The organism is Rhizobium sp. 01N447_2, assembly GCF_056399245.1.
Genome location: NZ_JBFTQY010000043.1, coordinates 1 through 52,037 on the forward strand (window position 1 = coordinate 1; position 52,037 = coordinate 52,037).

The window sequence follows — 52,037 nt, forward strand, 5'->3', positions numbered from 1 at the left end:
GCCCAGGCGGCCGGAGCACTGGCGAGCACGGTCACGATATAGACGAAGGCGGCGGCGACATTCTCGTTGTCGTTGTTGGAGATGCGCTTGATATCGATGATCAGCAGGGCAAGCGGCAAGATCGAGATCAGGTTCGAGAAGGTGGAACCGCGCACCTGGACCAGTGCGATTGCCCAGCTCGTCATCAGCAGGAAGAGCAGGATCAGGTGGATCTGCACGCGGTCACGCTGAACGACGCGGAAGATGCAGACGGCGATGCCGAACAAGCCGGCCGCATAGAAGCCACCGATCGAGAAGGGATCGGTGCGCCCGAGAACAAAAACCGACTGCGCTTCCGAAACATTCCTCAGCCAGAGCTCGACCAGCATCGGATCGAGACCGGCCAGCGGATCGCTCAGGCATTGCGGTGCGATCACGACCGCCGAACCGAGAACACCGGCGCCGACGACGGCGAGCGCGGCAAAGCGCAAGGGCCGGCGCAGGCGGCTCGCGAAAACCGCCGAAAACAACAGCAGTCCGCCGCCGATCGCCGCCAGGCTGTAATAGCCGAGCGAGAGATTGTCGCAGGTGACCATCGAATAAAGCCGGGGCGGCACCGTTGCGAAGAAGAGGATGCTGATCGCCATCGCCAGCGCCAGCCCGAAGGCCTTGGCGGCGGCAGCGAAATTTTCGCCCTCCCATGCCCAGAGCAGGGCGATGGTCAGGCAGACGGCGGCGACGAAAGGTGTCGTCTCGGCGCCGATGGCAATGGCGACCGCTGCCGCGATGCCGGCAACCGCATAACTCCAGGCGCGACGCTCAGGATCCAGCAGCATCGCGATCATCGTCGCGACCAAGGCCAACTGCGCATTGTGATGATCGATGGCGCCCGGCGCGAAACGGTTTCCGGTGTAGATCGCAAGACCGGTCAAGCCGAGACTGATGTGCATGGCGGCAACGCCGCCGATGCGCCGACCGGCAACCGCCATGGCGAGCATGGCAGGCAGGATGAGCGATACCGGCCAGGCGGCGAGCGCCAGCGCCTCGGCCGTCGCATGCTGTACAAACAGGCCGAAGAACCAGATCAGCGAGGCGATCGGCAGGTCGATCAGCCGCGACCAATGCATCAGCGTGCCGCCGTCGAGGCCGAGACGGTATTGCATCAGATCGAACCAGCCCTGCCCGGCCAGAAAATCGCGAACTTCGACGAGACGCATTCCGTCGTCATTGTCGGGGCCGACGTAATCGGTGGCACCGGAAAGCTTGGTGATGAGGATGGCGGCGGCAAGGATGACGCTATAGGCGATGACGGTTGGCCAGAGACGCGTCAGCAGGTCGCGTAGCCCGACCCGAGGGGCGTCTATCGCGGATGATGCATGGGTGATCGGCTGCACAGCGTTCATCGTGGTTAGCGGTTCGTTTCCGGATAGCGAAGCTTAACCGCCGCCGATCAAGAAAGTGTAAAGCCGTTTGTGGCAGCCGCTGATTTTGCCTGCGTCATAGGGTCTTATTAACGGCGCGTGATTTAGGTTGAGCGCGGCTTTCAGTGTAACGAGTAGAGTCATGGCCCGATCGCGTACCGACAATCTGAATATTGCCGTCCTGCTTCCCTGCTATAATGAAGCGGCGACGATCGGCCCTGTCGTCCAGGGCTTCCGGGCGACGCTGCCCGATGCTGCGATCCATGTCTACGACAACAATTCCACCGACGGCACCGCGCTGCAGGCGATGCTTGCCGGCGCGCATGTCGTGCGCGAGCGGCGCCAGGGCAAGGGCCATGTCGTGCGCCGCATGTTCGCCGACATCGACGCCGACATCTACATCATCGCCGACGGCGACGGCACCTATGCGCCCGAGGATGCCGAGGAACTGGTGCGTACGTTGCTGACCGAGCGCGCCGACATGGTGGTCGGCACAAGGCGCGGCGTGCACGCCGATGCCGGCCGTCAGGGCCATGCGCTCGGCAACCGGCTTTTCAACCTGCTTTACCGGATGATCTTCGGCCCCGATTTCACCGATATCTTTTCCGGCTACCGCGCGTTTTCGCGCCGCTTCGTCAAGAGCTTCCCGGCGGTATCAGGCGGCTTCGAGATCGAAACCGAAATGTCCGTGCATGCCTCCCGGCTGAAGCTGCCGGTCAGCGAACTGGAGCTCGACTACGGCCGCCGGCCGGAAGGCTCGCACTCCAAGCTTTCGACATTCCGCGACGGCGCCAAGATCCTCTGGATGTTCGCGATGCTGATGAAGGAAACCCGGCCCTTCGCCTTTTTCAGCGCGATCAGCGCCACCTTCATGCTGGCGAGCCTCGGCTTCATGGCGCCGGTGCTGGCGGAATATTTCGAGACAGGTCTCGTCAGCCGCATGCCGACCTGGGTGCTGTCGACGGCGCTGATGATGATCTCCTTCATGCTGTTCACCGCCGGCGTCATCCTGGATTCCGTTGCGCGCGCCCGCGCCGAACAGCTCCGAATCCATTATATGGGCCTGGAGAGGCCGAGCGCGTTGAAGGCGCCGCTCAGCGACGCAGGGCCGGCATCGCGCGCGCGTCCCGGCAAGGCGGATGCGGCATGAGAAAGCTCATCCGCTTCACGATTGCCGGCGGCATCGGCTTCCTCGTCGATGCCGGCATCCTGTCGGCGCTGCTCCATCTGACGCCGCTCGGGCCGTTTCTGGCGCGACTCATCGCGATCGCCTTCGCCATGGCGGCGACCTGGGCTTTCAATCGGAGCTTCACCTTCGATCGCACCGGCCGTTCGCTTGCCGCCGAAGGCTTCCGCTATGGCTCGGTCGGGGTGACGGCAGCGCTGGTCAATTACGGGCTCTATTCCGCGCTGCTGCTGTCGCTGCCGGTGCTTCAGCCGCTGGCGGCCATGGTGATCGCCAGCGTCGCCTCGATGATCTTCAGCTTCTTCGGCTATTCGCGCTTCGTCTTCCGCGCCGAGTGATTAGAGCGCCGCGCGTCCAATAGGACGCGCTAAGGACGCTCAAACCCTCTGAAGTGGCGCATAATCCTTTCCGAAAATCGATTCCGATTTTCGGGGTTATGCGCTAGACTGCTTCCCAGCCGTCCTTCTCGCTGGCCCGGTAGATCGCGTCGATCACCTTCTGGTTCAGCTTCGAATTTTCGAGGGTAACGATCTCTTCCTTGCCGTTCGTCACCGCCCGGGCGAAGGCCTCGACCTGCCGCTTGTACTGGCGGCTGTCCTGGAAGCGGAAGATGCGCGATTCAGTGTGGCTGCGGTCGGCAAGCTCGATCTCTTCCGGTCCCCAGCGATTGGCATTGAACGGCGACTTGACCTCGATGTAGCCTTCGGTGCCGTGGAAGACCATGACCTGGCGGTTGGCCATCTGCGTCGAGATATAGAAGCTCAGCTCGAAATCACCGAAATCGGCCTTGACGCTCGAATAGATATCCGTGCCGAAATCCGCATCGCGCTCGGTGATCGCCTGGATCCAGAGCGGCTCCTTGCCTGTGGAAAAACGCGTGCCCATGACCGGATAGACGCCGATATCGGGAAGGCCGCCGCCGCCGAGCTCGGGGACGTTGCGCATGTTGGCGGGGTCGCGGTTGAAATAGGTGAAGGCGCCCTGCACATGCCGGAGCGACCCGATCGCGCCCTCGCCGATCAGCGAGCGCACCTTCTGCCAGACCGGGGAATAGGTGATCATATAGGCTTCGGTGACCACCACCCGGTTGCGGTCGCGGGCGGCGATCAGATCGTCGATATCACCGGCCTTGAGCGCCAAGGGCTTTTCGCAGAGCACGTGCTTGCCGGCATCTGCCGCCTTGATCGACCATTCGATATGCTGCGAGGTCGGCAGCGGAATGTAGACGGCGTCGATGAGGTCGGATGCCAGCATCTCCTCGTAGGAGCCGAAGGCATGCGGCACCGAAAACCRGTCGGCCATCTCCCTCGCACGCTTGAGATCACGGCTGGCAATCGCCGTGACGACGCAATTCTCCGCATCCTGGATCGCCGGAACGACATTGTCGCGGCCGATCTTCGCCGTTGAAATGATACCGAAACGCAACATGATCCAAGCCTCCCAAACTGATTTCCGCGAACCATATTCAGGCCCTAGCTGCGGCGCAATGGCGCGACATGAAATCACGGAAGTTTGCCTTCCCGGATGCGCGGATCGCACTAAGTTGGTCAGGGCGGCGTTCTGCCGTATCCGCGATTTCAATTCCTTCACACTTCTGGAGAGCGTCATGGAAATGCGCCGGCTTGGAAAAACAGGTCTATCGGTCGCGCCGATCGTCATCGGCGGCAATGTCTTCGGCTGGACGGCCGACGAAAAAACATCCTTCGCCATTCTCGATGCCTTCTTCGACGCGGGCCTGAACACGATCGATACGGCCGATGTCTATTCCTCGTGGGTTCCGGGCAACAAGGGCGGCGATTCCGAAGAGATCATCGGGCGTTGGCTAAGCCAGGCAAAGATCTCCCGCGACAAGGCCGTTATCGTCACCAAGGTCGGCTCCGACATGGGACAGGGAAAGACGCTGAAGGAAACCTATATCCTGAAGGAGGTCGAGGATTCGCTGCGCCGGCTGCAGACCGATTATATCGACCTCTATCTCTCGCACTGGCCGGATGAAGATACGCCGCATGAGGAAACGCTCGGCGCCTTTGCCAAGCTGAAGCAGCAGGGCAAGATCCGCGCCATCGGCTGCTCGAACTATGATGCGACACTGCTTCAGGCTTCCTTCGACGCTGCCGAAGAGGCCGGCCTGCCGCGTTACGATGTGTTGCAGCCGGAATATAATCTCTATGAACGTTCGAGCTTCGAGGGGCCGCTTGCCGATCTCTGCGTCGAAGAAGACATCGGCGTGATTACCTATTTCAGCCTTGCCGCCGGCTTCCTCACCGGCAAATACCGCAGCAACGCCGATACGGAAGGCCGCGCACGCGAGGGCCGGGTTTCGAAATATCTCGACGATAAGGGCCTGCGTATTTTGGCCGCGCTCGACAAGGTTTCGGCCGAGGCCGGTGCAGCGCCGGCAGAAATTTCGCTCGCCTGGCTGCTGCGCAAGAAGGGCGTGACGGCGCCGATCGCCAGCGCGACCAACCTTTCACAGCTTGAAAGCCTGGCGAAATCGGCGACACTTGCGCTTTCCAATGACGCGATGGCGCTCCTCGACCAAGCCGGCGCCTGAAAGAAAGAGACGCCATGACCGTCACGATACGTGAGGCCCGCCCCGAAGACGAAGCCCGCTGGCGCGAACTTTGGGCCGCCTACCTCGCCTTTTACGAAGTCACGGTCGATGCCGATATCACCGATTCCACATGGCGCCGGGTCTTCGATCCGGCGTCGGCGATTGCGATGCGTGTCGCCGAGGTCGATGGTGGGATGATGGGCTTTGCGCTTTATCTCACGCATGAGGGCACGTGGATCCGCGGCAGGGACTGCTATCTCGAAGACCTGTTCGTCGATGCCGATGCGCGCGGTAAGGGCGTCGGGCGGGCACTGATGGACGATCTCGTTTCGACCTGCAAAGCCAAGGGCTGGTCGCGGCTCTACTGGCATACGAGCGAGCAGAACAGAACCGCGCGGGCGCTCTATGACAGCTATGTCGAGAGCGACGGCCACATCCGCTATAGGATCACCTTCACTGCATAATTCCTTAAACCGGAACCGATTTAAGGATAAAATTATGCAGCAACTCAAAGTGTTACAGCGTCCTTTGCGGCTCTCGAAAAGACGCGCGGCGCTGTAGGCGCAGGAAATCCTTTGTAAAAGGCGGCATGATCGCCTTCCCAATTGGCCATGCCGGGTTTGGTCAGGATGCCGCGCGGGCTGACATAACTCTGGATCACCCGTTTCGGCCGTTCGTGCCATTGGATATTGAAGGCCCAGAGCTTGGGAAAGAAGCAGAGCGAGGCATAAGGCAGGTGGTCGTGAATCCACCAGGCGAGCCGCTGCCAGTCGCTTTCATCGTGGTAGTGGTCGATCATCCATGGCACGGCAATGCAGACGGCTGCGCCCATGCAGCCGTCGAAGTCCCTCATATCCCAGATGTGATGCGCGGCGGTGGACGCATTGGTCGAACAGTTCAGATTGTTCTCGTTGCCGAACCTGTTGACCGCGGGCGAGCGATAGCCGGATCGGATATGCAGGCGCCCGAACGTTGCCTCCAGCGGCTCCAGCAATTCCTCGCAGAGCCTCTTACCCGCCTCGATCGCCAGGTCGGGATCCTCGGGGATGTTGGGGATGCGATAGAAATCGGCGATTTCGGAATGCAGGAAATCGCGAAGAAAGAAGTTTTGCGACAGCCGTACGCGGCCAAGATCCTCCAGACCCTTCATTGAATTCGGTTTTCGCATGACGTCATTCTCCTGCGCATCGACGGCAGGAATCATCGCCCGGCACCGATTTCCAGTCCACCCGAAATCGGTCGGGAACAATTAGCGCGATCTTCTCTTCTTAATGTGTCGCCGCATTCGCGGTTTTCCCCAAAAACAAGGATCGAGAAAATGGCCAAGGAAAAGACGTTGGAAGATCTCTTCTACGACACGCTGAAGGACATCTACTTTGCCGAACGGCAGATATTGCGCGCGCTGCCGAAGATGGCACGCGCCGCCCAATCCCCCGAATTGAAGAAGGGCTTCGAAAAGCACCGCGAGGAAACCGAAGGCCAGGTCGAGCGCCTGCAGCAGGTTTTCGAACTGATCGGCAAACGCGCCCAGGGCAAGACCTGCGAGGCGATCCAGGGCATCATCGCCGAGGGCGAGGAAATCATGGAGGAATTCAAGGGCACGGCGGCCCTCGATGCCGGCCTGATTTCGGCTGCCCAGGCCGTCGAGCATTATGAAATCGCCCGCTACGGCACGCTGAAGACCTGGGCAGCGACCCTCGGTCTCAAGGAGGTGGTCGGCCTGCTCGACCAGACGCTGCAACAGGAAACGGCCACCGACAAGACCCTCTCCCAGCTCGCCACCACGGCGGCAAACCAGAAGGCAAAGGCTGCCTGATGCGCACGGCACCCTAGCAAGAACGGGCGGCCCGGTTCCCATTCCTTACCGGCCGCCCGTATCCTGCTCGCTGTATCTGAAGAAATCGATGAAGGCGCGCAGCGCCGGGCGCATCTGTCGCCGGGTGGGATAATAGAGAAACGGCCCGGCATAGGGCGCGCACCAATCTTCCAGCACCCGCACAAGCTTGCCGCTCGCCAGTTCGTCATCGACCCGCATGTCGAAGAGATAGGCAAGGCCGGCGCCGTTTAGCGCCGCAAGCAAGGCCAGCCGATCCTCGCTGACGATCAGCGGCCCGTCGACCGAAACGACGAGTTCCTGCCCGTCCTTTTCGAATTCCCAGCGATAGATCGAGCCGTTGGTGAAGCGCCGCTTGATGCAGCGATGATGGACGAGATCGCGCGGATGCTCCGGCTTCGGATGGTGCTCGAAATATTCGGGCGAAGCGGCGATCACCGTCGTCAGATCGGGCGAGACCCTGACCGCGATCATATCAGCCTCCAGGCTCTCCTCCAGCCGGATACCGGCGTCGAAACCCTCCTTGACGATATCGGTGAAGCCATCCTCATTGGCGATCTCCAGGGTGATATCGGGATAGAGGTTGAGAAAGTCGCCGAGCCGCGGAGCGAGCAGCAGATCGGAGGCGAAGCGCGGCGCGGTGATGCGCAGGTTTCCGGCCGGCTTGGCGCGCGTATCGCGGACGGCCTCCAGAGCAATGTCGATCTCCTCGAGCGCGGGACGAAGTCTTTCAAGCAGCAGGCGGCCCTCCTCCGTCGGCGCGACGCTGCGGGTGGTGCGCGCCAGAAGCCGCACCCCCAGACTTTCCTCGAGGCTCGATATCGCATGGCTGATTGCCGAGGGCGCGACGAGGAGTTCCTTCGCCGCCGCCCGGAAGCTGCGATGCTCCGAGACGGCGGCGAGAACGGCGAGTTGCGAGAGCTGTGTCCTGTTCATTGATCGAAATAATAGAACAACCTGTTAGAAACTGCATGTATTTTCTGATTGATGGCGCAGCGATATGGTCTGCGGGTACCGCAACCATCCAGAACAGAATGATTTCAGGCCGGGCGGCCTAAAATCTGAATCCTGTTCTGAATTAATAGTTAGAGCATGATGTCGTCCGAAAACCGCTCACACTTTTCGGCATCATGCTCTGGCGGCTCAAAATCAGCTCAGAGGAGCACATCATGAAAAGCCGGAAACTCGGAAACGATCTGACCGTCTCTGCCGTCGGCCTTGGCTGCATGGGCATGAGCTTTGCCTATGGCGCCAGCGACGATGCGGAATCGATCAAGACACTGCATCGCGCCATCGATCTCGGCGTGACCTTCTTCGACACCGCCGAAGTCTATGGTCCCTTTACCAACGAGGTTCTTCTCGGCAAAGCGCTGAAGCCGTTCCGCGACCGCGTGGTGATCGCCACCAAGTTCGGCTTCAAGATCGATGCCAGCAAGCCGGGTACTGCCGCCATCACCGGCGTCGACAGCCGCCCTGAGCATGTGCGGGCGGTGGCCGAGGCCTCGCTGAAACGCCTCGGCATCGAGACCATCGACCTCTTCTACCAACACCGGGTCGATCCTGACGTGCCGATCGAGGACACGGTCGGCGTCATGGCGGAACTGGTGAAGGAAGGCAAAGTCCGCGCCCTCGGGCTTTCGGAAGCCGGCAGCGCCACCATTCGCCGCGCCCATGCGGTCCATCCGATCGCAGCCCTGCAGAGTGAATATTCGCTCTGGACGCGCGACCCGGAAGAGGAGGTGCTTGCCACCTGCCGCGAACTCGGCATCGGCTTCGTGCCCTACAGCCCGCTCGGCCGCGGCTTCCTGACGGGAGCGATCCGCAAAGTGGAGGATCTCGCTGCCGACGATTTCCGCCGACAGGTGCCGCGTTTCCAGGCGGAAAATTTCGACGCCAACGCCGCCCTCGTCGCGACGCTCGAGCGGCTGGCCGCTGAGAAAGGCGTGACGGCAGCACAGCTGGCGCTGGCCTGGGTGTTGAACCAGGGCGACGACATCGTGCCGATCCCGGGCGCCCGCAAGCTTCATCATCTCGAACAGAACGCCGCGGCCGCCGATATCGTGCTGAGCCCGGCGGAACTCGCGAGGCTTGAAGAGGTCATCCCGGCCGGACAGGTGGCCGGCAAACGTTACTCGGATGCCTCGCTTGCGATGACGAACATCTGAACCTGAAAAAGCCCGGTCGGCGCAACCGGCCGGGCTTGCCTTCGGGGCTGGCGAAACTATCTAACGCCATCTCGGAGAACGGGATGAAAATATGTCGGACAGGCAGGCAGTCGAACAGACGGTTCATCTCTATGTCGAAGGCATGGCCTTCGCCAATGAGGCAGCCTTGAAAAAGGCCTTTCATCCGAAAAGCTCGATCATCGGCCATTACGAAAATGCCGTCGAATGGCTGACGCGGGACGAATTCATCGCCGCGATCCTGCAGGAGGAGCCGGCGCCGCCCGGCACGCAGCCCTACATGGACATCCAGAGCGTCGATGTCGAAGGCGATGCGGCAAGCGTCAAGGTCACCGACGATTTCGCCGGCATGCGCTTTACCGATTATCTCTCGCTGCTGAAGATCGACGGCCGCTGGACGATCGTCAGCAAACTCTACCATCTGCATCTGTGAAAAGACCGGCCGCTATTCGCGACCGGTCCATTATTTGACGACGTTGGGTGAAGCTCAGCTTCTGAGGACACCGCCGGTGAATTTCGCAACGCTGGCGACGATCTTCTGCGTCAGCGCCTCGAAATCCTCGTCCGTCAGCGTGCGCTCGACCGGCTGGATCTGCACCTCGATCGCCACCGACTTCTTGCCGTCGCCAACCGATGCGCCCTCGAAGATATCGAAGACGTTGACGCCGGTCACCAGCTTGCGGTCGGCGCCTGTGGCGGCCTTGACGATGGCGCCGGCTTCCACCGTCTTGTCGACGACGAAGGCAAAGTCACGCCGCACGACCTGGAAGGGCGACAGTTCGAGCGCCGGCTTGGTGCGCGTCGCCTTGCGCTTGGCGTCCGGCATGGCGTCGACATAGACTTCGAAGCCGCACAGCGCGCCGGAGACATCGAGCGCTTCCAGTGTCAGCGGATGGAATTCGCCGAAATAGCCGAGCACGACTTTCGGCCCCATCTTGATCGTGCCGGAGCGGCCGGGATGATACCATTCCGGCCCGCCCTGCTCGATCTGGATATTGCCCATCGGGAGGCCGCAGGCTTCGATGACCGCGAGCGCGTCGGCCTTGGCGTCGAAGACGTCGACCGGCTTGCCGCCGCCCTTTGCGGCGTTCGACCAGGCGCGACCGGCGCCGGCAAGCGAGGCCGTGCCGCGACGGATGCCGCCGGCCACGCGGCGCTGACCGTCCGGCCGATCGTTCTCATAGGTGCCGGAGACCTCGAAGAGGGCGACGTCGGAATACCCCTTGTCGGCATTACGCTGGGCTGCGGTCAGCAGGCCCGGCAGCAGCGAGGGGCGCATATCCGACATTTCGGCGGCGATCGGGTTGGCAAGCTTGAGGGCGGGCGAACCGCCGCCAAAGAGCTTCGCCTGGTCTTCCGGAATGAAGGACCAGGTGACGGCTTCGAGCATGCCGCGCGCGGCCAGCGCCCGCTTGGCGAGGCGGGTGCGGATCTGCAGCGTCGTCAGGATCTTGCCATTGACGGCCGCGTGGCTTTCGAGCGGCGCCGGCTTGATATTGTCGACGCCGTGGATGCGCATGACCTCCTCGACGAGATCGGCCTTGCCGTCGACATCGGGGCGCCAAGAGGGAACGGCGACGGAGACGCGCTCGCCGGAACCGGAGACCGTGAAGCCGAGGCGCATCAGAATCGTGTTGCTTTCCTCATTCGAGACGTCGAGGCCCGTCAGGCGCTTGACCTCCGAATAGGGGAAATCGACGATCTTCGGTTCGTAACCTTTGTAGCCGACGATCTCGGCCTTGGCGGCCTTGCCGCCGCAAAGTTCCAGCACCAGTTCCGTCGTGCGTTCGAGACCGGGGACCATATAGTCCGGATCGACGCCGCGTTCGAAGCGGTAGCGGGCGTCGGTGATGATGCCGAGGCTGCGGCCTGACTTGGCGATGTTCATCGGGTCCCAGAGGGCGGATTCGATCAGCACGTCGACGGTGTTCTCGTCGCAGCCGGAATGTTCGCCGCCCATGATGCCGCCGATCGACTCGATGCCATTGTCATCGGAGATGACGACGTTGTTCGGCGAGAGCTTGTATTCGCGCTGGTCGAGCGCCAGCACCGTCTCGCCTTCGGCGGCGCGGCGGACGGTCAGGTTGCCGTTGATCTTGGTAGCGTCGAAGACGTGGATCGGCCGCCCCTGATCGAAGGTCATGTAATTGGTGACATCAACCAGCGCGTTGATGGGGCGCAGGCCGATGGCGATCAGCCGCTGCTGCATCCAGCGCGGGCTCGGACCGTTCCTGACGCCGCGCACGAGGCGCAGCGCAAAGCCCGGGCAAAGCTTCGGGTCGTCGAGATCGAGCGTCAGCGTGACCGGCGTCTCGCCTTCCACGGCGAAGGACGGCGCGGGCCGGGTCTTCAGCGTGCCGAGACCGGAGGCGGCGAGATCGCGGGCGATGCCGTGGATGCTGGTGCAGTCCGGCCGGTTGGGCGTCAGGTTGATCTCGATGACCGGATCATCGAGATGAGCGTAGGTGGCATAGCTCGTGCCGACAGGCGCATCGTCCGGCAGGTCGATAATGCCGTCGTGACTGTCGGAGATCTGCAGCTCCTTTTCGGAGCACATCATGCCATGGCTTTCGACGCCGCGGATATTGCCGACGGCGAGCGTCACGTCGATACCGGGCACATAGGTTCCGGGCGCTGCGAAGGCGCCGACGAGACCGGCGCGTGCATTCGGGGCGCCGCAGACGACCTGGACCGGCGCGCCGGAACCGGTATCGACCATCAGCACCTTCAGGCGATCGGCCTGCGGATGTTTTTCGGCCGAGACGACCCTGGCGATAACGAAGGGCTTGAAGGCCGCCTTGTCGTCGACATCCTCGACCTCCAGCCCGATCTCGGTGAGGCGCGTGCAGATTTCATCGAGGCCGGCATCCGTTTCCAGATGCTCTTTCAGCCAGGAGAGCGTGAATTTCATCGTCCCAATTCTCCGTTCAAGCGCTGAGGCCGCCGAACAGCGTCGGCATGTCGAGCGGGCGGAAGCCGTAATGCGTCATCCAGCGGACGTCGGCGTTGAAGAAGTCGCGCAGGTCGGGCATGCCGTATTTCAGCATGGCGATGCGGTCGAGGCCCATGCCCCAGGCAAAACCCTGATATTCGTCCGGATCGAGCCCGCCGTAACGCAGCACGTTCGGGTGGACCATGCCGCAGCCGAGGATTTCCATCCAGTCGGTACCCTCGCCGAACTTGACGATCGGGCCGGAGCGGTCGCACTGGATATCGACCTCGAAAGAGGGCTCGGTGAAGGGGAAGAAGGACGGGCGGAAACGCATCGTCACGCTGTCGACCTCGAAGAAGGTCTTGCAGAATTCTTCCAGCACCCAGCGGAGGTTGGCGACATTGGCCTTCTTGTCGACGACCAGGCCTTCGACCTGATGGAACATCGGCGAATGCGTGGCGTCCGAGTCCTGGCGGTAGGTCTTGCCGGGAATGATGATGCGGATCGGCGGTGTCTGCGCCTCCATGGTGCGCACCTGCACCGGCGAGGTATGGGTGCGCAGGACCTTACGCTCGCCCTTCTCATCCGGGTTGAAGAAGAAGGTGTCGTGCATCTCGCGAGCCGGATGGCCTTCGGGGAAATTCAGCGCGGTGAAATTGTAATAATCGGTCTCGATGTCGGGACCTTCGGCGATCGAGAAGCCCATGTCGGCAAAGATCGCGGTGATCTCGTCGACGATCTGGCTGATCGGATGGATGCGGCCGCGCTCGGCGGGCGAAGAGCGCACCGGCAGGCTGACGTCGACCGTCTCGGCCTTCAGCCGCGCATCGATCGCCGCTTGCCGCAGCGTCGTCTTGCGGGCGGTGAGCGCCTCGGTCACCGCGTTCTTCAGAACGTTGATCGCCGCGCCCTTGCTCTGGCGCTCCTCCGGCGTCATGGCGCCGAGCGTCTTCAACAGTTCGGAGACGGATCCCTTCTTGCCGAGGGCGGAAACGCGCACGGCTTCAAGCGCCGTCTCGTCATCGGCAGCGGCGATTTCGGCGAGCAGCGATGTGTTGAGCTGGTCGATATCTGACATTGTCACTTCTTTCCGTCCAGTATCAGGCGGGCGATCGGGAGGCAGGCGGCGCCGGCCGGCGCCAGGAATATAAAGAAAGAAAAACCCGCGCTAGCCCAAACCAGCGCGGGTTTCCCAAAATCATAAATTCAAAAGCTTGGGAAGCGCTGGTTACTTGACCGCGCCTTCAAACTCGTTCGCCGTGCCGGCTTCCTTGAGGTATTCAAGAGCCTTCTTGGCAGCGCTGACCAGCGCGCCGAATGCTTCCGGCTCGTGGATCGCCATGTCGGAGAGAACCTTGCGGTCGACTTCGATGCCAGCCTTGTTCAGGCCGTCGATGAAGCGGCCGTAGGTCAGGCCGAATTCACGCACAGCGGCGTTGATGCGCTGGATCCAAAGCGCACGGAAGTTGCGCTTGTTGACCTTGCGGTCGCGGTAGGCGTACTGCTTCGAACGATCGACAGCAGCCTTGGCGGTACGGATGGTGTTCTTGCGGCGGCCGTAAAAGCCCTTTGCTGCCTTCAGAACCTTCTTGTGCTTGGCATGAGAGGTGACGCCTCTTTTTACACGTGCCATATCATGATCTCCTTAAATCTAGCGTTCGCGGACGAGTCTCAGAGACCGTTCGGCAGGTAATTCTTGATAACCTTGCGGCCATCCGGTTCTGCGAGAACCATGGTGCCACGTGCATCGCGAATGAACTTGTTGGAACGCTTGATCATGCCATGGCGCTTGCCAGCAGCGGCAGCCTTGACCTTGCCGGTTGCGGTGATCTTGAACCGCTTCTTGGCAGAGGACTTCGTCTTCATCTTGGGCATTTTGCTACTCCTTCTGTCCTCCCTGCGCGCTTTATCAAAAAAGCCCTTCTCGCGAAGTCCGGTTCTCCGGCCGTCGCAACAAGGTGCGGGAGCGTTTGTTGTTGATCTGCGGCATCGGCGACGAACCGTTCCGCAAGCATTCGAAACTGCCACGGCATGCCCTGCCGGTCAGTTCGGACGCGCGCTTATAACCGCAGCGTCATGAAAGTGCAACGGGGCCGCGGAGGAATCTTCGCGCATCCAAAAATATGGTGGCAGAAAGCACAAAAGCCGCCCTTGCGGACGGCCTTGGGCGAAAAACTGCCTGGCGCTTACTTCGGCGCCAGCACCATCATCATCTGGCGGCCTTCGAGCTTGGGCTCAGCTTCGACCTTGGCGAACTCGATCGTATCGGCCTTGACTTGCTGCAGAAGCTTCATGCCGAGTTCCTGGTGGGCCATTTCACGGCCGCGGAACTTCAGCGTCACCTTGACCTTGTCGCCTTCGTCGAAGAAGCGACCCATCGCCTTCATCTTCACCTCATAATCATGGGTGTCGATGTTCGGGCGCATCTTGATTTCTTTGACTTCGACGATCTTCTGCTTTTTGCGCGCCTCGGCGGCCTTCTTCTGGTTGGCATATTTCAGCTTGCCCAGATCGAGGATCTTGCACACTGGCGGTTCGACATTTGGGGAAATTTCGACGAGATCGAGGCCGGCTTCTTCCGCCATTCTCAAGGCCTGGTCGGTAGGCACGACGCCCATATTCTCTCCGTCAGCCCCGATCAGCTGGACTTTGGGAATGCGGATTTCACGGTTCGAGCGCGGTCCGTCCTTCACGGGCGCGTCGGTTTTAAAAGGTCTGCGAATGGTCGTATTCTCCTCGCGTTGTTTCGGAACGTTGCAGCATCGCGCTCCCAATCAGGGGTGCACAAACGTGTCGCGTCATCGCTGCAACGGAGTCAATATCATCCTTTAGCGGAAAAATCACCCGCTGTCAGCCTGCCAAGAATCTGTTTTATAGGCCAAAACAACAGGAGTTTCGCCGATGTCCGATCAGTTGTCCAATGTCCAGCCGCAGTTCCTGACGGTCGGCGAGGGTGAGGCGGCGCGTGAGATCGCCATGCTCGTCCGCCCGGCACAGGGCGGCAATGGCGCACCGGCACTCGTCTGGCTGTCCGGCTACCGCTCCGACATGAGCGGCACCAAGGCGGTGGAACTCGACGGGCTGGCGGCGGAACTTGGGCTTGCCTGCATCCGCCTCGATTATTCCGGCCACGGGCTTTCCGGCGGCAGCTTCGGCGACGGCACGATCTCGCGCTGGCTGGAGGAGGCGCTTGCCGTCATCCGCCATGTCGCCCCCGAACGCGTGATCCTCGTCGGCTCCTCGATGGGCGGCTGGATCGCGCTCAGGCTGGCGCAGGAGCTTGTACGGCAGGGTGGCCCAAAGCTCGCAGGGCCAAAGCTCGCAGGGATGGTGCTGATCGCGCCGGCGCCCGATTTCACCTCCGAGTTGGTCGAGCCGAACCTCAAGGCCAAGGAGCTGAAGTCGCTGGCCGAGCGCGGCTATTTCGAAGAGCGTTCGCAATACAGCCCGGAACCGAACATCTATACACGGGCGCTGATCGAGGACGGCCGCGAGAACCGGGTGCTCGACGGCATTATCGAAACGGGCTGCCCGGTGCACATCCTCCAAGGCATGAAAGACCCTGACGTGCCGCATGCGCATGCGATGAAACTGGTCGAGCATCTTCCCGCCGACGACGTGGTGCTGACCTTCATCCGCGACGGCGACCATCGCCTTTCCCGCCCTGGCGATATCGCGCTTCTCTTGAGTGCCGTCAAAGGCATCATCCGTTCATCAACAAATAGGCAGATGCCCGCCTGAATAGCATCGGCCGAAAGTAAGCTCCCGGGCTTGTTGCATTTTAACCATGTCGACGAGTTGCAAGGCGCTCCCAAGAAGTAACGATTGACTCTTTCCGGCCCTCTCCATTAACACTTTGTTAATAAATAAGGGGCGATGCGAGGAAAGAGCGGGCGTGCGGATCAAGGGTATCTTTGTGGCCATGATGGCCATGTTTGCGATGGCGACGGCCGCCATACCGGCCCCCAGCAGAAATGCTTCCATGGTGACAGGCAATGCCACCTCACAGCCGATCGGTCACTACGATTTCTGTCAGATCCACCGCAGTGAATGCGGTGCAAACCGCAATTCCGGCCCGGTCGCCATGACCGCTGCAAGCTGGTCGGTCGTGCGTTCGGTCAACGCCACGGTCAACCGCACGATCACGCCGATGACCGACAAGGAGATCTACGGCAAGGATGAGGTCTGGGCCTATCCGACCACTGCCGGCGACTGCGAGGATTTCGCGCTGCTGAAGCGCCGCATGCTGATCCAGCGTGGCTTTTCGGCTGCCGATCTGCTGATGACCGTCGTGCGCAAGCCGGATGGCGAAGGCCATGCGGTGCTGACGCTGCGCACCGCCGAGGGCGATTTCGTGCTCGACAACCTCGCCTCCGACGTCAAGCCGTGGTTTGGAACGCCCTATTCCTTCGTCAAGCGCCAGTCGAGCTACAATGCCGGCCGCTGGGTCACCATCGAGAACGGCCGCGACGTCCTGGTCGGCGCGCTGCGGTAAAGGTTGCAATAGAGAATGTGAAAAAGGCCGGCGATTTGCCGGCCTTTTTGTATTGTTGGTTTGGGATGCCGCACCGTCTCCCGGCCCTTCGCTTTGGGCTCAGGGCGTTCGTCGCTGCAATCGATTCGCTGGATCGATTGCTCGGGCTGCGCCCGACCGCTCCTCACCCATTCCCGATCAGGATACCGGCGCCGAGCACTAGGCCGCCGCCGAGCACCACCTGGAAGGCGGCGCGCAGGAAGGGGGTTTCCATGTAACGGTTCTGGATGAAGGCGATCGCCCAGAGCTCGAAGAAAACGACGACGGCGGCGGTGATCGTTGCCGTCCAGAAATGCGGGATCAGATAGGGCAGCGCGTGGCCGAGACCGCCGAGCGCCGTCATGATGCCGCAGGCAAGTCCGCGCTTGATCGGCGAGCCTCTGCCGGAGATCTTGCCGTCGTCATGGGCGGCCTCGGTGAAGCCCATCGAAATGCCGGCGCCGACGGAGGCTGAAAGGCCGACGAGGAAGGTCTGCCAGGTATCTTGCGTTGCGAAGGCGGCGGCGAAGATCGGCGCCAGCGTCGAGACCGAGCCGTCCATCAGCCCGGCAAGACCCGGCTGCACATAGGTCAGCACGAATTGCCGATGCACCGTCGCGTCCTCGTCGTGCTTGACGTCTTCGGGCGTATGTTTGTCGCCCAGCATGCGGGCGATATCCTCATGCCCCTGTTCGGCGAGGGCGAGATCACCGAGAAGCTGGCGCGTCGATGCGTCAGAGGTCCGTTTTGCCGCCTCGACATAGAAACGATAGGCCTGCTCCTCCATCGCCTCGGTTTCCCTGCGCATCGCATCCAGCGTAAGGTTTGCCCTGAGCCAGTCCGGCTTGCGCTCGTAGAAGCCCTCTACATGCTCGCGCCGGATCAACGGAATGCGCTCGCCGAAACGCTGGCGATGGATCTCGATCAACGACTTGCGATGCGTATCCTCGACCTCGGCCATGTCCTCGAAGACCTTGGCCGAGGCCGGAAATTCGCGGCGCAGCCTGTCGGCATAGGCAAGATAAATGCGGGCATCGTCTTCCTCGGAGGCGATCCCAAGGGCAAGGATTTCCTGCTCGGACAGCGAGTCGAAAGATCGTTTCGAGGATCTGAAAAACCGCGCCAGCATGACTCTCTCCAATTTTTTAGAATAATTCTAAATCTAAAGAACCGTGCGATGCCGGTCAAGTGCGTACGGCAAGCTGGCTGACAGATTGCCGCAAGCGGCACGGACGACTTTGGCGCAGTGGCATAAACACCTATATGAGAGGGCGCCGCATCACGCGGCGCCGGGGTTTTGGAATGGACAATGACATTCAGGGCCGCCCTGCTCATGTCGCGGCGATCCGCGAAAGGGCGGAGGCGGAGATGCGGGACATGGGCGTCGACGCGGCCTTCATCGACAGGCTGGTCGAGACCTTTTACGCACGCGTGCTAACGCATCCCGATCTCGGCCCGGTGTTCGACGCCAAGCTGTCCGGGCGCTGGCCGCAGCATATGACGAAGATGAAGAGCTTCTGGTCGGCCGTTGCCTTTCGCAGCGGCGCCTATGGCGGCAAGCCGGTGCAGGCGCATACTCATGTGGCCAATCTGACGCCTGATCTCTTCCCGAAGTGGCTGTCGCTGTTTGCTGCAACGCTCGACGACATCGCCCCGTCGCCGGAGGCCAAGGCCTGGTTCATGGCGACGGCGGAACGGATCGCCAAGAGCCTGGTGCTGTCGCTGTTCTACAATCCGGCACTCGACGATCCCACGCGCAAACCCGCCTGATCTAAATTAACGAAATAGTGCAGGCATCCTGCTCCATCTTTTTGTTTTCACGCAATCCGGACGCAAAACCGCTGGGCACTTTCGCTGGAATTGCTCTAGGTCTTCGCCGCCGAGGCGGTGGCGCCGGCGCTGGCCGCCACGACGAGCGCCGTTCCCAGCATCTGCAGCACGGTCATCGGCTGGGCGAGGATCAGAAAGCCGGCAAGGGCGCCGATCGCCGGTTCGAGGCTCATCAGGATGCCGAAGGAAGCCGCCGGCATGCGCCGCAGCGCCACCATCTCCAGCGCATAGGGCAGCAGCGGCACGAGGATGGCAAGGCCAAGGACCTCGACCAGTCCCTTCAGCGTGAAGGCGCCCGCCGTCTCCGCCAGACCGAAGGGTGTTGCGACGAGGCCGGCAACGAGCAGCGACATCGAGAGACCTTCCAGCCCCTTGAAGGCAGCGCCGACCTTCTTCGTCAGCAGGATATAGACCGCCCATCCCACAGCCGAGCCGAGGGCAAAGAGGACGCCCGGGAGATTGCCGACCCAGCCTTCGCCGTCATGGGCGAGGAAGAGAATGCCGGCAGCAGCAATCAACGGCCAGGTGAGCCGCCAGGTCAGGCCATAACCGAAGACAGCGACCGAGAGCGGCCCGAGGAAATCGATGGCGATCGCCAGACCGAGCGGCAGCCGCTGGATCGCCGCGAAGAAGCAGAGCGTCATGGCAGCGGTCGTCGTGCCGAGCAGCAACGTCGCCCGCCATTGGGCGCTGGTATAACGCAGCACCGAAGGCCTGACGACGACGGCAAGGATGATCGCCGCAAAAGCAAGCCGCAGCCAGGTAGCGCCGGCAACGCCATAGGTCGCAATGGCTGACGACGACAGTGCCGCACCGAACTGGATCGACGACATCGACATCAGGCACATCACGACCCCGGCCGCCAAGCCGCCCGAAGCCGGCGATATGCCCGGCTGCGCAATCAAGGCTGCGCCATCCATCCCGGTCTCGATATTCTTGATGTCCATGTGGCCCCCGATCCTGGCGCGGTTCTAAGCCGAAGACGGGGGGAGAACCAAATTCAATCTTTTCATGCCGGGATCAAGAGCGCTGATGCTGAGGAATGCCAAGGATTGGCCGGCGGCGCGGGAGATCGCCGGTGGCAGCCCCTCATCCGCCTGCCGGCACCTTCTCCCCGCAGGCGGGGCGAAAGGACCATGCCGCGCCCTCTCCGTTCCCCACTCGCTCTCGCAAGGCGCGTCCCCTCTCCCCGTTTTTTTACGGGGAGAGGGTTAGGGTGAGGGGCAGCCATCGGCGCTAACCAGCCAGCAAAAGCCTTGATGCAATATCAGCGACGGCCGGCAAGGATGACCTCTTCGGCGTCTTCGAAGCTCATTTCAAAGACCTTCCTGCCGATGTCGAAGCTGAAGCCGTTGCGGGCAAAAGCCGAAAGCTCTTTCGCCTTTCGCTTTTCGTCGAGCTCGACCCGGCGGAAGGGGCCGAAGGCGCGCTTGCGGGCAAATATCGCTGCCGCATAGAGATCGTCTGCCTCTTCAAGCGCCGCCTCGACCTTGTCGCTGGAGACGCCCTTGGCAGCAAGCTTCTGGGCGATCGCGCGCTTCGATTTACCGCCGCGCACGGCCGAACGCGTGCTGATCTCCGCATAGGCGCTGTCGTCGAGCACCTTGTTGTCAGAGGCAAATTTGACGGCGAAATCGGCGATGGCCTTGAGTTGCGCCGCGCTGATATCCTCGAATTTCTCCTTCGCCTTGCGGGTGATGGCGTCAAACAGCTGCTTTTCCGTCATCATCCGCCGMTCCAGGCGATAGATAGCGGAGTTGCGCGCCCAGCTCAGCATGCGTGATGTCGGGATATCGGATGGAACGGTCTCGTCGGTCATCGGCAAGGATCAGGCTTCCAGACCCTTGAGGACATTGGCGACGTTGAGGCCGATCTCCGGCACGCCGTAGCCGCCCTCCATGCAGGCGAGCACCGGCAGGCCGGCGGCTGCTATCATCGCGCCCATGCGGGTAAAATCGTCGGAGGTGAGGCTGAAGAAGGAGATCGGATCGCGCTCGAAAGTATCGACGCCGAGTGCCACGACGATCGCCTCGGCGCCGAAGGCCTTGATGCGGGCCAGCGCATCGGCAAGGGCCGAAGACCAGACATCCCAAGGCGTGCCCGGCAGCATCGGATAGTTGCGGTTGCTACCTGCACCCTCCCCCTCGCCTTCCTCGTCGGCATGGCCGAGGAAATAGGGAAAGGCCTGCATGGGATCGCCATGCAGCGAGGCGGTGAAGACATCGCCTCTGTGATAGAAGAGATCCTGCGTGCCGTTGCCATGGTGGAAATCGACATCCAGCACGGCGACTTTCCTCGCACCATGGTCGAGCAGCCGCTGCGCCGCGACGCCCGAATTGTTGATGAAGCAGTAACCGCCGAAGAGATCGATGCCGGCATGGTGGCCGGGCGGGCGGCAGAGCGCGAAGGCGAAGCGATTGCCGGCATTCAGCCAGTCGACGCCTGTGATCGCGCAGCGCATCGAAGCGATCGCCGCCTCGTAGGAGCCCTTGGTGATCGAAGTATCGGCGGCATTGGCGTAGTGGCCGATCGCGCCGACGATATTGTCGGGCACGCGCTGGCTGGTGCGGCGAACGGCAAAGGAATTGGCGATCGCCTCTCCTGTAAAACCGGCCGCCACCCAGCGGTCCCAGACGGTGGCGAGAAAATCCAAATAGGCGGGATCATGCACTTTTCGAGCCGTTTCCAGTCCATGCGCATCCGGTGCCACGACATCGGCAAAACCCGCCTGCTTGACCGCCGCCAGGATCCATTCGGCGCGAAACGGCGCCTCGAAGGGCGTCACCAGCTGGCCAGCGTGCAGCTCGGTCCTGGCATCGCGCAGCTTGTGATCCTCGGAATAGATGACGCGCATTTCAGATCCTGCCCTTGATTGACAATGGAGATTTACACGGCTCGGCCCTGACAAAAAAGCGGCGCGGGCTCTTGATCGTCTGGAATAATGACGCCACCTTCGCCGCTGTTTTGAGAACCAGGAAATTTTCTGCATGAAAGTGCTGATGGTCGATGTCGACGGCGTGCTCATTCATGGTCGTCCCGCCGACGGCCTGCCTCTCTTCACCTACCTCGAGCGTGATCTCGGGCTGCGGGTCGACCTGCTGCAGCAGGAATTCTTTCAGACCCACTGGCGCGATATCATCATCGGCCGCGAGGCGCTGGAGCCGAGGCTCGCTGACGTTCTGGCAAAGATCGCGCCCCATCTCAGCGCCGAAACACTGATCGACTACTGGTTCGAAAACGATTCCCGCCTCGACCGCAATCTGCTCGAAGAACTCGCCGCTCTCAGGCAAAGCGGCATCACCCTCTTGCTGGCGACCAACCAGGAACATAGGCGGGCACGCTACCTGATGGAGCAGATCGGCCTTAACGCGCATTTCGACGACATCATCTATTCCGCAGCACTCGGGCACAGCAAGCCTTCTCCCGATTTCTTCCGGATGGCGACCGAGCGGGCCGGCGTGCTGCCCGGCGAAATCGCCTTCATCGACGATATGGCCGAAAATATCGAAGCGGCGCGACAATTCGGCTGGAATGCCGCGCAATGGACGGCGGGCACGACGCTTGGCGGCGCGCTTCCTGTCTTCGCCAGGCCGGCCTGAGCGGGACCGGCGCAATCAGGCGAGCCGTTTGTAAAACAGGGTGGTGGCGCAGAAACCGCCTTCCGGCCACAGCGCATAGTCGGGGATGACGCCGACGCGCTGCCAGCCCAAGCGCGGATAGATCGCCTCGGCATCGCTGCCGGTTGCCGTGTCGAGCACGAGCAGGGTCTTGCCGCGGCTTGCCGCCTCGCGTTCGGCGGCATCCATCAGCAGCCGGGCTAGCCCCCTGCCGCGGGCCGAGCGATGCACCAGCAGCTTCTTCAGATCGCCGCGATGCGGCTGGTTCGGCATCTGCGCGGCACCCACCTGCACCGTGCCGACGATCCTGCCGTCGAGTTCAGCGACCAGCAGCAAGTTGCCGCCCGTTGCAACGGCATCGGCGACATCGCGCCAGTAGGGCTCGGCATCTTCAGGCCCATAGGGCTGCATGAAGCCGACGGAGGCACCGCCAGCGACGCAATCGACAAGCACCTGCGAAAGGGCTGGAATGGCGGCGCGGGCCTCCTCGGCGGAAAGGGTACGAATGGCAGGCATGCTGTTCTCCTGAAATGAAAGCTGTTATCGGCCGCCGCGATCGAGCACGACGCAATAGCGCGCCGGCGCGTCGCCGGGATTGTGGAAGACGTGACCCTCGCCGACCGGCATGAAGAGGCAATCGCCCGGGCGCAGCCGGTAGACGGTCTCACCCGCCGTCATCTCCAGCTCGCCGTCGAACAGCCAAATATGCTGCGTCATGCCATGGGCGCTCGCATGCGAGGGGAAGCTGACGCGGGCGCCGGCCGGGAATTCAACCTCGACGATATCGACATCGGAAGCGGTGCCCGGGGGTGAAACAGACCGCCTGAGATAACCGGTCTCCGGATCGCGCCAGACCTGCTGTTCCTGCCTCCGGGCGAGCGGCGAGGCCTGCCCCTCCTCCGCAAAGAAGGCCGACAGCGACAGGCCGAGCGCGGCGCAGATCCTTGCCAGCAGCGAGGCGGTCGGGCTCGCCTCCGCCCGCTCAATGCGCGAGATCATCGCCCGGCTGACGCCGGAAGCCGCAGCAAGATCATCGAGCGTCAGAGCCTTTTCCTGCCGCAGCGTGCGAATGCGGATGCCGATCGCCTGTTCGAGTTCCGGTTCCATTTTCCAGCCCCGTGATTCCACTATAAGAGAAATACATTATCCGATGATGGAATCAAGTGCCTATGAAAAGCGGCCAAACGCGCCTTGCTTTCGCCGCTGCGCCGTCCATATATGGCGGCGTAATCCGAGGAGAGAGTGATGGACGCCAGCACGCAGAGCACGGACACGACGGGAAGCTTCACGGCTGCCGCCTGGGACAGGATCGCTCCGATCATGGCCGAAATCGAGGTCTTGCCGCTGCTGCAGCGCCTTTCGGACGGCACGCTGCCGCCCGAGGTGTTCCGGCACTACATCCTGCAGGATGCGCTCTACCTGAAGCATTATGCGCGATGCCTTGCGATCGTCGCGGCCAAGGCGCCCGACAATGCGCAGGTCCTGCGTTTCCTCGGTTCGGCGCAGAAGGCGATCACCGTCGAGCAGGGCCTGCATGCCGGCTTCCTCACCCAGTTCGGCATCACGTCTGCGGACGTCACATCAGCCGAACCCTCGCCTGCCGGCTTTGCCTATACGAACTTCCTGCTTGCCACCGCCTATCACAGTTCCTACGCGGTGGCGCTGTCCTCCATCCTTCCCTGCTTCTGGATTTACTGGCACGTCGGCGAAGCGATCAAGAACCGGCCTGTTATCGAGGGCAATGCCTTCCAGGCCTGGATCAACACCTATGGCGATCCGCAATTTGCCGCCGGTGCCCGTGAGGTGATCGCGCTGACCGACATCGCCGCGCGCACCGCATCGCCGGTGGAACGGGCGCAGATGACCGATGTCTTCGTGCGCGCCTCGCAATATGAATGGATGTTCTGGGATTCCGCCTGGCGGCTGGAGACGTGGCCGGTCTGATAGGCGACCGACACAGGACGAAATAGCGTAAACAGCGGGATAATTACCGCTTTGCGGCAGGGGGCGGCGCTGCTATATGGCGCGCATGAGCACCAATTCCACCACTCCGCTGTCCCATATCCGCAACTTTTCGATCGTGGCCCATATCGACCACGGCAAATCGACGCTGGCCGACCGCCTGATCCAGACGACGGGCGGCCTTGCCGAGCGCGAAATGTCCGAGCAGGTGCTCGACAATATGGATATCGAGCGCGAGCGCGGCATCACCATCAAGGCCCAGACCGTGCGCCTGCATTACCAGGCGAACAACGGCGAGAAATACATTCTCAACCTGATCGACACGCCCGGCCATGTCGACTTCGCCTATGAAGTCTCACGGTCGCTGTCGGCCTGTGAGGGTTCGCTGCTTGTCGTCGACGCCAGCCAGGGCGTCGAAGCGCAGACGCTCGCCAACGTCTACCAGGCGATCGACAACAATCACGAGATCGTCACCGTCCTCAACAAGATCGACCTGCCGGCGGCCGAACCCGACCGCATCAAGGAACAGATCGAGGAAGTGATCGGCATCGACGCTTCGGAGGCGGTGCTGATTTCGGCAAAGACCGGCCTTGGCATTCCCGATGTGCTGGAAGCGATCGTCCACAAGCTGCCGGCGCCGAAGAGTCCCGGCGGCGAAAAGGCGCCGCTGAAGGCGCTGCTCGTCGACAGCTGGTACGACGCCTATCTCGGCGTCATGGTTCTGGTCCGCGTCATCGACGGCGTGCTGACCAAGGGCCAGACGGTGCGGATGATGGGCACCGATGCAAAATACCAGGTGGAGCGCGTCGGCGTGCTGACGCCGAAGATGGTCAACATCGACCGCCTCGGCCCCGGCGAGATCGGCTTCATCACCGCCTCGATCAAGGAAGTGGCCGATACCCGCGTCGGCGATACGATCACCGAAGACAAGCGGCCGACGGCCCAGGCGCTGCCGGGCTTCAAGCCGGCGCAGCCGGTGGTGTTCTGCGGCCTCTTCCCGGTCGATGCCGCCGATTTCGAGGATCTGCGCGCCGCCATGGGCAAGCTTCGCCTCAACGACGCCTCCTTCTCCTTCGAGATGGAATCGTCGGCGGCTCTCGGTTTCGGTTTCCGCTGCGGTTTCCTCGGCCTGCTGCATCTCGAAATCATCCAGGAACGGCTGGAGCGCGAGTTCGACCTCGACCTCATCGCCACCGCACCGTCGGTCGTCTACAAGATGTACATGACCGACGGCACGGAGCGCGAGCTGCACAACCCGGCCGACATGCCCGATGTCGTCAAGATCTCGGAAATCCATGAACCGTGGATCCGCGCGACGATCCTGACGCCCGACGATTATCTCGGCAGCATCCTGAAGCTCTGCCAGGACCGGCGCGGCATTCAGATCGAACTCACCTATGTCGGCACGCGCGCGATGCTGACCTACGACCTGCCGCTCAACGAAGTCGTGTTCGATTTCTACGACCGGCTGAAGTCGATCTCGAAGGGCTATGCCTCCTTCGACTACACGCTGACCGACCACCGCGAGGGCAACCTCGTGAAGATGTCGATCCTCGTCAACGGCGAACCGGTCGACGCGCTGTCGATGATGGTGCACCGGACGGCTGCCGAAAAGCGCGGCCGCGACATGTGCGAGAAGCTCAAGGAGCTGATCCCGAAGCACATGTTCAAGATCCCGATCCAGGCCGCAATCGGCGGCAACGTCATTGCCCGCGAGACGATCTMGGCGCTGCGCAAGGACGTGACCGCGAAATGCTACGGCGGCGACGCCACCCGCAAGCGCAAGCTGCTCGACAAGCAGAAGGCCGGCAAGAAGCGCATGCGCCAGTTCGGCAAGGTGGAGATTCCCCAGGAAGCCTTCATCGCGGCATTGAAGATGGGCGACGAATAACGCTTCTCAACGCCATCTTATGCGCATACAATGTGCGCATAAAGTTGAGGAGATCGTTATGGCTCAGCAGCCAAGAAAAGCAGCGAACCTGTCTCTTGACGAAGGTCTCGTCTCCCAGGCGCGCGAGCTCCAGATCAACATTTCCCGGGCGGCGGAAGATGGCATTGCAAAGGCCATAAAGGCGGAGCGCGAGCGGCTTTGGCGTATCGAGAACGCCGAGGCTATCCGTCTGGAAAACGAATATGTTGAAAAGCACGGCTTGCCCTTCGCCAAATACCGTCAGTTTTAGAGCGGTTCAACGTTCACGGAAGCGTAGAACCGCTCTAAGTTTTGCTTTTACGCAATTCCTGACGGAAAACCGCTTCGCACTTTTCCTGGAATGCTCTGGTGGCACGCCTTCACGTCTATCACCTCAAAAGCGGAAATCTCCTGGCCATCGATCTTCAGGCCAATCTGCTTGACGATCTGCCTTCGCGCGTCATGGTTCCGTTGCATCCAGTACAGGAACTGAGCTGGTCGATCTCGCGACTGAACCCACGCTTTCCTATTGAGAGTGAAACCTATGTCATGGCCACCCAGCGCATGGCATCGGTCCCGACCGCGGAAATTGGAAAAGTGGTGGCGGATCTTACCGCCGACAGCGATCGCATTATCGCTGCCGTCGACTTTCTCTTCCAGGGCTTCTGAGCCTCATCCGCTGCCCATATACTCCTTCACCAGCCCCTCATAGGCCTCCATCTCGGGCAGCGCCTCGTAGCTGTACACCGCGCCGGTCTCGGCGAAGGACAGCTTCTCGCTCGTCCAGGTCTCGATGAAGGGCGTGAACCAGCTCGGATCGTCGAGCATGGTCGCGCGCAGATTGACGAACCAGTCCATGCCTTCCGGCCGGGTGAACATCCAGCTCATGCAATGCGGGCAGAAATAATGCTTCGTGGCACCATGCAGGCCGCCGATCACCGGCTCGCCCTGCGTCACCTCGAAGCCTTCGCTCGGGATAGCCGCACTCAGCGAATAGGCGCTTGATGTCATCTTCTGGCACCCTGTGCAATGACAGGCCATGGTGAGCAGCGGTGGGGCGCTGATCTTCAATCGCACCCGGCCGCAACGGCAGCCGCCTTCCGTGGGTAAGGTTCGCACGCTCATGATGTCCTCCCGTTTCGTCTTCTGATCTAGCGGAACTTTCGCCGCTGTCGAGATGGCAAGATCATCGCGGAATGGCCGGCCTTGCCGGCGTTAGAGCATTTCCCTTTTTCTCCGAATCACGGAAATGCTCTATCTCTTTGTTTTCACGCAATTCCGGACGCAAAACCGCTACGCACTTTTGCTGGAATTGCTCTAGCGGATGCGGGCTGGATTGCCGACCACGGTTGCGCCGGCCGGCACATCCCTGGTCACCACCGCACCGGCGCCGACAATTGCGCCGTCGCCGATCGTGACGCCGCCGAGGATGATGGCGCAGCCGCCGATCCAGACATCGCTGCCGATGGTGACAGGTCGGGCGATCTCGATGCCGGTGCTGCGCAGTGCCGGCTCCTTGTGATGCTCGGCGCAATAGATCTGCACGCCGGGGCCGAACATGCTGCGGTCGCCGATCGTCACCCTGCCGGAATCGAGAATGGTGCAGCCGGCATTGAAATAGACGCGTTCGCCGAGAGTGATATTGATGCCGTAGGAGCAGTGAAACGGCGCCTCGATGAAGACATTAGGCGCAGCCTGAGCAAAGAGCGCCTTCAGGGCTGGCGCCATCGCGCCGCGCTCATCCGGCGGCAGCGTATTGTGCGCATGGACGGCTACGCGCGCCTGCTGGCGCAAGAGATCGAGTTCATCATCGAGGCAGCAATACCATTCGCCTGCCGCCATCTTTTCGCGTTCGCTGGCCGGCATCGCACCGCCTCTCACGCCGAGGCCTGCGACAGCATTTCAACCTCTTGCCTCTCGATCAGGCTGACCCAGGCACGCGCGATGGCAAGGCCTGCAGCATCGGCGGCTCCGGCATGCCTTGCCGCCAGCTCGGCATGGTTCTCCAGCCAGCCCGGCGCGATGCGCGCAATCGTATCGGGGAATTCGGCTTTCCATTGCGCGACGACCGCTGAATTGGCCTCGAAATGGAACTGGGTGCCATAGACGGCGCGGCCGATGCGGAAGGCCTGGTTTTCGGCGACAAGGCTCGAGGCGAGGCGCACCGCGCCTTCGGGCAGCGAAAACGTATCGGCATGCCATTCGAAGATGGTGAACTCGCCGCCAAGCGCCGACAGCAGCGGATCGGCCCGGCCCTCGGCGGTGACGCCGATCCCGTGCCAGCCGAATTCCCGAGCGATCCCTAAGTGATTGTCGGCGCCATAGGCGCGGGCGAGGATCTGGCTGCCGAGGCAGATGCCGAGCACGGCCTTGCCGGCATCGCCGAAGCGGCGCGTGAGCCGGACGAGCTCCGGCAAGTAGGGGTGGGTTTCGTCATCCAGCGCGCTCTGCTCACCGCCGAGAACGACCAGCGCGTCATGGCCGGATATATCTTTCGGCAGGATGCCGTCCTGCCACACCCGGAACCACTCGATCTCCGCGCCGGCCTCGTCGAGAGCGGCGGCAAGCGCGCCGAGGCCGGTATTCCGCATGTTTTCGATGACTGCGACGCGCATAGGCTCTTCCTGGTATGGCCGACCACGGGAAGAGACCATGCCGGAGGGCGGCGCGCAAGACGCCAGAACAGGATTCAGGCTTTAGGCCGGTTCGGCCAAAAATCTGAATCCTGTTCTTAATTAAATAGTTAGAGCATGATGTCGCCCGAAAACCGCTTACACTTTTCGGCATCATCCTCTGCGAGGGCGATTGCGCGCACGCGCCACAGGGCTTAAATCTCAGCAAACGAAAGGATATCGCCATGACCGAAAAAGCCCGCGTCACGATCCTCTACTGCACCCAGTGCAACTGGCTGCTGCGCGCCAGCTGGATGGCGCAGGAGCTGCTGCATACTTTTTCCGACAGCCTCGGCGAAGTGGCGCTGATCCCCGCCACCGGCGGCAATTTCGAGATCCGCGTCAATGGCGATCTGATCTGGGAGCGCAAGCGCGACGGCGGTTTTCCCGGACCGAGGGAGCTGAAACAGCGGGTCCGCGACATCGTCGAGCCCGGCCGCGATCTCGGCCACGTCGACCGCGCCTCGCTCGAAAGCTGATCACGACGATCAGCGATAGGGCGAGCGGCAGGTCTTGTAGATGCCCTCATAGGTGAGGAAACGATCCGTCCTCGGATTGTAGGAGCGGTACTCGTTGCTGCACCAGGCGGCATGGCTGTTCATGTCGCGCGCCTTCGGCTGCACCCTTTGCACCGGCGGCGGATCATAGGTCAGCTGCGGCGGCCCGGCAGCGCCCGGCCGGTAATAGGTTGGCCCCGCGCCGCGCGGACGGTAGTTCGGCTGGACATAGGCGGGACGATGCCATTGCTGCGGCCCGAACCCGAAGCAGCCGCGAAAATCGCAGAGCGTCGACCCCGTATTGAGCGGCCCGACCCCCGGCTTGCCCAGCTTCAGCGAATCGGCCCCGGCGATGGCGGGCGTGAGAATGGCGAGAAGGCCAGCGAGCAGAAGCGTGCGGGGAGCAAGCATGATGCATTCCTTTCGATATTTCCTCTATATAGGGCGTGCCAACCGGAGCGCTATGCCGACCCTTCGGCGCTCCCTTGCATGTGATCGGCTGCTTTTTCGCCAACTGTCAGAAAAACTTCAAAAACCCAGTTGACAGTCAGGGGCCACCCCCTTACATCGCTCTCCGTCGCCCAGATGGCGGAATTGGTAGACGCGCCAGCTTCAGGTGCTGGTACCCGAAAGGGTGTGGAGGTTCGAGTCCTCTTCTGGGCACCATCCGTTTTAGTCCCCCTTGAAATCGTTATTATAATAGCATTTCAAGGGGTTGACTGCTCCTCACTGTCACACAGGAGCGCCCCACAATGGTAATGCGGATCTCCCGACCGATGAAGCGCGCTGGCACGAAGAACGAGCAATTTAAGAAGCGCGTGCCTACCGCTCTCCTGCCCCTTTTGCGCGGCAAAAAGCTCTCGATCTACCTTCCCGAAACGACCGCACCGGACAGCGCCACCTACATGGTCACGGTCACGCTAGGCGATATGATCACCTTTTCCCTCGGCGCTCCCGTCTCGCGACTGGCTAAAGTTCGTCATGCCGCAGCCTTAGGCCATGTCGAAGCATTCCTAGATGCAGCGCAGCGCGGGCCTGAAGATCTTTCCCATATGGATATCACCTCTTTGTTGGGCGAGATCCACAAAGCACTCCTTGCCCAGTATGAGGCCGATCCCCCGGCGCGCCATAAGATTGTCGTGGACGATGGGGTCGAGGAGTGGAGCGAGCTTTCCGAGTGGCAGGACATGATCACCGACGCCGAAGAGGGCATTCGAACGCTGACGCCCCAGGGCAGAGCCGCCGCCGTCGCACGTGTTAGCCGCATCGTCGACCTTGACGCTTTCCTGTCCGCCCGCGCCTTGGTGCTGTCAGAGAAGTCCTATCGGGATCTGGTCGAAGGGCTACCGGCGACCTTGAGGCGGGTGGCGGAAACGCTCGCGCAGCGCAGCCACGGAAACTACGCGACCGACCCTTACGCGGCGCAATACCCGCAATGGAAAGCCAAGACCACCGCCGCGCGGCGCTCGACCGATGAGTACGTCAAGACCTTCGACGATCTCTTCGACCGCTGGAAGGCGGCGGACAAGCGCGCTGCTTCTACGATTTCGACATGGCGCGGCTACTTGGCGCGCTTTACGAAGTTCGTAGGGCACGATGATCCGCACCGGGTTGAGCGTGCCGACGCCCTGCGCTGGAAGGACGCGCTTATAGCTGAAGGCCTTAAGAAGATCTCGACAACCTACCTCGCCGCGCTCAACACGCTATATCGCTTCGGTCTCAGAGACAGCGAGACGACCGGTATCAACCGCAATCCCTTCGAAGGCGTGAAGGCACCACAGAAGGCCGTGGCAGGGACAAGGCGTTTGCCTTTCACCCGCCCCGAGGTGGCGCTTATACTCAGTGCCGCGCGTAAGGAAACGCTTGCGCACCTCCGTTGGATACCGTGGCTCCAAGCCCAGACAGGCTCGCGTGTCGCAGAGATAGCGCAGCTTTGGGCAACCATGGTCATCACCGATGATGCTGGTAACCCCTGTCTCAATATCACCACCGCACCGGACGGCGGGTCGCTTAAGAACGAAGGATCGGAGAGGATTGTACCACTACACCCTGACCTCATTGCAGATGGCTTCCTTGAGTTCGTAAAGACACGCGGCAAGGGCCCGTTGTTCTACGGCGGCAGCAAGGGCAAGGCGGCAATCCAGCTGCGAGACGATCAGAAGCACCCTTCGAAGGGTGTCAGTAATCGGGTAGGCACTTGGGTACGCGGATTGGGTATCACCGACAAGCGTAAGGGACCGACGCATTCGTTCAGGCATTGGTTTAAGTCGGAGCTTCCGCGCGTCTCGAAGTGCAACATCCGCTTGGTTGATGTGATTCAAGGCCACGCTGCTGAAAGTGACGCAGCTGGATATCATCATGCGGAAACAACCGAGATGCTTGAGGCTATCTCAAAGCTCGACCTCAAAGGGATGGCCGACAGCGTGCCAAAGGCCGAGCAGCTGACAGACGCATAAAGCGGCAGTAGCATAGCAGAACGCAGCGCGTCATGTGGGGAGGCGCGCTGCGGGTTCAGATCAGCGTAGGCTGAGGCGGGTGGCTTTGGCGCGCGCTGTGTCAGACAATTCTTATTATTTTGGAAGACAAGGGAAATAAACGGCGGGCGATGAGCGCCTCGAAGGCTTCCAGTTCAAATAGTAGGCAAGCGCAATCGCATAGATGTAGGCATTGCAAGGTAGGCAGGTGCTCTACAACCTGTGGATATCCATCCGAGGCTTACGAAAGCGCCTTGCGAGCGTATATTTGCATAATACGCTAATCTGATGGTTGAGAACTTCGAGTACGATGTCGCCTTTTCTTTTGCCGCTCAAGATGAAGCCATCGCGACGGAACTAAACGACTTACTGTCCGATCGTCTGAAAACATTCATATATTCAGAACGGCAGAAAGAGATTGCCGGTCGAGACGGTCAGGAGGCATTTAGCGAGGTTTATGCACAAAAGGCGCGACTAGTCGTCGTGCTCTATCGAGAAACCTGGGGCCAAACTCCCTGGACCCGCGTGGAGATGGGTGCGATCAAGAACCGATCTTTGCAAGACGGATGGGATTTCACAGTCTTCATCCCCACTGAGGCAAAGCGGACAATGCCCGCATGGGTTCCTAAAACGCGATTGTACGTCGATTTAGAGCGCTGGGGTTCTCAAGGTGCGGCGGCCGTGATTGAGGCGCGCGCCACAGAACTAGGCGCTAACTTTCGCGAGGAGACTTTTGTAGATAGGGCTGCTCGCCACCAAAGGTCTGAGGCGCTTAAGGAATTACAAGAACAATTCCTTAGAAGCGATAAAGGGGTCAATGCAGCGCGTGCCGCTTTCAAGACGGTGAAAAGTACCATTGCGGAACGCGCCGTCGAGATGCCGAACCTCGGAATAAAATTCGTAGACAAAGGTGATTTCGCGATTGTAAGCGGTGCGCGTGGCGTGCATTTGATCATTTCATGGTCACCACAATACTCGAACTCTATTGAGAACGTTTATTTAGAGGCAAAGTATTTCAAGGGCTTTCCGAAGATGCCAGGCTTTTATGCGTCGTTCGAGAAAGCGGTGCTCAAAAAATCCGTGAAGATACCGTATCTGCTGGTCCGAGAAGGGGCCACTTCATACGTTGACAGCACTGGGGGCACTAAACGTGAGATGACGTCCGAAAAGCTGGCTGATGATTTGCTTTACACCTTGCTGGGGGTTATCGAGCGGGAGAGGGAATAGACCGGTCCGTTCTCTTGAAACCGTTGAGCTAATAGAGGGTGGCAGTAAACGCTATGCAGAAAACATGGGCAGCACTTGGCATCCTTTTAGTGGCGGTTGGGACGCCAGCTCGTTCCGAGAATACATTCCTGATAGGCATAGGTTTGCGAAGCTGCGCATACTGGCTGTCAACACCAAGCACTGTGAATGAAGGCAGCGGTTGGCTTTGGGGCTTTTGGACCGGTMTCAATTACGCGACATCTTCTCACATGGTAGGGCAAAGTACCGACGCCGAAGGAATACGTGGCGCTGTCCGCAAGATATGTGAAAACGCGCCGGAAACTAATCTGGCTGATGCAGCAGCCATGGCGTATGCGGCTTTCCGCAAGGACGGAAAGTAGCCGGGCTAATATTGGGACGTCACCTATTCGAGGCGTCTGGCAGACGTTATGCGTGCTAATTGGTCGGACTTTGCGGGGATGCTGCGAAGTGTAGATTCGATGAACCGCGCGTTGCATGGATTGAACATGCTGCGAGGCACGATTGCGCATTGCGGAGTACTCGCGGACGACGAAGTGGACCGGCTTCAGATGTCAATACGTCACTGGTTTAGAGTGCTCGAAGGCCAAAATCTTAGCCTTAAATAACAAGTCTGCCTTCCCATAAAGTGAGCTTCGCAAAACGTCTAATTTGGTCAGCCGTGGATAAACTCTTCCTCCTCCTGCAATAAAAAGAACAGATCTACGGGAACGTAGTTCGTTATTGTTTTGTTGCAGCTAATCCTAATCTTGCCAGTGTATTTTTTTGTTGAGACGGTTTTCAGGTCATATGTAAATGCCGATGAAAACTTCAAAGAACGCGACCCGTTTGGAATTACGAAGCTGTCATTATAAGTCCCGGAAATTGAATTTTGCTTTGCGCCGCTTAGTTCGTAGTACTCCTCGGAATTGGTAGTTAAGTGTTTTATTTCCAGTTCAGCAACACATCCCTCAGCCGCTCCACCATTCTTGTTCTCCACCACACCCATTGCAACGACCTGATTGGGAGAATTAGCAAGACGGCCTACTTCGACATCCCTCAAACTGAGTTCTGCAATGAGGACCGGGGGTTGCTTCCAAAGCCCCTCAAGCGATCCCTGTATGTTGCCAACGTTGGTGAGAAAGGCAGCCAAGCCGGCTGTAGCCGCACCGACGAACACGAGAGGACCCATGATCCTGGTGTGCCAACCGGCGCTGGTCGAGGTCTTAGGTTTCATCTTAAAAGGTGTAGCACAGTTTCCGTCCTATCAGCAGTGGGCGGTTGAGGGCTGGAGGGAGGATTGCTTCGAAGCTCCACCCGAAATGAATAAGACGCCTCTTATGGAGGTATGACGCACTCTCCAGTATCTTAGCAAAGGAGATAAGAGCGCCGGTCTGGATGCATACGGATCAATTCCGACACTCTTGTGGGTAGGCACAAATGCAGAGCCTAGGCGCGCTAGTGCATCTGATCTAAAAACCTCGCTATCAAGCGTTCGACCAAAACCGACTCTCTTGGTACTGAGAAATAAGACCCCTTTTTAGGACATACGATCAGGCCGTCCGTACTTCTCCTATTCGACACTGCGACCCCGCGACTACCGCGAACCAGCACAACGCTGCTCCTTCGCTGGCCCAGCAGATCACATAGAGACGGGCACAGAGCGAGCCGTAGGGAGTCGTTGAAGCACATCCTATCTCCCGCCAAACCCATGCACCACCAACGCCACAACACGCAGCAGCAGCGCGCCGCGAGTCGGCAAATCGCCATTGGCCTCGAACGTCGGGCTGGAGCAAAGCGCGGACGAATAGATTTCCAAGTCCGCTGCTAGTTCAGGGACCGCGCCCTCACTCGCGATCGAAAGTGACACTCTTGATGATAAGCTCCAAAGACACCAATGATAGCGGTAAGCAATAAGACCCCTGCTCTTGAGTGTAGGGTTCAAAGCTCCCTGATAGAGCAGTAGGGAACGAACCCTTCCATAGCTAGCTTAAGGCCAAGCATGACGCCTAGCCCAGTGCTCTAGCGACAGGGGCTTGGAAGGCAAAGGGGATGAAGGAAGAAACCTTACAGATATCATCTTCTCCGTTCATAGCTGACAGCCCGAGCCTACAGCAGCCACGCAAACAAACCGATCGACCATAGACGCGGCTTTGTCAGTACCCGGCGTTAATCCGTGGTCTCCCGCAAGGCCACCAGCGCCCGTATCAAGCCCGGCGCAACAATACCCGAGGCCAAGCCTTTGACGCAGAAGCTGCGCCCGCCGCGAGCTGACAAAGAGCCGGCCATAAACACCCATTTACTCTGGATGCGTGCACGTGCGCGTCAGCTACGCGAGTGCCACAAGAAAGCCCCCACGCACGATGCCCGACCTACAAGAAGGCTTCCGAGCAATCGAAGAAGCCCCGCATTACGCTATCAATATGCAAGCCCGAGTGCTCCGCATCGGCACGGGCCGACCGGTCAAGCCCGACGCCAACAAGGTGGTTCAGCTGGCGGTTGACGGCAAGGTGATCAAGCGCCGCGTTACCGCCCTGCGTGCTCGCACCTTCGCGGCCGAACTGCTGGAGACTGTTACCCTCGATGGCGAAGAGTGGAGAACACCCGCGCGCTTCCCCGACTATAGGGTGTCAAATCTCTCTCGCGTCTATGCGGTCAAGAAGGCCATCATACTTGCTCCAGGCATCAACTCCGCAGGTATTCCCGGCGTGTGCCTCCCCGATCCTACAGGACTAGCCGACAGCTTCCCTTGGGTCTCAGTGCGCAGCCTCGTGGCTCGCGCTTTCTCCTAAACCCCCTTCACCCAACTACTTCACATAAAGGACTAGCCATGTGCGAACCCGTTACCATGGGCGTATTGACTGCGGGTCTCGGCGTGGCTCAAGCCCTCGGCGGCTACGCCCAGCAGCAGCAAGAAGCCGACAACCAGAATAAAATGTACGCCAAAAACGTGGCGAACGCTCAGGCAACATTTAGCTCTGAGCAGAACGTCCTGCAGCAGCAGGAAGTCCAGAAGAACCAAGCTCAGGCCCAAGACTCCTTCACCATGGACACGGAATACCAGCGCGTACGGGCGGAGCAGGAGAACGAATCTGCGTCTGAAGGACAAGCTGGTCTTTCCGTCGAAAGCCTCATGGCCGACCTCGACCGACAAGAAGCTGACCGTCAGGCCGCAAGCACGCAGAACCTTACGTGGGACGCGCTGGACAACATGGCCAAGCGTCAGGCGTCAGCATCGGCCTACGTCGACACCGTGCACAAAGTCCCGAAGGCAAAGGGGCCGTCCTTCGGCAATCTAGCCACCGGACTTGTTGGCGCTGGAATGCAGGGCTTCTCGTCGTTCCAAAGCCTCAAGACCCAGCAGAGCAAGCTAGCCTCTGGTCAATAGCTCCTGACATCTTAGGAAGATCTCGCCACATGACACAACCTATCGAAGAGGCGGGCCACGCCGCGCTTGCAGATGAAGAATGGGCAACAATCCCGAGCATCCCGACGCACGAAGCCAGTACGCATGGACGCATTAGAGTCGCCACCACGGGCGCGATTGTTGATCCGTATCTTCACCGCACAGGCTACATCTACATCATCCTGACCACGCCCGAAGGTCGACAGCCTCCGAAGCAGGTGCATAGGCTCGTGCTCGAAGCCCACCGAGGGCCGTGCCCTGAAGGTTTCGAATCTCTCCACCTGAACGACACACCGGCTTGCAACCTCCTCTCCAACCTCATCTGGAATACCAAGAAGGTAAATGGCAGGGCCAGGCGAACCGAGCGCAACAGGGGCGACCTGCGACGGCGTCGGTCTGAACGGTTCGCAATGGGTCGCGCAGACCTTTGCAAGGCCTACCGCAACGGGGCGACGCTGGCCTCCCTCGCTAAGACCTATCGCACAAGACGCGAGACAGTGAAGCGCATCCTCATGGAGGAAGGCATCGAGCTACGGGCCTCAGTGCGCACATTCGACCACGACTATATCTTTGCCCTGCACCGCGCAGGTTACAACACCCCGGCGATTGCTGCCGAAGTGGGATGCACAGTGGCGTGCGCGCGTACGGTCTTGCTTTCGGCTGGCATCACGCTCGACCGTAATACCATCGATCGCGACAGCTTGAAGGCGTTCCATGTTCAGGGTCTCCGACCATTCGAGATTGCCAAGCGAATGGATTGCGACTCGACGAGCGTCAGCCGCATTCTTGAAGAACTCGCCAGAGATGGAGAGATTACCTACCGGAAGCAGGAGGCCCGGCCGAAGGCAGACCTGGACCGCATCCGTGCACTTTCGGCAGAAGGCAAGAACAATGCTGAGATTGTCACCCTCACAGGATATTCGAGCGCGACTGTATGGAAGGCTAACGGCAACGCCAAATCTCAGCAGGTGGCCGCGCGCAACGCCCTCATTGTGCAGGAGTTCAAGGAAGGTCGGCATTCTACCGAGATTGCTGAAGCCCGTGGGATCGACGTTGAGTATGTGTTGCAGATGGTGCGTAAGGCAGGGCTGAAGGTGCAGCGCGGTGCAATCCGTACATCGTACGGTGCAGCATACGACCCCAAGCGCTAACTAGAGCCAGCGTGAAGAAGTCCCGAGATAGAAGGACAAGCACGCGCGGCTTAAACCGTGGCCGGAAATTTTATTAGCAGTGCGCGGCGCTCGATGTTCACGGAAGCAAAAATGTGCGGCCTCTTATGATATTAGAATTTCTGAAAACTCCCCGTCGGCCCTGAGTGACATTTGATCGTGGGTTGATCGTTGTATTCTCCATCCCTCGTTCCACCCGCCTCTCGCACTGCATCGCCCTCGGCGCTCGCGATCACGCTTGATGCGGGACATGCAGCTTGCCCACGGCTGTCCTTGTGCGGTCCTTCTGCTGTTGCTGGACATTCCGGCAGACAGAGACCCGAGGCCCGCCATGGGCGCACTTTGGCTAGCGATAGGCCCGCGCTCTGCGCTCATCCTTGACAGGCCGCAGCGCGGGATAACGCCTCAGCCCTTGGGGTCTGACGCGCACCGCGCCTCCTCCTGCTCTCCTTATGCTAGGCGCATGGCCGGTCCCCAGCAGCCACGCCGAACCGTTTTCATAACATACACAACGTCCGTTGACATTTGTAACGCCGCTCTCTATCTCTCCATAACAGGCACAACAGGGAGAGACCAAGTGCAGCGTTACGTCATCTACACACGGGTATCCACTGAAGACCAGGGCAAGAGCGGTCTAGGCCTAGAAGCGCAGCAACGCGACATCGATATCTTCCTAAACAACTTCTCTGAGGTGCCTTACGAGATCTTAGGGCAGTTCCAAGATGTCCTGTCAGGCAGCGACAACGACCGGCCCGAACTGGCCAAGGCCCTTGGTTTGGTGCGCAAGACAGGCGCTGAACTCCTTGTGGCCAAGCTCGACCGTCTCAGCCGTAAGGTTGCCTTCATCTCTTCGCTCATGGATGACAAGAAGGTGAAGCTCCGCGTGGCTCAGATGCCGCGCGCTGACAAGTTCCAGCTCCACATCTACGCGGCACTGGCTGAGCAAGAGCGCACATTCATCAGCGAGCGCACAAAGGCGGCGTTGCGCGCGGCAAAGGACCGAGGCGTAAAGCTGGGCGGACTGAGGGACACGACGATGAAGCGTAACGTGGCTATTCAAGAGAAGGCCAACGCCGAGGCGCAGCGGTTGATCAAGGTGATTGGCCCGCTACGCGACGCTAAGCAGTCGCTCGCCAAGATCGCTGAGACGCTGAACGCCATGGGCATAGCCACGCCGAGAGGTGGCACATGGTCCGCTGTGCAGGTATCCCGCGTCATCGAACGGGTCTGACAGGCTCTAAAGCTCAGGAACAAGCAACCGCGCCAGCAGCTGGCAAGCACAGAGCCGCTCCACAATGGGCGGCTTTGCTGCATTTAGAAACGACAGGCCGCGCCCTGTGCTGCTCGTCCGCCAAACCGCCAAGTCAAAGCGGACAAGAGCGCAGAGCGCGACTGACGGGCTGACTAGTATGCTGTGCTAGCGGAGGCAAGCCCGCCCTTCAATATTGTGTCTTTCGAATAAACCGGGTGCATCTGTGCGTCCGTCTGTCTTCGGCTTCCAAACGACTACCKCGCATTCGCTCACCGTGCTCATTCTCGCTTACGTAATTGATATCGTTATATAATTTCTATTTTTCGCTTGACGCCGACCGTACGCCCAGCCTATTCATACCTCGCGAATAGTCGCACAAATCGCCAAGGATTAACTTACATGACATTCTCATTCGGAGCGTTCACCATCGAGATCCGCCATTTCTCTTTGTATCTGGAGACAGCGCGGTACGAGCTTTTCATCTCGAAAGGGATGGGTATGGTGCATAGTAGAAAGCCGCAGCGCGCGTCTCCCGACGAATTCGCCAGCGCGTGACACGGTCACGTCCCCTTGATCTTCGACCATCCACAAGGCGGGCCATAAGCTCGCCTTTTGAATTTGCTGCACGCCTTCCCACTATTTGTCTTTGACCGATTACCGTGGCTGCGCGCCAACGCGCCTAGTCTATTCAAGGCCACTCGGTCGAAATCTCAAGGAAAAATCCGATTATGACGACTTCTGTCACGCTGCACATGGTGGACGCCGAGCCGCGCATCCATGACCTCGAACTCGCTAGACGGCTCGCCTACGCGCGCGCAGCAAAGATACGAGACCTCATCAGGCGGCACGCTGATGAACTCGCACGCTATGGAGCCCTACCCATCGTAGAGAAGCCCTCAGACGCAATGGGAGGTCGGCCTACCGGCGAATTCTTCCTGAACGAAGGCCAAGCTATTCGCATTGCCACGCTGGTAGATACCGTGGAAACCGCCAATGTGTGTGAGATGGTCGTCACTGCATATGCTGAGCATCGGCGCACTCAGACGGCTGTCCCTGCCCCAACGCCTGACTTTGCATCCATCTTGTCGATCCTCCACCAGATGGCGGCAACGTTGGCCTACCTGACGAAGCACATCGTCCCGCGCTAGGCTACTTGAAAAGCAGCACGCAGCCGCTTGCTACCTATGTCCATCCAGCTTGAGCAGCTTATGAAACAGCGCGTAGTCGAGCGCCGAAAATCGTCGATTTCTCGTGTCAGTACATAATTGCGTTCTTGTTGAACAGTTCGATTTCCTCGGGAGGCATCACCTCAGGCGCTTCCTCGGGCTGCTTAATGAGGATTTGAGACACATCCATCGCAGCCACAAGTTTTTTACTCGACACCCAGTCATTATTCCACAACGCTGCGAGGTCGCCGTTCACGATTTTACATATCGGTTCGCCGCTGATGAATTCGATCCCCACCGCCTTCGGCTTCGTGACGCGTTGCAACCATATTTCGAGATATCCATTGTGTGGGACTCGTGCCATTTTCTTTTGAACGAGCGCCCACAGACGGGACTTATCTTCCTGAGAAGATGCCAGCGATATCAGGTGGCTGAGAATCCCCGCGACCGCTGGGAAAGTGAGCGGCGAAACAAATGCAATGTCGGTAGCGATGGCAATTTGAACCTCAAGGTCGTCAGGCGGAATCTTTTGTTTAGTGATTTTAGAGTGGAACTCACCTACCAATCGGCGCAAGGCACCACTGTTAGGAAACCTTCTTCCGAACGCGTGAAGTCTTAGAAGCTGCTTTTGAACGGTCTTGGCGTTCGCGTCGCCCAGGTCTTGCAGCTCGATCCCCGCCAACTTGTCTTCTTTCACAGATCCGGAAACAGCATTGGTTGTTAGCGATGTCTTACTGGTGTTCAGCTTCATACCGACCGAACGTAACTTTTCGCTGATCAGCTTTAGAATTGATTCCGCCCGTTCGTCGCTATTGGTGAAAATTCTATAGTCGTCACGGTAGCGCAGAATCCGATAATCCGTCGAAGTGGGCAAGTCGCCCGATACGAGCTTATCTACGTAGCCCAGCACCATCTCCGCAACGAAATCCATCAGAACGGAGCCTTGAGAAATACCATTGGTCTGACCAAACCTGCTTGACTGAATGTGCCGGTCGATATCGTTCCCAAGCTTGCTGGCGTTGTCTTTTTGCTTTGCAACCTCAAGCCCGTGCAGTGCCCACGAGATGCTGTGGGTGTAAAGCGATCCGTAACAATCTGAAACGTCAGTATGCAAAACGTGGCTGAACTCCAACGAACTCAAGAGCGACCGTTGCTCTAAACGTTGCCACCAACTCTGAACCTGAACGGCCTTATCGGTTTCCGCATTATCCGAGACCATAGGAGCGCTGCTACATTCTACGGTTCCCGTTTCATAATCTTCGAAACTGCCCTGAATGTGTTTCCAGTTTTCCGATTTGCAGATGAGATTGACCAAGGAGACGTATATTGCCGGGTTCATTAGTTCGAAAGGTCGCCACGCAAACCGACCGTCTTTGTTCGTGACAAAGCTATAGTTCACGCCGTATTGGCGGCCCGGATCGTGTTTCTTATAATCGGCATAGAAGCCATCATTTAAGACGCCAGAGACACTTTGTAATAGAGGTTCAAAATTAATATATTCTGGAAAGTCCCCGTTGAAATAACTTGATCCTCTGAGAAAAAACACGCGCGCTTCATCGTTGGACAGGTCAATAAGACGTTTCATAGTTCCGACAGCACCGCGTTAAATGATGTCTCCATGTCTATCAGGGGTTGACGGGATGTAAAGGTGCGCTCTCACTAGTTCTAATTCGTAACCCTCCGTAATTGCGGACTGCCCCTGACGTTGGCCGCGCAACGCTAACCCGCCTGACACATCGGGGTGTCCCGTTCGCTCGACATCGTAATTGCATTACGGCACTTCCTCCGCCAACGCATTTCAGCTTTTGATGTGATCTAGCGCCCCTGCAAACACGAGACCTTCATGGACCCCAATCAGCACGTTAAATCCTTCCTCAAGTATTATATAAATTTCACTAAGCCGCCGCACTACGCTGTCCTTTTGGATGGTCCATGGGGCATCGGCAAAACGTTTCTCGTCAAGCAGTTCATGAAGCCGCTAACCGAGGCTGGAACATCGTACGCGTACGTAAGCCTCTATGGTCTCACGTCATTGGCTGAAATCGATCACGCGCTCTTCCGCGCCGCTTATCCCCTGCTCGACAGTAAAGCAGCTCGCGTAGCTGGCGAAATACTAAAGACAGGCGCGAGGTTTTTTAACGTTAGCACGGAGGTTGGTGCGAAAGATGTAATTGGAAGAACGAGAGCGGACGTCTTTATTTTCGATGACCTTGAACGATGCGTGGCACCAATCAACAGTGTTCTCGGTTACATAAATCACTTCGTCGAGCATGAGGACCGCAAGGTTATAATCATTGCGAACGAGGATGAAATTGACAAGTCAGGCGACTATGCGCGCGTCAGAGAGAAGCTGATAGGGAAGACACTCAAGCTGCAGTCGGCTTTCGACGAAGCGCTGTCCGAATTTCTCAGCAACACGGAATACTCGTTGACCAGAACCGTTCTGCAGAAGCATTCGGGTTATGTTGCGGAACTCTATCACCAAGCCGGGTTCAACAATCTGCGCATTCTTCAGCAAACGATCTGGGATTTCGAGCGCATTTTCATCTCCCTGTCGGCAAAGCACCGCGATCATGAAGAGGCAATGAAGGCTCTACTGGGCCTTCTCTTTGCGCTATCGTTCGAGGTCAAAGCTGGGAGGTTGACCTCAGCGGACATCGATAAGCGCCGGAACCAATTGATTAGCGCGCAAATGCGGAGATCTCAGGAAGCGACCGCCTTGCCCGCCATTTCCCTCGCCGAAGCGCGATACCCATCAGTGGAACTTGGGTCGTCACTGCTGTCGGACGAGACTCTATCTGATATTCTCACGAAGGGGCTTGTGGACGAAACGCGAATAAATGCCGACGTTAACGCAAGCTCATTCTTCATTACGGCTGCGGATGAGGACCCTTGGCGTACTGTCTGGCACGCATTCGAGCGGTCTGAACAAGATTTCAACGTGGCGCTCGATAAGATGGAAGCTGCATTTGCGAGGCGCGATTACTATAAGTCGGGCGAAGTCCTCCACGTATTTGGCTTGAGACTTTGGTTATCGCGCATTGAAGTAATTTCGCGCAACCCAGAGACGATTGTCGGCGAATGCAAAACTTATGTCGACGAGCTGTATCGGAGCGCTCGTATAGAGCCGCTGCGGCATAATGGGGATTACTTGGAAACGAGCAGAACGGGGAACGACGGGCTAGGTTTCCAGGACGTCACCACGCCACAGTTCCAAGAAGTCTTTCAGTACCTACTGGAAAAGAGGAAGGCTGCAGCACAGGATCGTTTGCCTGAATTGGCGAGCGGAATCCTTGCGGATATGAAATCGGACCCAGCTTTATTCTACCGCAGACTTAACGTCGGACAAAACGCTGGTGACCTTTATAGTGTGCCGGTTCTAGCGAAAATCGATCCAAATGAATTTGTTACTTCTTTGCTAGACCTGCACCCTTCACACCAACGCCTCGTCCTGCTCGCCCTGAAAACGCGATACGGCCATGGCAATCTCCAACATGACTTGCCCGAGGAGAAGGCTTGGGCCGAGGAAATCCGATCCCGCCTTAACGCTGTGGCACAAAGCGCAAGTCCTATTACCCGCTTCATCATTCGGAACAATGTGGCGTACGCCCTGAACGAAGTTTTGGCCGAGACAACGGGCGACATTTCTAGGTGAACCGACAAGGGTGGTACGCCTGACTGCGGTGCGGCGCGCTTCTAAACTTGAATGGTCAAGGCTAAACTGCTACACAGGACTGCCCCACAACGAAGCGAGAAACGGATAAATAGCCGTATGATTTCAATATCGGACACACAATTGAGACCCGTCCTCTTCTGGGCACCATTCCATTCTTGATCGCTACCAAGATCAAGGAGTTAAGCCTTTCCAACTAAAGTTGCGCAGGTGCCTTGCAACAAAGGCCAGTCACGATGCGCTCAAAGGCTTGTTCGCCTAAGGGCTCTCCAATTCCTCACTTCGTAAAGCGTATTCCCGCCGATCTGCGTAAGCGTTTGGTGGGTCGCACCTTGGTCATTCCGTTCGCCAACGACACCATGGACTCAAGGTCGCACGCAGTTCGAGAGCATCCGGATTTCACTTCGCACTGCCAAGCCGCGCCGCCGCTGCTACGGACGCAGGACACCTTTGAGCCAGCGCAGTATCCCCTTGAAGCTCTCGAAGGCAGGCGGAAGCGGTCCAATTTTGCCGTGCGCATGGATAATTTTCGTTCCGGCATCAATTTTGTGAATGCGCCCTGCCACCAATTTATATGAGTAGCCTTGCGCGTATAAAGCGTGGTCTGGCGCCACTTTTGCCCTCAGCATGTGGTCTCTCCAACGTCGATCAATATTACGTTGCCTCAACGGCAAAATCGGATCGACTAAAAAATTTTGAAGGCCGTCGCCTGCGCTTGCATATCCAGCCGTTGGTATGCACAAAGACTACATGTTTAACGGGAGAATGCCATGGGTAACGTCGCAGGCGGTGGCCGAATTGGCTGCTTGGATGGAATGCGCGGCATTGCGGCCCTTTGGGTCTTGATCGGACATGCACACCTTTTGACCGGTTTCGAGGTACCAGTTATTGGCGATCCAGATCTCGGCGTAGACCTTTTTATAATGCTATCTGGCTTCCTGATGGTGTTTCACTATCAACTGCGCAGAGATAGAGAGCCATGGGAATCGACCGATACCTGGCGATTTTTTTGGACAAGGCGATTCTGCCGCATCGCTCCCTTATACTACGTTCTGCTGGTGGTCGCCCTCGCCCTGGGTCCCTACCTCTACGATGCTCGGATGATTATTGACGCCTTCAACGGCAAACCACCGCAAGCAGCAACGCGCTATGTGGACGGCAGCATCGCCAACTACCTAACGCACCTGACATTTATATTCGGCCTGATCCCCCAGTACGCGTATCGCACTGCCTTGCCGGACTGGAGCATCGGGTTGGAGATGCAATTTTATGTTGCTCTCCCGTTCTTGATGATCATCATTGGTCGGATTGGGTGGCTGAAAGGCATCGTCATCATCGTAATCTTGAGTGTCTTAACAGCACTCGCCGTTCATCGACTTGGTGTGCGGTTTCCAATGCCAACATTCTTGCCGATGAAAATGCACGTTTTCGCTGCAGGAATGCTGCTGGCAGGCGCTTTATGGATGAAACCGAACGGGCGGGCCTATCTGGCATTTGTCATTGCGACGCTGTTGGTCCTGATTCCGATTGGTGGCGCTATGACCGTGCTCCATCAAGCCGTTCGTGTTTGTCTCGTCGCCTTGTTCTTTGGACTGGTGCATGTTGATAGGCTGCCCAGAGTGGTGGCGGACGTTGCGCGCCCAGTCGGCGCGTTCTTGGGCAACAGATTCTGCCATCACTTGGGGGAGCTTTCGTTTGGCGCCTATCTGATTCACCTTCTGGTCATGCTGCCAGTCATAGCCACATTGATCCAGAATTATCCGATGACCGACCCTTCCCGCTGGGCGGTGACGCTGTTTATTACGATTCCGATCGTCTATGCTTTGGCATGGCTCGGCTACAACTTCATCGAGCTGCAGGGGCAAAAGGCAGGCAAGGCTCTTTCGCGACCGAGGACGATAAGCGCGTAAGATTTCTTTATCCAATGCCGCCATCGAGCAACATGGGCCTAGATCGGCCGAGCGACATCAATTCCAGTTGGCCAACGGCGTCACAGCGCGCCTTGTCGAAGGCTGCCATAGATGCTCGGCCGCTCAACCCCAAACGTGATCTCCTCACGAAACAGTTGTCTCCTCAGGGTGGCATCTGGGCGGAATAGCCGCGCTGGCTGAATTGTGGATCCAGGATCGTCCCCGCTCTTGATAGCTGGCCTCCATTGACTCCCTCACTCCAAAATGTGAACATATAGCGAACATAATGGAGTCTTGCGATGATCCGATACGCCACGTCCGCAGCCGGCAACCCCCAGCCACCAAAGGCGCGCGAGGTGTCAGCTGCCGAACCGGCCGTTGAAATGCCTCCCCCCAAGCCGGTCATTGAGGTAGCTTCTGCCGGCGCGGTGCTTGCTGCTTACCCGCTGCTGCCCAGCGGCGAGTCAGACGAGCTCGGCTCCGACACTCTGCAGAAGACCACCAAACCACCACGCCGGGCGGCAACAAAACGTAAGCCTAAGGTCGCCGAGGCAGACGACACTCCACTCCAGCTTAGTCTGGAGGCTTAACCGCAACCATCCGGCCAAGGTGTGGCGGCAGGGAACTCCCACCATAATCTATATAGCACTTCGGAATCCCGAAATTGGTTGCGGGATTGAAATCATTGGATATTCCTCCATGACGACAGCCCGCGAAAGGCGTCGAATTTCGGAATCCCGAAGCGGGGGAATTTCGGGATTCCGAAGTGGGATTTTTTTCTTCGGGCCGACGCGCCGGGCCTTTGCCCGGGGGCAATCGGCCGGCTATCTGACGCTTTCCTATCAGGATCGGCCGCGTCTGGTCGGATCAATTGCGCCCGCTTGGCGCTCCTCGTAAAACTGGGGGAAGGACGTGCCTTCGGCCAAACGGGATGTCCCGAACGGCAAGTTGTTCCATTGCTCAACGCATGGCCTGCGAAACGCGCGGCTGTCGGTTCCCACACCACCGCAAGCCTCGCACAAGAACGAAATCGGATACCGGGGCAAGGATGAACATACGGCCGTTCCGCCTGTCGAGAGCCCGGATGGCTCTGAGGGTGGTCTGCCGGAGCTTGACGAGACACTCTGGAGTTCGCTTGGGATGAAAGTCGTAATTCTTGCCGGTGGCCTTGGTTCGCGCCTTGCCGAGGAAACCAGTATCCGCCCCAAGCCACTGGTCGAAGTCGGCGGCATGCCGATCCTCTGGCACATCATGAGCATCTACGCCCACCACGGGCTCAATGATTTCATCATCTGCGCCGGCTACAAGGGTTATATGATCAAGGAGTATTTCGTAAACCTTGTTCTGCACCACAACGACATCACCGTCGACCTCGCCTCCAACAGCATCAACTATCACGGCGGCAAACGACCGAACTGGCGCGTGACTGTGGTCGATACCGGCATGTATTCGATGACCGGCGGGCGTATTGCGCGCATTCGCGATCATCTGACACCCGGCGAACCTTTCTGCGTGACCTATGGCGATGGCGTCGGCGACATCGATATCGCCGCCGAAGTCGCCTTCCATCGCAGCCATGGCCTGAAGGCGACGATGTGCGCGGTCACCCCGCCCGGACGTTACGGCGCCACGAATATCGAGGGACAGTACATCACCTCCTTCATCGAGAAGCCGAGGGGCGACGGCCAGCGCATCAATGGCGGCTTCTTCGTGCTCGACCCGTCGGTGGTCGATCTCATTCCCAGCGACGACACGATCTGGGAAGCCGGGCCGCTGGAGTGGCTCGCCGCCAACAACCAGCTCGCCGCCTTCAAGCATGACGGTTTCTGGCAGCCGATGGATACGCTTCGCGAGCGCAACCACCTAGAAGAGCTCTGGAATTCCGGGAAGGCGCCGTGGAAACTATGGGCCTGACGGACTTCTGGAACGGGCGGCGGGTTTTCCTGACCGGACATACCGGCTTCAAGGGATCGTGGCTTTCCCTGTGGCTGGAACGGCTCGGCGCTGAGGTTACCGCTGTGTCGCTGGCGCCCGAGACCGAACCATCGCTCTATCGCAAGCTTGCTCCCTGGGACGATCGCGGCCATCACATCGTCGATATCCGCAATGCCGAGGCGCTTTTCGCTCTCTCGAGAAGTTTCCAACCGGAGATCGTCATCCATATGGCGGCGCAGGCTCTGGTGCGGCGTTCTTATGAGAACCCGGTCGAGACCTTTTCGACCAATGTCATGGGAACGGCAAATGTTCTCGACGCGGTCAGGCAGACACCTTCCGTCAAGACCGTGCTGGTCATCACCTCCGACAAGGTTTACGCCAATAACGGCAGCGGCATCCCCTTCGTCGAGTCCGATACGCTCGGTGGCAAGGACCCCTACAGCAATTCAAAAGCCTGCACGGAACTCGTCTGCCAGAGCTACCGCGACAGTTTCTTCAAAGGGCGCGATCTCAGGCTCGCCACGGTCCGCGCCGGCAATGTCATCGGCGGCGGCGACTGGTCGAAGGACCGGCTGATCCCGGATTTCATCCGCGCTTTCGAAGGCGGCGAACCGATCATGCTGCGCTATCCCGCGGCGATCCGCCCCTGGCAGCACGTGCTGGAGCCGCTTGGCGGTTATCTGAGCTTCGCTGAGGTGCTGACCGAGCAGCGCGGCAGGGATCTGCCGGATGCACTGAATTTCGGTCCGCATCCCGAAAGCTTCGCCACTGTTTCCGAACTCGCCGAAGCGCTCGGACGTGCACACTGCGTCGAAGACGTGTGGCGGCTGGCGCCTGGCGAACATCTGCCGGAAGCGCCGGCGCTGACGCTGAGCTCGGCGCTTGCGCTCGACACCATCGGCTGGCGCCCGCGCCTCAGCCTGCAACAGACCATCGACTGGACTGCCGCTTGGTACAAGGCCAATCGCGAGGGCGAAGACATGCGCGCCTTCTCGCTCGGCCAGATCGCGGCATATGAGGAAGCAGTATCATGACAGCGCACAATTGCCGGTTTTGCGATGCCCCGCTGAAGCATCGTTTCGTCGACTTGGGCTCGACGCCGCTCGCCAATGCCTATCTGACGGAGGAGCAGCTCAAACTGCCCGAGCCATCCTATCCGCTGCGCGCCTTCGTCTGCTCCGAATGCTGGCTGGTGCAGGCCGATGCCTTCGTTCCGCCGGAGGATATCTTCAGCCACTATGCCTATTTCTCCTCCTACAGCGACGGCTGGGTGGAGCATGCCCGCCAGTTTACGATCATGGCGCGTGAGCGCTTCGGTCTCAGCGAGGCATCGCAGGTGATCGAGGTGGCGAGCAATGACGGCTACCTGCTCAAGCATTTCGTCGAAGCAGGCGTGCCGGTGCTCGGCATCGAGCCGGCTGAAAACGTTGCGGAAGTGGCGCGGCAGATCGGCGTTCCCACGGAAGCGCGCTTCTTCGGCAAGGAAACCGCTGCCGATCTCGTCTCCCGCGGCCTTGCCGCCGACATTGTCATCGGCAACAACGTGCTGGCGCATGTGCCTGACATCAACGATTTCGTCGGTGGGCTTTCGGCCGTACTGAAGCCTGACGGCGTCGTCAGCGTCGAATTCCCGCATCTGTTGCGGCTGATGGAAAACATCCAGTTCGACACTGTCTACCACGAGCATTTCTACTATCTGTCGTTGCTGGCCGTCGAAAAGGTGTTCGCGGCGCACGGCCTCAAGATCTTTGATGTGGAAGAATTGCCGACCCATGGCGGGAGTCTCCGCGTGCTTGCCTGCCGCGCAACGTCCATGGTTCATGCAATCGGCCGCGGCCTTGCCAAGGTCCGCGCCGACGAGGCGGCCGCCGGTTTCGACAAGGTCGAGACCTACGAGGCTTTCCAGAGCCGCGTGGCGCCGATCAAGGATGGGCTGCTCGCCTTCCTCGCGGAAGCCAAACGCAGCGGCAAGAAGGTCGCCGCCTATGGCGCTGCCGCCAAGGGCAACACGCTGCTGAATTTCTGCGGCGTCGGCACCGACCTCATCGAATACGTCGTCGACCGCAATCCGCACAAGCAGGGGCATTTCCTGCCGGGGAGCAAACTGCCGATCTACGCGCCGGAGAAGATGGACGAGACTCAGCCGGATTATATCCTCATCCTGCCCTGGAACATCAAGAACGAGGTCGTTGCGGCCAACAGCAGGGTTGGCGCCTGGGGCGGGCGCTTCGCCGTTGCCGTGCCGGAACTGACGGTGCTCGGATGAAATTCCTTCCGACCGCGGTTTCGGGTGCCTTTGTCGTGGAAATCGACGCGCGCTCCGACGACCGGGGAATGTTCGCACGAACCTTCGACGCGCAGACCTTTGCGGCGCAAGGTCTCGTGCCCGTCTACCCGCAGTGCAATGTCTCGCAGAACCGCAAGCGCGGGACGTTGCGCGGCATGCACTACCAAGCCCAACCGCGGCCGGAGGTGAAGCTGGTGCGCGCCACGCGCGGCAGGGTCTTCGACGTGGCGCTCGATCTGAGACCGGATTCGCCAAGCTATCTCAAATGGGCCTCCGTCGAGCTCGATGCCATCAGGCACAACGCCTTCTACATACCTGCCGGATGCGCACACGGCTTCCTGACGCTCGAGGATGATTGCGAACTCTTTTACCAAATGTCGGAAACCTACGTGCCGGACCTTGCCCGTGGCGTCCGCTGGGACGATCCCGCCTTTTCCATCGCCTGGCCGTTCACGCCGAGCATCATCAGCGAGCGTGACGCCGCGCTTGACAGCTACGGCCAGGAGACAAGCCTTTGAGCGGTATCAAACTCAGCATCTGCATCCCGACCTATAACCGCGAAGCCTATCTCAGAAACGCGCTGACCTACTGCGAGAACGACTACAAGTTCGCCTTTCCCTTCGAAATCGTCATCTGCGACAATGCCTCCACGGACGGCACGCAGCAGGTGGTCGAGGAATTCATCGCCCGCGGGCAGCCGATCCGCTACTACAAACGTGAAACCAATGCCGGCGCCGCGGCAAACGTCACGAGCGCTCTGCGCCTCGGCGAGGGCGAATACCTCATCTATCTCGCCGACGACGACATGCTGATTGCCGATGCGGTGGCCGACACCATCAGATATCTCGACAACAATCAGGAGGTGACCTGCGCCCATGCGCCGTGGTTCCTCTACGACGAAGTCGCCAAAACCGACATCACGAAGTTCTACAATGTCGAGGAGGATCGGAAGTTTCCGCATGGAAGCTTCGGCGACGTCTTCCAGTATATCTGCGAAGGCCACATCTTTCCGGAAATCGCGATCTATCGCTCGTCAGCCCTGCGGTCGGCCTGGATTCCAAGAGAATTCTGCTTCTACCCGTTCCCGTTCCTTGCGCATTTCCTCGATCAGGGCGCGGTCTCCTTCCTGCAGCGGCCGTTCTACCGCTCCATCGTCAATTCGGCGATCGCCCGCGACCGTCCGCAAGAAGGCACCAACGACGTCATGACGAGCTGGGACCGCTATCGCGGCGGGCTTGAATATTTCCTCTATATGGGCGTCAAGCGCGGTGCGATGACCCTCACGCCCGAGACGCGTCTCAAGTATGACGAGATGTGCAAGGTCTTCACGCTCAATCGCATGGCGGTCGCCTTCCGCTTCTGGGCGGAGCGCAAGAACTTCATCAAGGCCTATGAGCTCTATACCCGCATCATGTGGGGCGGGATGCTCAACCACCCGGAAATTCGCAGTTTCCGTGAAAGGTTGCCCCTGATGGTCGCCATCCAGACGCTGGTGAGCGAAGTGAATTCGGCAATCGGCATCGATACGCTGCTTCTCGGCGGTTTCTCGGAAATCACCGCTCTCGAAGGCCTGATGCGCGAACTCGGCCTCAACGGAAAGGTGAAGGTGACGGTGAAACTCAGCGACAGTCCGCTGGAAAGCACCGCCGTCTTCGTCAGCGTCAATAGCGACCGGGAGTATTTCGTAGCACTTGGCTACCTGCCCAACCTCGTCTTCCACGAGCACGATCTCTCCCGACACATCATCATGTGAGCCTCGCGCCAGCTTCAAAAACTAGCGTCGTGGCGGGCGCCTGCGTCTTGATTTCAATTCAACAGAAATTAGCGGCATGACAAACAGGATCTTCTACACCAAGCCTTCGATCACCCAGCTCGAAACGGATTATGCGGCCGATGCCGCCGCCACCGGCTGGGGCGCGCGCTGCTACGACTATCTCAACCGCTTCGAACGCGACTTCAAAACCTATCTCGGCAGTGGCTTTGCCATCGCGACCTCGAGCTGCACCGGCGCCATGCACATGGGCTTGGCGGCGCTCGGCGTCGGCGAAGGCGATGAAGTGATCCTCGCCGATACGAACTGGGTTGCCACCGTCTCGCCGATCGTCCACCTCGGCGCAAGACCCGTTTTTGTCGACGTGCTTGCCGATACGTGGTGCATTGATCCCGAGGAGGTTGAGCGCCATATCACGCCGAAGACCAAGGCCATTATCGCCACGCATCTCTACGGCAACCTCTGCGACATGGATGCTCTGCTGGAAATCGGCAACAGGACGGGCATTCCGGTGATCGAGGATGCAGCTGAAGCGGTCGGCTCCGTCTGGCACGGCCGCCGCGCCGGCTCGATGGGCGCCTTCGGCACCTTCTCCTTCCACGGCACCAAGACGCTGACGACAGGCGAAGGCGGCATGTTCGTCACCAATGACGCCGCCCTTTACGAAAAGGTGCTGACGCT

General features: G+C 59.5%; 53 protein-coding genes, 1 tRNA gene and 2 pseudogenes. 33 read left to right on the plus strand and 23 right to left on the minus strand.

What is annotated here, in order from left to right:
* Nucleotides 1–1,382, minus strand: a 1,382-nt coding sequence (locus AC1ECN_RS24500; RefSeq protein WP_477954359.1) for a hypothetical protein, incomplete at its 3' end; no start/stop codon positions are given.
* Nucleotides 1,383–1,542: 160 nt separating this feature from the next.
* On the opposite strand from AC1ECN_RS24500, the gene AC1ECN_RS24505 reads away from it, so the two are divergent.
* Together AC1ECN_RS24505 and AC1ECN_RS24510 are read left to right on the plus strand one after the other, a co-directional pair.
* Nucleotides 1,543–2,550, plus strand: a complete 1,008-nt coding sequence (locus AC1ECN_RS24505; RefSeq protein ID WP_024322271.1) for a glycosyltransferase — start codon at nucleotides 1,543–1,545, stop codon at nucleotides 2,548–2,550.
* Nucleotides 2,547–2,924, plus strand: coding sequence for a GtrA family protein (locus tag AC1ECN_RS24510; protein ID WP_130665375.1), 378 nt, complete (start codon nucleotides 2,547–2,549; stop codon nucleotides 2,922–2,924). The genes AC1ECN_RS24505 and AC1ECN_RS24510 overlap by 4 nt, the downstream gene beginning before the upstream one ends.
* A gap of 103 nt (nucleotides 2,925–3,027) precedes the next feature.
* On the opposite strand, the gene AC1ECN_RS24515 is transcribed toward AC1ECN_RS24510, so the two are convergent.
* The gene (locus AC1ECN_RS24515; protein ID WP_477954361.1) at nucleotides 3,028–4,014 is read right to left on the minus strand and encodes a Gfo/Idh/MocA family protein; all 987 of its coding nucleotides are present in this window, start codon (nucleotides 4,012–4,014) and stop codon (nucleotides 3,028–3,030) included.
* A gap of 178 nt (nucleotides 4,015–4,192) precedes the next feature.
* On the opposite strand from AC1ECN_RS24515, the gene AC1ECN_RS24520 reads away from it, so the two are divergent.
* Entirely contained in the window at nucleotides 4,193–5,140 is a 948-nt protein-coding gene (locus AC1ECN_RS24520) for an aldo/keto reductase (RefSeq protein ID WP_477954363.1), read from the plus strand.
* 14 nt (nucleotides 5,141–5,154) lie between these two features.
* On the plus strand, nucleotides 5,155–5,604 hold the full coding sequence (locus tag AC1ECN_RS24525) for a GNAT family N-acetyltransferase (RefSeq protein ID WP_130673427.1): 450 nt from the start codon (nucleotides 5,155–5,157) through the stop codon (nucleotides 5,602–5,604).
* A 44-nt stretch (nucleotides 5,605–5,648) separates the two neighbouring features.
* Here AC1ECN_RS24525 and AC1ECN_RS24530 read toward each other — a convergent pair whose 3' ends face one another.
* Nucleotides 5,649–6,344 carry a hypothetical protein gene (locus AC1ECN_RS24530; protein WP_130673426.1) on the minus strand — a complete coding sequence of 232 codons (696 nt, stop codon included), beginning with the start codon at nucleotides 6,342–6,344 and terminating at the stop codon, nucleotides 5,649–5,651.
* A gap of 114 nt (nucleotides 6,345–6,458) precedes the next feature.
* On the opposite strand from AC1ECN_RS24530, the gene AC1ECN_RS24535 reads away from it, so the two are divergent.
* A complete protein-coding gene (locus AC1ECN_RS24535; protein ID WP_003544628.1) occupies nucleotides 6,459–6,956 on the plus strand; it encodes a YciE/YciF ferroxidase family protein in 498 nt (165 codons plus the stop codon).
* Nucleotides 6,957–7,001: 45 nt separating this feature from the next.
* On the opposite strand, the gene AC1ECN_RS24540 is transcribed toward AC1ECN_RS24535, so the two are convergent.
* Nucleotides 7,002–7,910 (minus strand): LysR family transcriptional regulator, encoded by a 909-nt coding sequence (locus tag AC1ECN_RS24540; RefSeq protein ID WP_130662667.1) that lies wholly within the window; start codon nucleotides 7,908–7,910, stop codon nucleotides 7,002–7,004.
* A 233-nt stretch (nucleotides 7,911–8,143) separates the two neighbouring features.
* On the opposite strand from AC1ECN_RS24540, the gene AC1ECN_RS24545 reads away from it, so the two are divergent.
* Nucleotides 8,144–9,139: an aldo/keto reductase gene (locus AC1ECN_RS24545; RefSeq protein WP_130662666.1), complete on the plus strand. Its 996-nt coding sequence runs from the start codon at nucleotides 8,144–8,146 to the stop codon at nucleotides 9,137–9,139.
* A gap of 91 nt (nucleotides 9,140–9,230) precedes the next feature.
* Nucleotides 9,231–9,590 carry a nuclear transport factor 2 family protein gene (locus AC1ECN_RS24550; protein ID WP_017966590.1) on the plus strand — a complete coding sequence of 120 codons (360 nt, stop codon included), beginning with the start codon at nucleotides 9,231–9,233 and terminating at the stop codon, nucleotides 9,588–9,590.
* Between the two features lie 54 nt (nucleotides 9,591–9,644).
* On the opposite strand, the gene pheT is transcribed toward AC1ECN_RS24550, so the two are convergent.
* The 5 genes from pheT to infC all read right to left on the minus strand — a co-directional run bounded on the left by pheT (nucleotide 9,645) and on the right by infC (nucleotide 14,812).
* Nucleotides 9,645–12,068, minus strand: coding sequence for a phenylalanine--tRNA ligase subunit beta (gene pheT, locus AC1ECN_RS24555; protein WP_130673425.1), 2,424 nt, complete (start codon nucleotides 12,066–12,068; stop codon nucleotides 9,645–9,647).
* A 16-nt stretch (nucleotides 12,069–12,084) separates the two neighbouring features.
* Nucleotides 12,085–13,167 (minus strand): phenylalanine--tRNA ligase subunit alpha, encoded by a 1,083-nt coding sequence (pheS, locus tag AC1ECN_RS24560; protein WP_130673424.1) that lies wholly within the window; start codon nucleotides 13,165–13,167, stop codon nucleotides 12,085–12,087.
* Between the two features lie 150 nt (nucleotides 13,168–13,317).
* A complete protein-coding gene (gene rplT, locus AC1ECN_RS24565) occupies nucleotides 13,318–13,722 on the minus strand; it encodes a 50S ribosomal protein L20 (RefSeq protein ID WP_003544622.1) in 405 nt (134 codons plus the stop codon).
* Nucleotides 13,723–13,760: 38 nt separating this feature from the next.
* Nucleotides 13,761–13,964, minus strand: coding sequence for a 50S ribosomal protein L35 (gene rpmI, locus AC1ECN_RS24570; RefSeq protein WP_003544621.1), 204 nt, complete (start codon nucleotides 13,962–13,964; stop codon nucleotides 13,761–13,763).
* 311 nt (nucleotides 13,965–14,275) lie between these two features.
* Nucleotides 14,276–14,812, minus strand: coding sequence for a translation initiation factor IF-3 (gene infC, locus AC1ECN_RS24575; protein ID WP_075225634.1), 537 nt, complete (start codon nucleotides 14,810–14,812; stop codon nucleotides 14,276–14,278).
* 178 nt (nucleotides 14,813–14,990) lie between these two features.
* On the opposite strand from infC, the gene AC1ECN_RS24580 reads away from it, so the two are divergent.
* A complete protein-coding gene (locus tag AC1ECN_RS24580; protein ID WP_130673423.1) occupies nucleotides 14,991–15,830 on the plus strand; it encodes an alpha/beta hydrolase in 840 nt (279 codons plus the stop codon).
* 154 nt (nucleotides 15,831–15,984) lie between these two features.
* Nucleotides 15,985–16,584, plus strand: a complete 600-nt coding sequence (locus AC1ECN_RS24585) for a transglutaminase-like cysteine peptidase (RefSeq protein WP_018069940.1) — start codon at nucleotides 15,985–15,987, stop codon at nucleotides 16,582–16,584.
* Between the two features lie 163 nt (nucleotides 16,585–16,747).
* Here AC1ECN_RS24585 and mbfA read toward each other — a convergent pair whose 3' ends face one another.
* Entirely contained in the window at nucleotides 16,748–17,731 is a 984-nt protein-coding gene (gene mbfA, locus AC1ECN_RS24590) for an iron exporter MbfA (protein WP_130673422.1), read from the minus strand.
* Nucleotides 17,732–17,904: 173 nt separating this feature from the next.
* Here mbfA and AC1ECN_RS24595 point away from each other — a divergent pair, with 173 nt between their 5' ends.
* Nucleotides 17,905–18,372: a group III truncated hemoglobin gene (locus AC1ECN_RS24595; RefSeq protein ID WP_130673421.1), complete on the plus strand. Its 468-nt coding sequence runs from the start codon at nucleotides 17,905–17,907 to the stop codon at nucleotides 18,370–18,372.
* Nucleotides 18,373–18,467: 95 nt separating this feature from the next.
* Here the strand turns inward: AC1ECN_RS24595 and AC1ECN_RS24600 are convergent, their stop codons facing one another.
* From AC1ECN_RS24600 to AC1ECN_RS24610, 3 genes are all read right to left on the minus strand, one after another.
* Nucleotides 18,468–19,379, minus strand: coding sequence for an EamA family transporter (locus AC1ECN_RS24600; protein ID WP_130673420.1), 912 nt, complete (start codon nucleotides 19,377–19,379; stop codon nucleotides 18,468–18,470).
* A 320-nt stretch (nucleotides 19,380–19,699) separates the two neighbouring features.
* Nucleotides 19,700–20,251, minus strand: coding sequence for a recombination regulator RecX (gene recX, locus AC1ECN_RS24605; protein ID WP_477954370.1), 552 nt, complete (start codon nucleotides 20,249–20,251; stop codon nucleotides 19,700–19,702).
* Nucleotides 20,252–20,260: 9 nt separating this feature from the next.
* Nucleotides 20,261–21,286 carry a histone deacetylase family protein gene (locus tag AC1ECN_RS24610; protein ID WP_130673418.1) on the minus strand — a complete coding sequence of 342 codons (1,026 nt, stop codon included), beginning with the start codon at nucleotides 21,284–21,286 and terminating at the stop codon, nucleotides 20,261–20,263.
* 133 nt (nucleotides 21,287–21,419) lie between these two features.
* Between AC1ECN_RS24610 and AC1ECN_RS24615 the strand changes: the two genes are divergently transcribed.
* Entirely contained in the window at nucleotides 21,420–22,031 is a 612-nt protein-coding gene (locus AC1ECN_RS24615; protein WP_024323484.1) for an HAD family hydrolase, read from the plus strand.
* A 15-nt stretch (nucleotides 22,032–22,046) separates the two neighbouring features.
* Here AC1ECN_RS24615 and AC1ECN_RS24620 read toward each other — a convergent pair whose 3' ends face one another.
* Together AC1ECN_RS24620 and AC1ECN_RS24625 are read right to left on the minus strand one after the other, a co-directional pair.
* Entirely contained in the window at nucleotides 22,047–22,565 is a 519-nt protein-coding gene (locus AC1ECN_RS24620) for a GNAT family N-acetyltransferase (RefSeq protein WP_130673417.1), read from the minus strand.
* A gap of 24 nt (nucleotides 22,566–22,589) precedes the next feature.
* Nucleotides 22,590–23,156, minus strand: a complete 567-nt coding sequence (locus AC1ECN_RS24625; protein WP_130673416.1) for a helix-turn-helix domain-containing protein — start codon at nucleotides 23,154–23,156, stop codon at nucleotides 22,590–22,592.
* Between the two features lie 138 nt (nucleotides 23,157–23,294).
* Here AC1ECN_RS24625 and tenA point away from each other — a divergent pair, with 138 nt between their 5' ends.
* The 4 genes from tenA to AC1ECN_RS24645 all read left to right on the plus strand — a co-directional run bounded on the left by tenA (nucleotide 23,295) and on the right by AC1ECN_RS24645 (nucleotide 26,589).
* Nucleotides 23,295–23,993: a thiaminase II gene (gene tenA / locus AC1ECN_RS24630; RefSeq protein WP_026170763.1), complete on the plus strand. Its 699-nt coding sequence runs from the start codon at nucleotides 23,295–23,297 to the stop codon at nucleotides 23,991–23,993.
* A gap of 76 nt (nucleotides 23,994–24,069) precedes the next feature.
* Nucleotides 24,070–25,902 carry a translation elongation factor 4 gene (gene lepA, locus AC1ECN_RS24635; RefSeq protein WP_477954374.1) on the plus strand — a complete coding sequence of 611 codons (1,833 nt, stop codon included), beginning with the start codon at nucleotides 24,070–24,072 and terminating at the stop codon, nucleotides 25,900–25,902.
* Between the two features lie 58 nt (nucleotides 25,903–25,960).
* Nucleotides 25,961–26,191, plus strand: coding sequence for a type II toxin-antitoxin system CcdA family antitoxin (locus AC1ECN_RS24640; protein WP_003544591.1), 231 nt, complete (start codon nucleotides 25,961–25,963; stop codon nucleotides 26,189–26,191).
* Between the two features lie 98 nt (nucleotides 26,192–26,289).
* Nucleotides 26,290–26,589, plus strand: coding sequence for a CcdB family protein (locus AC1ECN_RS24645; RefSeq protein ID WP_130673415.1), 300 nt, complete (start codon nucleotides 26,290–26,292; stop codon nucleotides 26,587–26,589).
* Nucleotides 26,590–26,592: 3 nt separating this feature from the next.
* Here AC1ECN_RS24645 and AC1ECN_RS24650 read toward each other — a convergent pair whose 3' ends face one another.
* The 4 genes and pseudogenes from AC1ECN_RS24650 to AC1ECN_RS24665 all read right to left on the minus strand — a co-directional run bounded on the left by AC1ECN_RS24650 (nucleotide 26,593) and on the right by AC1ECN_RS24665 (nucleotide 28,574).
* A complete protein-coding gene (locus tag AC1ECN_RS24650) occupies nucleotides 26,593–27,045 on the minus strand; it encodes a GFA family protein (protein ID WP_130673414.1) in 453 nt (150 codons plus the stop codon).
* Nucleotides 27,046–27,243: 198 nt separating this feature from the next.
* Nucleotides 27,244–27,387: pseudogene (locus AC1ECN_RS24655) on the minus strand (DapH/DapD/GlmU-related protein); the annotation flags it as partial.
* A 240-nt stretch (nucleotides 27,388–27,627) separates the two neighbouring features.
* Nucleotides 27,628–27,786, minus strand: a pseudogene (locus AC1ECN_RS24660) (maltose acetyltransferase domain-containing protein); the annotation flags it as partial.
* 11 nt (nucleotides 27,787–27,797) lie between these two features.
* A complete protein-coding gene (locus tag AC1ECN_RS24665; RefSeq protein WP_197727431.1) occupies nucleotides 27,798–28,574 on the minus strand; it encodes a type 1 glutamine amidotransferase in 777 nt (258 codons plus the stop codon).
* Nucleotides 28,575–28,777: 203 nt separating this feature from the next.
* On the opposite strand from AC1ECN_RS24665, the gene AC1ECN_RS24670 reads away from it, so the two are divergent.
* Nucleotides 28,778–29,071, plus strand: coding sequence for an Rdx family protein (locus AC1ECN_RS24670; RefSeq protein ID WP_017966569.1), 294 nt, complete (start codon nucleotides 28,778–28,780; stop codon nucleotides 29,069–29,071).
* 9 nt (nucleotides 29,072–29,080) lie between these two features.
* On the opposite strand, the gene AC1ECN_RS24675 is transcribed toward AC1ECN_RS24670, so the two are convergent.
* Nucleotides 29,081–29,500: a BA14K family protein gene (locus tag AC1ECN_RS24675; RefSeq protein ID WP_064653391.1), complete on the minus strand. Its 420-nt coding sequence runs from the start codon at nucleotides 29,498–29,500 to the stop codon at nucleotides 29,081–29,083.
* A 168-nt stretch (nucleotides 29,501–29,668) separates the two neighbouring features.
* On the opposite strand from AC1ECN_RS24675, the gene AC1ECN_RS24680 reads away from it, so the two are divergent.
* From AC1ECN_RS24680 to AC1ECN_RS24690, 3 genes are all read left to right on the plus strand, one after another.
* Nucleotides 29,669–29,755 (plus strand) — tRNA-Leu (locus AC1ECN_RS24680).
* A gap of 86 nt (nucleotides 29,756–29,841) precedes the next feature.
* Nucleotides 29,842–31,545 (plus strand): site-specific integrase, encoded by a 1,704-nt coding sequence (locus tag AC1ECN_RS24685; protein ID WP_164582151.1) that lies wholly within the window; start codon nucleotides 29,842–29,844, stop codon nucleotides 31,543–31,545.
* A gap of 306 nt (nucleotides 31,546–31,851) precedes the next feature.
* Nucleotides 31,852–32,790: a hypothetical protein gene (locus AC1ECN_RS24690; RefSeq protein WP_130725931.1), complete on the plus strand. Its 939-nt coding sequence runs from the start codon at nucleotides 31,852–31,854 to the stop codon at nucleotides 32,788–32,790.
* A gap of 673 nt (nucleotides 32,791–33,463) precedes the next feature.
* Here AC1ECN_RS24690 and AC1ECN_RS24695 read toward each other — a convergent pair.
* Entirely contained in the window at nucleotides 33,464–33,979 is a 516-nt protein-coding gene (locus AC1ECN_RS24695) for a hypothetical protein (protein ID WP_165586399.1), read from the minus strand.
* A 1,231-nt stretch (nucleotides 33,980–35,210) separates the two neighbouring features.
* Between AC1ECN_RS24695 and AC1ECN_RS24700 the strand changes: the two genes are divergently transcribed.
* From AC1ECN_RS24700 to AC1ECN_RS24720, 5 genes are all read left to right on the plus strand, one after another.
* The gene (locus tag AC1ECN_RS24700; protein ID WP_164000733.1) at nucleotides 35,211–35,579 is read left to right on the plus strand and encodes a hypothetical protein; all 369 of its coding nucleotides are present in this window, start codon (nucleotides 35,211–35,213) and stop codon (nucleotides 35,577–35,579) included.
* A gap of 38 nt (nucleotides 35,580–35,617) precedes the next feature.
* Nucleotides 35,618–36,175, plus strand: a complete 558-nt coding sequence (locus AC1ECN_RS24705) for a virion core protein, T7 gp14 family (RefSeq protein WP_130673410.1) — start codon at nucleotides 35,618–35,620, stop codon at nucleotides 36,173–36,175.
* 29 nt (nucleotides 36,176–36,204) lie between these two features.
* Nucleotides 36,205–37,344, plus strand: coding sequence for an HNH endonuclease signature motif containing protein (locus AC1ECN_RS24710; protein WP_164582520.1), 1,140 nt, complete (start codon nucleotides 36,205–36,207; stop codon nucleotides 37,342–37,344).
* 595 nt (nucleotides 37,345–37,939) lie between these two features.
* Nucleotides 37,940–38,593: a recombinase family protein gene (locus AC1ECN_RS24715; RefSeq protein ID WP_164582518.1), complete on the plus strand. Its 654-nt coding sequence runs from the start codon at nucleotides 37,940–37,942 to the stop codon at nucleotides 38,591–38,593.
* 749 nt (nucleotides 38,594–39,342) lie between these two features.
* A complete protein-coding gene (locus AC1ECN_RS24720) occupies nucleotides 39,343–39,762 on the plus strand; it encodes a hypothetical protein (RefSeq protein ID WP_164582516.1) in 420 nt (139 codons plus the stop codon).
* A gap of 106 nt (nucleotides 39,763–39,868) precedes the next feature.
* Here AC1ECN_RS24720 and AC1ECN_RS24725 read toward each other — a convergent pair whose 3' ends face one another.
* Complete coding sequence (locus AC1ECN_RS24725) at nucleotides 39,869–41,365, minus strand: RNA-directed DNA polymerase (RefSeq protein WP_130673409.1); 1,497 nt, start codon at nucleotides 41,363–41,365, stop codon at nucleotides 39,869–39,871.
* Nucleotides 41,366–41,623: 258 nt separating this feature from the next.
* Here AC1ECN_RS24725 and AC1ECN_RS24730 point away from each other — a divergent pair, with 258 nt between their 5' ends.
* On the plus strand, nucleotides 41,624–43,435 hold the full coding sequence (locus AC1ECN_RS24730) for a P-loop NTPase fold protein (RefSeq protein ID WP_130673408.1): 1,812 nt from the start codon (nucleotides 41,624–41,626) through the stop codon (nucleotides 43,433–43,435).
* A 449-nt stretch (nucleotides 43,436–43,884) separates the two neighbouring features.
* Here the strand turns inward: AC1ECN_RS24730 and AC1ECN_RS24735 are convergent, their stop codons facing one another.
* Nucleotides 43,885–44,082 (minus strand): hypothetical protein, encoded by a 198-nt coding sequence (locus AC1ECN_RS24735; protein WP_130673407.1) that lies wholly within the window; start codon nucleotides 44,080–44,082, stop codon nucleotides 43,885–43,887.
* Nucleotides 44,083–44,223: 141 nt separating this feature from the next.
* Here AC1ECN_RS24735 and AC1ECN_RS24740 point away from each other — a divergent pair, with 141 nt between their 5' ends.
* The 8 genes from AC1ECN_RS24740 to AC1ECN_RS24775 all read left to right on the plus strand — a co-directional run.
* The gene (locus AC1ECN_RS24740; RefSeq protein WP_130687038.1) at nucleotides 44,224–45,363 is read left to right on the plus strand and encodes an acyltransferase family protein; all 1,140 of its coding nucleotides are present in this window, start codon (nucleotides 44,224–44,226) and stop codon (nucleotides 45,361–45,363) included.
* A gap of 299 nt (nucleotides 45,364–45,662) precedes the next feature.
* Nucleotides 45,663–45,953, plus strand: coding sequence for a hypothetical protein (locus tag AC1ECN_RS24745; RefSeq protein WP_018070286.1), 291 nt, complete (start codon nucleotides 45,663–45,665; stop codon nucleotides 45,951–45,953).
* Nucleotides 45,954–46,503: 550 nt separating this feature from the next.
* On the plus strand, nucleotides 46,504–47,277 hold the full coding sequence (rfbF, locus tag AC1ECN_RS24750) for a glucose-1-phosphate cytidylyltransferase (protein WP_026170764.1): 774 nt from the start codon (nucleotides 46,504–46,506) through the stop codon (nucleotides 47,275–47,277).
* Nucleotides 47,268–48,332, plus strand: coding sequence for a CDP-glucose 4,6-dehydratase (rfbG, locus tag AC1ECN_RS24755; protein ID WP_130673580.1), 1,065 nt, complete (start codon nucleotides 47,268–47,270; stop codon nucleotides 48,330–48,332). Before rfbF ends, rfbG begins: the two co-directional genes overlap by 10 nt.
* Nucleotides 48,329–49,564, plus strand: a complete 1,236-nt coding sequence (locus AC1ECN_RS24760; RefSeq protein ID WP_130713913.1) for a class I SAM-dependent methyltransferase — start codon at nucleotides 48,329–48,331, stop codon at nucleotides 49,562–49,564. Before rfbG ends, AC1ECN_RS24760 begins: the two co-directional genes overlap by 4 nt.
* Nucleotides 49,561–50,103 (plus strand): dTDP-4-dehydrorhamnose 3,5-epimerase, encoded by a 543-nt coding sequence (gene rfbC, locus AC1ECN_RS24765; RefSeq protein ID WP_130673404.1) that lies wholly within the window; start codon nucleotides 49,561–49,563, stop codon nucleotides 50,101–50,103. The genes AC1ECN_RS24760 and rfbC overlap by 4 nt, the downstream gene beginning before the upstream one ends.
* Nucleotides 50,100–51,338: a glycosyltransferase family 2 protein gene (locus AC1ECN_RS24770; RefSeq protein ID WP_130673403.1), complete on the plus strand. Its 1,239-nt coding sequence runs from the start codon at nucleotides 50,100–50,102 to the stop codon at nucleotides 51,336–51,338. Before rfbC ends, AC1ECN_RS24770 begins: the two co-directional genes overlap by 4 nt.
* A 76-nt stretch (nucleotides 51,339–51,414) precedes the next feature.
* Nucleotides 51,415–52,037 (plus strand): DegT/DnrJ/EryC1/StrS family aminotransferase (locus AC1ECN_RS24775; RefSeq protein ID WP_477954382.1); only part of this gene is annotated, 623 nt, incomplete at its 3' end.

Coding starts and splice junctions, on each gene's coding strand:
- AC1ECN_RS24505 (WP_024322271.1), top strand. CDS start 1,543: ATGGCCCGATCGCGTACCGACAATCTGAATATTGCCGTCCTGCTTCCC.
- AC1ECN_RS24510 (WP_130665375.1), top strand. CDS start 2,547: ATGAGAAAGCTCATCCGCTTCACGATTGCCGGCGGCATCGGCTTCCTC.
- AC1ECN_RS24520 (WP_477954363.1), top strand. CDS start 4,193: ATGGAAATGCGCCGGCTTGGAAAAACAGGTCTATCGGTCGCGCCGATC.
- AC1ECN_RS24525 (WP_130673427.1), top strand. CDS start 5,155: ATGACCGTCACGATACGTGAGGCCCGCCCCGAAGACGAAGCCCGCTGG.
- AC1ECN_RS24530 (WP_130673426.1), bottom strand. CDS start 6,344: ATGATTCCTGCCGTCGATGCGCAGGAGAATGACGTCATGCGAAAACCG.
- AC1ECN_RS24535 (WP_003544628.1), top strand. CDS start 6,459: ATGGCCAAGGAAAAGACGTTGGAAGATCTCTTCTACGACACGCTGAAG.
- AC1ECN_RS24540 (WP_130662667.1), bottom strand. CDS start 7,910: ATGAACAGGACACAGCTCTCGCAACTCGCCGTTCTCGCCGCCGTCTCG.
- AC1ECN_RS24545 (WP_130662666.1), top strand. CDS start 8,144: ATGAAAAGCCGGAAACTCGGAAACGATCTGACCGTCTCTGCCGTCGGC.
- AC1ECN_RS24550 (WP_017966590.1), top strand. CDS start 9,231: ATGTCGGACAGGCAGGCAGTCGAACAGACGGTTCATCTCTATGTCGAA.
- pheT (WP_130673425.1), bottom strand. CDS start 12,068: ATGAAATTCACGCTCTCCTGGCTGAAAGAGCATCTGGAAACGGATGCC.
- pheS (WP_130673424.1), bottom strand. CDS start 13,167: ATGTCAGATATCGACCAGCTCAACACATCGCTGCTCGCCGAAATCGCC.
- rplT (WP_003544622.1), bottom strand. CDS start 13,722: ATGGCACGTGTAAAAAGAGGCGTCACCTCTCATGCCAAGCACAAGAAG.
- rpmI (WP_003544621.1), bottom strand. CDS start 13,964: ATGCCCAAGATGAAGACGAAGTCCTCTGCCAAGAAGCGGTTCAAGATC.
- AC1ECN_RS24580 (WP_130673423.1), top strand. CDS start 14,991: ATGTCCGATCAGTTGTCCAATGTCCAGCCGCAGTTCCTGACGGTCGGC.
- mbfA (WP_130673422.1), bottom strand. CDS start 17,731: ATGCTGGCGCGGTTTTTCAGATCCTCGAAACGATCTTTCGACTCGCTG.
- AC1ECN_RS24595 (WP_130673421.1), top strand. CDS start 17,905: ATGGACAATGACATTCAGGGCCGCCCTGCTCATGTCGCGGCGATCCGC.
- AC1ECN_RS24600 (WP_130673420.1), bottom strand. CDS start 19,379: ATGGACATCAAGAATATCGAGACCGGGATGGATGGCGCAGCCTTGATT.
- AC1ECN_RS24610 (WP_130673418.1), bottom strand. CDS start 21,286: ATGCGCGTCATCTATTCCGAGGATCACAAGCTGCGCGATGCCAGGACC.
- AC1ECN_RS24615 (WP_024323484.1), top strand. CDS start 21,420: ATGAAAGTGCTGATGGTCGATGTCGACGGCGTGCTCATTCATGGTCGT.
- AC1ECN_RS24620 (WP_130673417.1), bottom strand. CDS start 22,565: ATGCCTGCCATTCGTACCCTTTCCGCCGAGGAGGCCCGCGCCGCCATT.
- AC1ECN_RS24625 (WP_130673416.1), bottom strand. CDS start 23,156: ATGGAACCGGAACTCGAACAGGCGATCGGCATCCGCATTCGCACGCTG.
- tenA (WP_026170763.1), top strand. CDS start 23,295: ATGGACGCCAGCACGCAGAGCACGGACACGACGGGAAGCTTCACGGCT.
- AC1ECN_RS24640 (WP_003544591.1), top strand. CDS start 25,961: ATGGCTCAGCAGCCAAGAAAAGCAGCGAACCTGTCTCTTGACGAAGGT.
- AC1ECN_RS24650 (WP_130673414.1), bottom strand. CDS start 27,045: ATGAGCGTGCGAACCTTACCCACGGAAGGCGGCTGCCGTTGCGGCCGG.
- AC1ECN_RS24665 (WP_197727431.1), bottom strand. CDS start 28,574: ATGGTCTCTTCCCGTGGTCGGCCATACCAGGAAGAGCCTATGCGCGTC.
- AC1ECN_RS24670 (WP_017966569.1), top strand. CDS start 28,778: ATGACCGAAAAAGCCCGCGTCACGATCCTCTACTGCACCCAGTGCAAC.
- AC1ECN_RS24675 (WP_064653391.1), bottom strand. CDS start 29,500: ATGCTTGCTCCCCGCACGCTTCTGCTCGCTGGCCTTCTCGCCATTCTC.
- AC1ECN_RS24685 (WP_164582151.1), top strand. CDS start 29,842: ATGGTAATGCGGATCTCCCGACCGATGAAGCGCGCTGGCACGAAGAAC.
- AC1ECN_RS24690 (WP_130725931.1), top strand. CDS start 31,852: ATGGTTGAGAACTTCGAGTACGATGTCGCCTTTTCTTTTGCCGCTCAA.
- AC1ECN_RS24695 (WP_165586399.1), bottom strand. CDS start 33,979: ATGGGTCCTCTCGTGTTCGTCGGTGCGGCTACAGCCGGCTTGGCTGCC.
- AC1ECN_RS24700 (WP_164000733.1), top strand. CDS start 35,211: ATGCAAGCCCGAGTGCTCCGCATCGGCACGGGCCGACCGGTCAAGCCC.
- AC1ECN_RS24705 (WP_130673410.1), top strand. CDS start 35,618: ATGTGCGAACCCGTTACCATGGGCGTATTGACTGCGGGTCTCGGCGTG.
- AC1ECN_RS24710 (WP_164582520.1), top strand. CDS start 36,205: ATGACACAACCTATCGAAGAGGCGGGCCACGCCGCGCTTGCAGATGAA.
- AC1ECN_RS24720 (WP_164582516.1), top strand. CDS start 39,343: ATGACGACTTCTGTCACGCTGCACATGGTGGACGCCGAGCCGCGCATC.
- AC1ECN_RS24725 (WP_130673409.1), bottom strand. CDS start 41,365: ATGAAACGTCTTATTGACCTGTCCAACGATGAAGCGCGCGTGTTTTTT.
- AC1ECN_RS24730 (WP_130673408.1), top strand. CDS start 41,624: ATGGACCCCAATCAGCACGTTAAATCCTTCCTCAAGTATTATATAAAT.
- AC1ECN_RS24735 (WP_130673407.1), bottom strand. CDS start 44,082: ATGCTGAGGGCAAAAGTGGCGCCAGACCACGCTTTATACGCGCAAGGC.
- AC1ECN_RS24740 (WP_130687038.1), top strand. CDS start 44,224: ATGGGTAACGTCGCAGGCGGTGGCCGAATTGGCTGCTTGGATGGAATG.
- AC1ECN_RS24745 (WP_018070286.1), top strand. CDS start 45,663: ATGATCCGATACGCCACGTCCGCAGCCGGCAACCCCCAGCCACCAAAG.
- rfbF (WP_026170764.1), top strand. CDS start 46,504: ATGAAAGTCGTAATTCTTGCCGGTGGCCTTGGTTCGCGCCTTGCCGAG.
- rfbG (WP_130673580.1), top strand. CDS start 47,268: ATGGGCCTGACGGACTTCTGGAACGGGCGGCGGGTTTTCCTGACCGGA.
- AC1ECN_RS24760 (WP_130713913.1), top strand. CDS start 48,329: ATGACAGCGCACAATTGCCGGTTTTGCGATGCCCCGCTGAAGCATCGT.
- rfbC (WP_130673404.1), top strand. CDS start 49,561: ATGAAATTCCTTCCGACCGCGGTTTCGGGTGCCTTTGTCGTGGAAATC.